This is a genomic window from Desulfurella amilsii (genome assembly GCF_002119425.1).
GTDB lineage: Bacteria > Campylobacterota_A > Desulfurellia > Desulfurellales > Desulfurellaceae > Desulfurella > Desulfurella amilsii.
The window spans coordinates 1-57671 of the sequence record NZ_MDSU01000020.1; the positions used below are offsets into that span (position 1 = coordinate 1).

The following is a 57671-nucleotide window of genomic DNA, read 5'->3' on the forward strand; positions in this document are numbered from 1 at the left end:
TTCGCATCTTTTATTAGAGGTGGGTTTTGACTTTTTATACTGGCAATACTACTTAATGTCAATGGAATGTATTGGGAGTTTTCCGATTTCACAGATATTGTAAAATTGGATAAGTCTTTAATGTTGTTTGGCATTTTTGTGGTTGACAAGGTTAATTGTTGATTGAAATAGTTTATTACCCCAGAAAAAAATGGTCCTTCATTTAAAACAAGAGAATTTATGACTTCTTGGGGTGATATTCTATACTGTAGTAATTTTTGAGGATTGAGAGCTATATTAATCTCAGGCCAACCACGTGAAGTTTCTTCTACTTTATAAACACCATTTATACCAAGCAGCATAGGTTTTGCCTGAAAATAGTAGTAGTTCATCATGTTTGCACTGTCAATTTTGTTTGAAACAAGCGCATATTCTGCAAATGGATATATGTTGGGTTCCATTAAGCGGACACTTAAGCTAGAATTTGGCGGTAAATTTATTTTAGCTATTCTTGCTTGTAACATTAAGTACGCTGTTTTTGGGTTGACATTTGAATCAAAATAAACATGAATTTTAGATAAACCATTGCCTGTTTGGGATCTGACAAGGTTTACGCCAGGTTCAGCCCTTGCTGCTTCTTCAAGCGGTCTTGTTACACTGACAAGCATATATTTTACGGGTAAATCTTGATTATGTACAAGAATAGATACCTTAGGAAAGCTTACATTTGGAAAGATGCTTTCTGGTAAAAAAAAGAGGGCAAATGCACCACCAAAGATAATTAAAATACCGCATAAAAATACTGTAAATTTGTTATTCCATAAAAAATTAAGGTACTTATTCATTTAATAATTTTTACCTTAATGTTGTTTTTTAACCTTTCTACACCATTGGTAACTATTGGCTCATTATTGGTAATGTAGGCGCTGATATAGGCAGTATTATTAGAAACATTGATTAACTTGATCTGCTTTTTGTGCGCTACCCCATCTGTTACAACATATATGTAAGCTTTAGAACCTTTTGTGGAAATAGCGCTTTTTGGTATACAAAACCCGTGGCTTTTACTGATTGGAATTTCAAGACTAACCCATTGACCGGCAATCAAAGCTTTGTTGTTAGTATTTATAAAGATTGGCACAAGACCGCTTGAATCTGTACTGGGTGATAATTGGGCTATCGTGCCAATGTACTTTGAGTTATTAAGATAGTAATAGATAGTTTGGCCAATTTTTAACTTGTCTATAGAATCTGGTGCTACATAGGCTTTGATCCATAAATTGCTGTTTCCCGTTAAAGTAGCAATAGGTTGATTTAGTGCTGCACTACTTTTATTTGGTACAAGAAACTCTAAGCTTCCTGCAAAAGGCGCATAAATTTTGGATCGTTCAGATTGAGCATTTAATTGTTCTAAGTTGTTTTTTGCCTGATAATAAAGCATTTTTGCTTTTTCTAATTCTTGAGAAGTAGCGATGTGAGTATTTTTTAATTTTATTGTACTTTGAAGATTATTATAGGCTGCCTTAACATTTGCTTTAGCATATTCTATTTGTCTTGAAAGTCTTGGAGGGTAAATTTGAGCTATTAATTGACCACTTTTTACAGTACTGAAATTTGAGTTAACTCTAATAATACCGCTTATGGGGGCTAAAATTGTTATATTTTGTGTTGTTTCAACTTTTCCATAAACTTTTATTGTTTCATAGCTTGCGCAAGCTTTTGGGTAGCCTACTTGCACCTCAATCCCATAAGCTAAAGAATATATAGTCAAAATAAATATTAATAGCAAGATTTTTTTCATTATAGTTAGATATAAGTCAATTAAAAGGCATTGTCAAGTAAATATCAATGTTGACTTTAAAATAATAGAGGATATAATTTTTGGTTATGAATAGCACAACTTTGAATTATCTTATTTTAACGTTTCTTAACATTAACCCAATTTTTGGCGGCAAACTTATAGCTGTTGGCTATGTAAGCGTAGCAAATCTTAACCCATTTGTTTCTTTAGCTATAATTATTTTAACAGAAATAATAGTATGCGCAATCAGTTTTCATTTTGCCAATTATATTAAAAGATTTAAATTATTTAGCAAGAAACTGTCAAAAATTAACGAAAAATGGGTAAAAAGCGGGGCTTACATTGGTTTTTTTGTGGGGCAGCTATTTATGGGAGAATTATTTATTGCTTTACTTTTTGGGTTAGTAGAAGACAAAAAAAATGTAATTCTTTACTTTTATGTGCCTATGATCGCAAGCACTTTCCTGTACACTTTAGTTTATTATTATCTTGCAATTCATGGTATAAATTTGATTAAAGATTATTCTACTTTCGGCCAACAGATAAGTCTTTATAAAAAGTTTATAAGATTTATTTAAAAAACTTTTAAAATGAAATATATTAGATTAGCCAGGCTTATTGCTATAGCAACCAACTTTATTGGTGTTTTGATAGTTATTTTAGCTGTTTATTTTAAACTACCTGCGAGTAATAGTGAGTCAATGCTTGGACTTAAAGCTATTATGCTAATGATATTGTTTGTGGTAAATACATCATCTAATTCATTGCATTCATCGGAATTTTATTTTTTAAATAAGTGTGAATTAGAAAACGACAATGATATTTTCAATAGTATAGAAGAAATATATAAGTCTTTAAGTAAGCTAGTGCTCTTTAATATGCTTGTGCTAAATAGTTCAATTTTTTTAATCATTTCTATTCTTGCCAATATTATCCAGAGCGTTACACCGCCTTGGCAAAACATTTTTACAGGTATTTCTTTCTATTCTTTTGTTGTTTTTATCTTTATAATAATCAATAATTACTTGTTCTATAATTTTATTTTGTACAGAACCTTTAAAAAAATCGTTTATACAAGGAAGTGATTTATTATGTCTAAGAGAATTTTAAAAAAATTAGCCAATTTAATAACAATAATAGTAGGTTTTGCAATGCTTAATAGTTGCGCCACAGTTTTACCAATAAGTGGCAATTTTACACAAATAACGCCAATCGAAGCCCAGACGGGAAAATTTTTTGGAAAGACTGTAAGGTTTGGTGGAACTATAATATCTACTATACCAGAACAAAATAATCAAACATGTTTTGTGGTCTTAGGCTTAAAACTTAACAGTAATGGCAAACCGTACAAAAAAGAGCCAAAAAACTTTGTTGGCAGATTTGTAGCGTGTGCTCATGGCTATTACGATCCCAAGATATACCAAAAAGATAAGAAAATAACTTTCGTTGGCACGATAGCGGGGATTGAAAAAGAAAAAGTTGGAAATTATACATATTCATATCCTGTAGTGGATGTAAAAAGTTTATATTTGTGGCCAAAACATATAGAATATGAAAATTGTTTTCCTTATAATTGTCCTACATACAGCTTGGAACCTTGGCCGTATTTTTACTAAAAACCTATGAAAAACAAAGCAATTTTGATAATTTTAAATGTCGTTTTTTTAACTATTTGTTACAAAATAGCACGCGCAGATATGGCTGAGATTTGCAAAACTCAATTTAATGGTAAGAACTATGTTAAAGCTATAAAAAGTTGTGAAGATGCAGCTAAAAAAAACTACAAAGATGGGTATTTTTATTTAGGTAAGATATATTTAAACTTAAATCAACCAAGAGTAGCTATAAATTTTTTTAACAAAACCAGACAATTAACAACGAATCCTTACAATATAGGAAAAATTTATAGATATATAGGAACTGCATATTTAAACTTGTACTTACATAATAAATTTCTTTATTACAGGGACAATTTTATAGATCTGTCAGATTTTAACAATTATGATACAAATTTGTATATTTCTATGAACAATTTAGTGGCTTTGCATCTAATGCATAAATTATTTATAAAGATGATTTTCTATTTTCATAAATCTTTAAAAATGTGCAGCACAGATTATGATTCATTAGTATTTAATGATTTAGCTTATGCTTACTTTTTTGATAATAAAATCAATAAAGCTTTGCTTTTTGAAAAAAAAGCAATTCAAAGTGCGCAAAAAAACAAAGATTTGAGAAATCTACCTTTGTATCTTTTTAATCTAAGCTATTTTCAATATATTAAAAATCAAATTAATGATCCAACAAAAAAACAATGGCAAGAAAGCTTTAATAACTTTCTTGCCCGTTTAAAAAAATATACCTCAAAGCTTCCTGAATTAAATAAAGATACACAAATCAGCAAAATTATAAATAATATAATAAAAGCAAATTAGTCATAGCATCCTGGAGCTAATTTTATCTCTTCAAAAAATTTTGGGTCGTGGCCATACCATATTTTTGCATTTAAAAAGTTAGCAAATTCTTTTAATGAGAGAATCGAATAATACGCGTCTTTTGTGTTGGAGGCGACGCCAGGTGCTGTATTATTCTCAATATTTTCTTTTAATGGCGCAACGTCCCCTGCTATGATTACAGGACCGTAGTTGTTTAATTTGACTACAACGCTTTGATGCCCGGGCGTATGGCCAGGTGTTGGTAAAATCAATATTTTGTTATCAAATAAACTTTTCATGCCAACAATAGGCTCCCATTGTATAGAAGGATTTTTAATGTCTTTATCAACATAACCACGTTCTAAATTTGAATCATAAAAGTAAGCTGCTTTTAATTCTTCTAGTTGAACTATTACTTTTGCTTGTGGGAATAGTTTTGTGTTTGCTGCATGGTCAAAGTGAAGATGCGTTTGAATAATATAGCCTATACTGTTTTTATCTATACCCAATTTAGAGAGTGCTTCTATTGGATTTTCTGTTTTTCCACGCGTTTTAGCGATACTTGACTTAGAGTCAAAAGAAATACCAGTATCGATAAGCACTTTCTCATTTTCTAGATCTATCAAAAAATAAGGCACAGGAATATCAATATCTTCGTTTTTGTCGGCGCTAGACAAAAGTTTTTGTTTTTTAATGGTTTGAACCCCGCTTGATAAAACATAAAGTTTGGGATACATTTTAAGCCTCCAGTGTTTTTATATTTTGTAAAAATTTGTCTAATTTATTTGGTGATAAATTGCCACGGTAACGCACACCTGATATTATAGATACAGCAAACGGCTTTACGATTTTGTTTAATTGACCCACTATCGTATTTAAGTTTTCTTTTGCGATGTTATCCACTTCTATCCCAGCACCATCAATATTTATATTCTTCAATACTTGAATTTCACTTATTCTCAAATCCGATACATAGACTTTTGGGCAAAAAACCATTTTGCAACCTACAACTTGTTACATTGCAGCTTCAATCTTTTGTTTTATAGATTTGTCGCTCTCATCTAAGGCTTGTTTTAATAGCATTGAATCTTTTTGCGCAAGCTCTTGTGGTAAGGCGCTAGAAACGCTCATTCTAAGCTTTAAAAAAGCTTTTAAAGTTTCTTTATCTAAGTTTGATGCTAGTTTTAAGTTTACTTTACAAAGCTTTACGTATTGATCATCCGTTGCATTTTTTGCAACTTCCATAATGAGGTTCTTTAAGTTGTTAAATTTTTCTTCATCTGTCATGGACAGTAGTGCTTCAAATACAGTCTTCATAGTGTTTTCTAATTCTTGTGCGTTTTGGTTAATGATTTTGGTAATATCAAATGTTTGCATAACAAACCTCCTTTTAAAGTAATTTTCTTGAAGCTTTTGAGATTCCTTCTGCTGTTGATGGGTGTTGATTTGCATATTCTGCAACGTCTTTTAATTTTGCACCCTGTTGTATTAAAACCCCAAGTTCACCTATCAATGTACTGGCATCTTCACCTATAATCCATGCGCCTATTAATTTTAATGATTTTGCATCGTAGAATTGCCTAATTTCACCTTTTGCTTCTGTTAATATTTGAGCTTTTGCATCAAATGACAAATCAAAACTAGTCTCTATAATATCGATCCCCATTGCTTTTGCTTGGCTGGGCAAAATGCCTACAAAAGCGGCTTCTGGGAATGTAAATACAGAATTGGGCACGCATGAATAGTCCATATAGTCAATAGGTGTGTTGTTAGCTAAAATGTTATTCGCAGCCACTAGTGATTGTCTTGTGGCTGAGTGGAATAGCATTGATTTGCCATTAATATCGCCACTTGAATAAATATGCTTTATATTTGTTTGCATGCTAGGTCTAGATACAATACCTTTCTTTGTAATTTCTAAGCCTAACTTATCTGCACCTTCTGGAATGACAGGTACTCTACCAAATGCCATCATTACTAAATCGGCTTTTGCTTGCATTTGTTGGCCATTTTGTTCATAAAAAACACTGTAATTGTTTGTGCTTTTCTGGATTTTAATAAGTTTTGTGCCAAGCTTTACATCTATATTTGGATCAATCATACCGTAGAGCTTTTTGGCAAATGTTTCATCCATTTCTGTTAGCACTCTATTGCTTCTTTGGATTACCGTAACTTTTGAGCCTAGTTCATTAAATATCGTTGCTGTCTCTAAACTAATGTAACCTGCTCCAAGTATTATGATTGATTTTGGTAAATAGTCAATTGGTGGGTTAAGTTTATATATGTCTGTACTTGTTATGCAGTATTGGCTGCCTTCTATAGGCAAAACAAATGGTTTTGCACCACTTGCTATAATAATAGAGTCTGCATAAAATACCTTTTCGCCTTTATCTGTTAGAACTTTTACCCTGTGCTCATCTATAAAGTAAGCTGTACCTTTTATGAGTACAAGGTTTGTCTCTGCTTCTTTTAACTCCTGAGCATGTTGAGCATATCGTAAGTTTTGCACACCATTTTTGTACTCAGTAATTTTTTTATAATCACATGTAAGATCTTTTGCAAAAATTCCAAACTCGTGAGATTTTTTAAAATACCTGTAAAATGAAGCTGCCTGTCTTATTGATTTTGAAGGCACACAGCCTTCTGCTAGGCAGTTTCCACTTATTACGCCTTTTTCATCAACCATGATAACTTTTTTACCTGCTTTTGCAAGCCTGAATGCACCCGGGTACGCACCAGCGCCTGCACCGATTGTTAACACATCTACTTTTTCTTCCATTTGAATTACCTCCTTGTCTTATCTAATAAGAAAAAGTCTACTTTACTTTTCACATAGCTTTACAATAAATCTAAGTTTCATACAAAATTTAACTCTTATTGCAAATTAGTCAAATAATATAACCATCTATTATCAATATTATATTTATTATTAGAATAACTAATAATCTAAATCAACAATACAAATAACTTTTTGATTATCAAAGAAGTATTTTTTTTATTAAGTATCGCTGATTTAATACTTAAATCATAAAGCTGCCGCCATTTACCGGTATGTACTCACCGTTTACATAATCGGATAGTTCGCTTGCTAAAAATAATACAACTTTTGCCACATCTTCTGGAACGCCTATGCGCTTAAGTGGCGTAAAATTAGCAATCATTTCTTTATCTTCTTTGGGTTGATTTGAAGTAGCATCAGTGTCTATTAGGCCTGGTCCAACTAGATTTACTCTAATACCGTATGGGCCCAGCTCTAATGCAAGCGTCTTTGCCATTGCATCAACAGCACTTTTTGCTGCTGCGTGAGCGAAAAAGCCATTTGCAGTTTGTCGTGAGAGGGAACTTGATATGTATATTAGTTTGCCGTATTTTTGTTTCATCATAGAATTGAGTACTGACTTTGTGCAGTTGTAGAAAGCTTTTGTTTCACCTAAAATTTTATCCTCTATTGACTTAAAATCCAATTCAACAAAAGGCTTTATGGGGAAATTTATATTGGCATTATTTACAAGTATATCAATTTTACCATATTTTTCGATAGCTGTACTTGCCATAGAGTTTACGCTTTTCTCGTCTCTTACGTCTGCACAAAAAGTTATCGCTCCTCCACCATTGTGTTTTATATATTCAACAATTTCTTGGGCTTTGTCTTTAGAATTTATGTAATTAACCACAACATTTGCGCCGCATCTGCCAAGCATTTTTGCACAGGATGCACCAATACCTCTTGCCCCTCCCGTTACTATTGCTACCTTGCCTGTCAAATCAATTTTCATTTAAAATACCTCCTAACTTGAATTTTTTTTTGCAATATGAAGTATAGCTAAAAATGCATTTTTAGCTATACTTCTAAAAAAACCGCACAAAAATCTCATACTTTAATATCACTATTTATACTTTTATTAAAATAAGCAGTAAAATTAATTTATCAAGTGTTGATTAAGGCGTACCTATTTGTCAAGTCAAATTTTTTATTTTTTAAACTTACAACCTAACCCGTAAATTGATGCATTTTAGCATTGCAGATGACAAATAGAAGAAGGCCTATATAAAAAACAACGATTGTGCTACAAGTGCTTTACTGACAGGAGGCTTTGCAAATGATCTGTCAATCTATGATAAGCTCACAGGTAATTAAGCTTCATCTAAGCGCCCTAAAAAACTCAAGCTTAGGCATAGGCTTATAAAAGAGGTAACCCTGGAAGTAGTCGCAGTCTAGTGTTTTTAGTATCTCAAACTGTTCTTTGGCTTCTACCCCTTCTGCTATAGTTTTGATGTTTAGCGAGTGGGCTAAATAGATAATGGCAGCTACTAGGTTTTTTGTCTTTGGGTCTGTTTGTATTTTTCTTACAAAAGAGATGTCTATTTTTAAAAAGCTTACATCCAACTCTGATAGGTAGTTTAAAGACGAGTAGTGTGTGCCAAAGTCGTCTATGGAAAAGTGCACACCAAGTTCTCTTAGCTCTTCTATGAGGTTTTTCATGTATGCAAAGTCTTTAAAGAAAACGCGCTCTACAATTTCTATCTTTAAAGAATTAGGTTTTAGGTTGTAATAGTTTAGCAAAGACGACAAACTCTGAACTAAATCTTTTTGATTTAGGCTCAAAGCGGAGAGGTTTATGGAGATGGGTATGTCTTTGTGATGTTTTTCAAGTTCTTTTAAGTCTTTTAGCACACTGTCTGTGAGCTGGTTTTCTGCGTCTATAATCAGGTTTGTTTCTTCAAGGTAGTTTATAAACTCTGCAGGGGATACTATTGTATTATCCTTTTTCCAGCGCATCAGGGCTTCTGCACCTACGATTTGTTTGTTTTTATCCACATAGGGCTGATAGAATGGTATGAATTTTTTGTTTAATATGGCACGCTCTAAGTCGGCTTTTAGCTTTAGCTTCTTAAAAGCTTTTTCTTCTATGTCTTTTCTAAAAAAGCCAATCTGGTTTTCTCCATTTTCTTTTGCATCCTGGAGGGCTATGTTTGCTTTATCTATGAGTTCATTGACAGTTGCTGCATCTTTTGGGGTTAGGCTTAAGCCTATATTAAAAGAAATAGATATGCTTTGATTAAATAGAGTGTACGGCTTTGAAAGCTCGCTTAACACCTGTGAGACAATTACCAGAAGGTCTTCTTCTGTTTTTAAGTCTTTAATTATCAAACCAAACCTATCTGATTCTAGCTTTGCAATGACATCGTAAGAGTAGAGTATATTTCTTAGCCTTTCTCCAATCATTCTTAAGACTTCGTTTGCCTTCTCAAAGCCAAATGCCTGATTTATGGAAGAAAACGAGATAGGGTTTATTACAGCAACAGCTCCTATTGTGTTTTTTGACAAGGCTCTTTTTAAAAAGCGATCAACCATACTCTGAAATGAGCGGTAGTTTGGAAGGTTTGTTACGGGGTCTGTGTAGAGGATCTTTTCTAGTTGTTCTATTGTGTTTTTTTCGTCTATTAGCTTTCCTATACTTATATAGTTTGTTATTTTGCCATCTTGTTTGAATGGGACTATATTAACATAAAAGTCTAAGATTTTGCCTGATTTTGTTTGAAACTTCATAAAGTTAGAGTAAACTGCACCGTTTTTTAGCGTTTTGTAAAAGTTTTTTGCAAATTCTTTTGTGTGGGTTTTGGAAGAAAATATTGAGTGGTGGGCACCAAGAAGTTCTTCTTTTGTGTAGTCTGATATAGACAAAGCCTTATCGTTTGCATAGATAATATTGAAATTCTCATCCGTTATTATTACAAACTCAAAGCCAGAGTCTATGGCAAGCTGTGTCATTTGCAAAAACTTTTGCTTTTCAAACCTATCTAAGGCAAAGGATAAGCCCAGCTGTATTTCTTCTAAGAGATGAAGGTAGTCTGAGTGAAATGAGTTTGGCGTTGTGTCGTTTAGGTATAGAATGTATTTTACTTGATTGTTTTGCATTATAGGTATAGAGCAAACAGAGTGGATATTAAAGTAGCTGTAGTAATCCTGCCAGTAAGACATGTGGGCTTTTTGCAATACATCTTCGATGATAGAGATCTTTTTTGCATGGTATGCTTGCGAGGCAGAGCCTGCCCCATGCGGTGTAGATGTATCAACTCCAATTGTTAGATTTTTTAGGGCTTTTTGGAGCTCTTTTGTATTTGCCCTTGTATATTTTTGAATAAATAGCTTTGAAGTCTCATCTATATAGCCCACAGCGCAAGAGGTATAGCCTACTTTGTCAACCAATATATCGCAAATCTCTCTTAGGAGATCTTCTTTGTTTTCTATTCTTACAATAAGCTGGTTTATCTGACTTAGGGCAAAAAAGAGTTTTTGGTAGGAAACCTCTTTTGTTCTATCAGATACAAGGACAATGCCTGAGGATTTTTTGTTGTACTCTATGGTGTATGCAAAAACAGAAACTGGTATGTCAGCTTTGGTTTTGGATAAAAACCAGTGGGTTTTTAGTTCTATAGGGAATACTTCACCTTGAGTGCGTCTTTTTATGATATTTTTGATGTTTTCTAGACTGTTTAACTCACTCATCCCCCCCCCCCCCGAGTATTTTGGGGAGATGAATTCCAGTATGCTTTTGCCTAAGATTTCATCTTTATCACTATAGCCTAAAATCTCTGCAAAGCGCTTGTTTAAAAATACTATTTTACCTTCTTCTTGAAAGACAAAAACACCAAATACGCTGGAGTCTTTTAGGGCATCAAAAAATCCACTTAAGTGCATTAAATACTGCTCCATGTAAAAAAAAACTAAAAAAAATACAAAATACAACTAAATATTGTCCATTAAGTAACTTAGTTGAAAATATATATTAATTTTAGCCTTAAGTCAAGTTATTATTGTAATTGTAGCATTTGCAGGCGCAAAAAAGATGAGATTGGTTTTTAAGCACGAAATAACTTTTATATTAGTCAAACCAGCAAACAAGAAATTAAAAATTTTTGATTTAACAAAAGAGTATATTTTAAAAATTAATTCAATTTTTGGGGCTGGTGCTTTAAAATAACACCAGCCAATGTTGCCTATAAAACTTTTTAGCATATAACGCATTGTCTCTTGCTACTGTTTGTTTTTTGCTTTTGCCAACAGATACGATACAACCCAAGATGCTATGGGAATCAAAAATACAAGAATCCTTGATAGTGCAATACTTAATCCAATATTTTCTTGATATGCAATAATTGATAATGTTATAAAAAAAGCAATGAAAGCTATACCAAATGCAAACCTTACAGGATAGCTTTTTGGCGTTTCCATGTAATAAGCTTGTTGATTTGATTTTGACAATATCGGCACTAGAACTATGAAAAGCATTATTATTGATGGTATTATAATTCCACCAATCGACTCTGGGTCTATAACGGCACTTTTTGAGAGATGGATTACAAAAGTATTTGGTATTATTTTAAGCAGTCCATAAATCCACAAGAAATACCAGTCTGGTTTTACCATAGGTGTAGAATTGGTTGGAGGTCCAAAGTATTGTGATGGATGTACGGGGTAAAAAGAAGCAATAATAAATAAAAGCCCAAATGTCATTAAAAATAAAAATATCATTATTGTGGTTTGTTGTGGCCAAAGTGGTATACCTAGTATTGATCCTTTGTAATTCTCTTTATTTTCTTTAGGCTGTGTGTGTTTTTGTTTTATCATTACAATTAAGTGGGCTCCAAGCAAAAGCGATATAATAAGGGGCATGATTACAACATGATATGCAAAAAATCGTGGTAGAACACCAGGTGAGGGGAAAGCACCATTAAATATGAAATTTGCCAATGAATGACCTATCCATGGAACTTGAGAAGCAAGATAATAGCCAATATTAGTAGCTGTTACAGAAAAAGCATCATACGGTAACAAGTATCCGCTAAATGAAGCAAATATGGCGGAACCTAAAAGCAAGAGTCCAATCCACCAGTTTATTTCACGTGGTTTTTTAAATGATCCAGAAAAATAAACCCTCAATAAATGAAGCATTATAGAAGCTAAAAATAAATGAGCGGCAAAATGATGGACGTATCTTATTATCATACCAAGCGGTTGAGCGTTAATTGCAAGTATACTCGCATACGCAGCAGGAAGGTGTTTGGGTCCGACTTGAACTAATTTTGAAGAAGCCTCATACCCAAATAATAAATATATGCCTGTTATTACAAGTATAATAAAACTAAATAAAGCAATTTCTCCAAAAAAGTATGTAGGATGTACAGGAAAGGCTTTTCTTAAAAATTTTTTACTAAACCTGTCAAGATCTAATCTTTCGTTTAACCATTTATACATTTTATCCTCCTATACCATTGGCCCTACTGGACCATCAAAATCGCCATCTGCTACAATTTCATTATTTGGACTAAACTTTATTGGTAATTGTGGTAGTGGTCTTGGAGCAGGTCCTGATACTACTTTTGCACCTTCAAATATATTGTACATACTTTGATGACAAGGGCAAAAAATGTGGGGGTATGGTGCTGGTGTTTGAGATTTTGGATGCCAGTCAACAGTACAACCCATATGTGTACAAATTGCACTATATGCTACAATGCCATTTATTACCCAACTTAAATGCGTAGGTGCTTTAAATTCTGATTGAACCTCATGAATAATCATTATTAAATTTAAATGCTCTTCTTTTCCCAATGGGAAAGCTAATGCTCCTTTATCTAATTTAATTGAGTCAAGAGTTATAACTTGACCTTTTTGGGGTCCCATTGCGTAAACTAGTTTATTTCCTGCTGTTATTGGTTTTCTTTCATTTGCTTTTGAACTTTGTGGTTTTATTGTTCCAAAAGTACTTATCATTGCTCCAACCAAACTTACACCAGCAATACCTATGCCTGCTTTTAATATTTTTCTTCTTGCGATACAGGCCTGACATACTTGATTTTCTTGGTTGGTTGTTTGTTTTATTTTATCCATTATAATCCTACTACCATGGAATTTCATCGTTTATGTCTTGTGTAATAACTTCGTCGTCTATATAAAATTTTCTATAAAATAGGACAATTAATGCCATTAAAATGAAGTTAAAGCCTGTTATTAAGCCAATCATAGAGTTAACAGCGTTTGAGTACAACTCCACAATAAGCCAAATTGCACATGCAATTTCTCCAACACTTAAAAGCATTATTAAGAAAAATGGAAACCATCCTGTATTATCTTTTTTAATAGATTCTGTATGATTTATATTTTTCTCAACAAAAGACGATGCAAACCCGATTATTCCTGCAATAATAAACAATAATGCCCAGGCTATTAAACCTATCTGATAGGAAGTAAGATGAGATGTAATCATAAAGGATTTGTGGCTTTTATTTTTGCCAAAAAAATTTATTTGTACTTCATTATGGTTTGGGCCATGGTATTTTGTAAAATTTTTTCCGTCTGAGTACGCAAGCATTACAGTCATGTTTTTGTTTTCTATAGTTTTATCATGAAGGCCGCAAGATTTTAAGTTTCTAGTAAATGTCAAAATCGTACCCTTGGGTGTTGACTCACCTTTGTAAGACAATATGCAATCTTTTCCTCCAGCTTGCACTATAGGCTCATGGCTGTATGGTGTATTAGCGTATTCTTCGTTTATGTAGGTTTTTCCACCTTTTACAAAACCCATAAATATATCTGCTCCATTCATTACGGGGCCTTTTGGGTCAAAACCAATACCTACCCACCCCTGACCAGGCGATTGAAGCGCAAAATTAATTTTACCCTTGTCGATTTTCCAAAATAGATTTATCTTTGTTTTTTTATCAAAAAAGTGATCTGTGTATTTTGTGCCAAGCATAGTCATATTTACGGGAGATTTTTGGTTGTTGCTCAGAATTTCATAAGTTATAAAACCTAGTACAATAATACCAATAACAAAAAAAATGGATGAGATTTTTAAGTACCTTGCCATTTCTACCTCCTTGTTTTGGCTAGTATAGATATTTAAAAGGCTTTTTAAAATAGGAGTTTTTTGATTAATAAGTCAAACTTTACCTACAAAGAATTGTAATGTAACAAAAAACCTACTTTTGTAAAATTGCATATACTTTTCTTTTGTAAGGCAAAAGTATCAAAAAAGATGATAGCCCAATAAGTATGAACCCTAAAAGTATTATGTAACTACCGGGATCTTTTGAGGCAGAAATTATACTAACAAACGATTCATGCGCATTAGAAAAATGGATATTGTTCCCAGCAACATTAACAGATTGATGCTCAAAAAGCCAGCCGTTTGCAAAACCTTTTGGCGTAAATACATATAAATTTGCCACAAACTTTGAATTATAGTATTGTAAATTTTTTATGTACAAAACAATATTGCCAATTTTTTGGGGTTTATCAAGATAGAGTTTAATTGTATTACTGTTTACGGAGATGTTGATAAAAGTTTGTGACTTTTTTGGCATATAGCTAGATTGGTAAAACCATATGCCTTTATATTTAAATGGGTGGTTAACACGTATGTGAAATGGTATTTTTTTGTTGTTATCCACGATAAAACCAGTTGTTTTATATTCCTTTGGTATACTACCTTTTTTGTAGTATTTTATGCTAAAGCTTTTGCTTTCAATGTAAAAAGGCAAATGAATCATGCTTGAGTTAGCTAAGTAAACTATATTTGTGGGTTTATTGTTTTTTAGTATCAATACTCCTCTAAATCCAAACAAGCTTGTTATCAATGCACCAACTGCAATTATTAGTATAGATAAATGTATAAAATATACAGCAAATTTTCTTATGGGGTATTTGTGAACAAGTATTACACTATTTTTTTCGTAGAAAAATAGCTTTTTGGCTTTTAGTAACAATTTCAAATGCTCTTTTTTGCCTTCAATATTTTTAAATTTAAAATTTTTTTGGGCTTTAATAGGAACCTCAAATAAGCCTTTTGTTTTTGGGATAAGACTGATGGTGCAGGCTATAAGATTTATCATGAATAAAGTAATTATTAATTGAAAATAAAAAGAATAATAAATATTATAAAATCCAATTGATTTTAAAAATGTTGGATACAATGATTGAAAGCTTGATATAGCTATCATAAAAGCTATAAGTACAAGTAGGGATATTGTTAAATTCAAAGATTTTAATATATTATACGCTTTATTTAGATGCATAACTATGAAGGCCAGGCATTATAAAGTTTACGCCCAAGTAAGTAATCATAATCGACACAAAGCCAATTAAAGCAAGATACGATAAAAAACGCACGCTTTTGCCTTTTACATTGTAATGAATATAAATGAGGTAGACAATCCAGGTAATTAAGCTCCATACCTCTTTTGGATCCCAGCTCCAATAACCACCCCAGGCATACTTTGCCCAGATTGATCCTGTAATAATCCCTGTTGTTAGCAGTGGGAAACCTATGTAGATAGGTTTAATTAGCATATCCTTTGAAACGGGCTTGTATGGTTTGTGAAAGTATATTAACCCTGCAAAAACTAACAAGAAAATTAAAACACCTGTCATCAAAATATTATAATTTAAGAAATATTTTACAATAGAGGTAAATAATCCGGATAATAAAATTCCAAAAAAAAGAGAACTTATTATATAATCGCTTTTAAGTTTTGATGAATACAACATGTATAATCCAACTAAAAAATTAATTGAAAAAGCTGCATATGCAAGAAAAGAAGTGATAACATGTATTGCTAGCCAGTTACTCTTTAGGGCAGGAATTAGCGGTTGTATATTTTCATCAAACCCAGCAATGGAAAGACCAAACAGTATAGAGCTTATTAAAAGCGATGAAAAAAGAACAATAAACCCTTTGCTTTTTTTTATAAATATTACTTGGAATAGCGCTATACATAGAACAAAAAAAACAAAAGAAGTAAAAGCATCAGTTACAGGTATATGGCCTGCTTTTTGCCATCTATAAAAAAAATAAGCTAAATTTTCTAAAAAAGACAGAAAAAATATAATTTTTGCATAAAATTGGAGTTTTTGTGATTTGACTGTAATACCAATAAACATCAATAAAGCAGAAAATAAATAAGAAAAGCTCATTATTGAAAATAATAGTTTCATAAAGCCCCTTAGTTTTTTAGAATACCTATTTTTAAAGCAAATTTAATAAAATCAGATTTATTTTCTATGTTTAATTTTTCAAAAGCACGTGTTTTATATGTAGAAACGGTTTTTTCGCTTATATAGTATTTAAATGCTATTTCTCTGTTTGTAAAACCTCTTGCAAAGTCTACCATAACTTCTTTTTCTCTATCACTTAATTTATCCCATAGTTGTTTTTCAGCAGATACGTTTTGCGTATCATTGTTGCTTATCACTTGAGATATAAACTGAGATTCTGCAAACAATTCTCCGCTATTTACTTTTTTTATAGCGTAAATCAAATCTGAATCCATAGATTTTTTAAGCACAAAGCCCGAGGCGCCCTTATTTATAGCTTCTTTAAAGTATTCATAATCTTCATACATAGTTAAAATGATAATTTTTGAAGAAGGCGATAATTCTTTAATTTGTTCAATGAAATTTAGACCATTTTCACCGTTTATGGCAATATCTAATAAAACGATTTTTGGTTTTTTATCTTTGATTATATATATGGCGTCTTTGATTGATGAAGCTAAACCAACTACATCAATTTCTTTATAGGAAGATAGAAGACTATGCAAGCCTGCAAGCAAGATCTTGTGATCATCAATAATTATAATTGATATTGATTTCATGTTGGCACCTCAAACGATACTGTGGTTCCTTCATCAATTTTTGAAATTATATTTAATTTTCCATTTAAAATAGCACACCTTTCTTTCATTATTACAATACCAAAATGTTGTTTTTTTGGTATTTCGGTATCGTTGATTTCAAAACCTATACCGTCATCTTTTATATAACCATTAATTTGATCGTCATGTGTGGATAAATGAATGTAAATATTGTGTGGTTTTGCATATTTTATGGAGTTCATAACGGCTTCCTGGATTACTCTAAAAACGCAAGTTGAAATTTCACTGTTTAATGTTGATGCATCAAGGTTTGTAATGTCTAAATGGATATTAAAACTTGCATTTTTTTGCAAATTGCCTACGAAATTTTTCAAGGCAGAAGAAAGACCTAGTGTATCTAAGGTAATGGGTCTCAAGCTAAAACATATATCGTGTATATTGGAGAGCTCATCCGATATGAGATTGCTTAAAGAGGAAATTTCATTGCGATAACCAACATTTCTCCTTAGTATATCAAGTTGGAGTTTTACATATACCAATGTCTGAGATAGCTGGTCATGAAGTTCCCGGGCTATTTTCTTTTTTTCTTCTTCTTGTATACTTATTAATCTTTTTATAAGATTGGATATTATGCTTTGTTGTTTTTTTATCTCTTCTTCGTGCCTTTGCAGGTTATAACTCATTAAGTTAAATGAATCAAATAGTAATCCAATTTCGTCGTTTTTTAATAATTTATTAACCTTAAGTTGCTGGTAGTTACCATTATGTATAATTGATTCAATAGCTTTGCGAAGAACTTTTATTGGTTTTATAAACGTATTTAAAAATATAATAGATATCAAAATAAGCACGAAACCACCGAACAAGAAAAGTAAAATAATTTTTTTCAAGAAATCTAAAAAAAATAGATCAGCATCTTTTAAAGATACTCCAATTAGTATGCTAGATGAATTGTCCACATTGGCTTTGGTCAAATATATTCTAGTGTTTTCTAACTTAACAATCTTTTTATCTTGTACTGAAAATAAATACCTATATGTGTTTTTATTACATAAAATACTACCTGTTTGAGTTTTTACACAGGCAACTTTTATAAATGGGCTGCCCACAATTGTAGCGTGCAGTATGTTTTGAATTCTTTTTGCATCGTTTTGTTTTAAGGGATTAGCTAACTCCATTTTTAGCTCTTGGGATTTTCTTTTGCCAAAACCTTCAAAAAGTTTGTAATACCTACCTTGGAATTTATAGTATTCAAAAAGGACTAGAGCAACACTAGAGATTAAAATGAATATTAAACTCAACAATATAGCTTTGTAAAATAAAGATATCCTGTATTTTTTAATCATACAAAAATTTTAATAAGATGCAATTTCTTTTTTTATAAAATCTACACAGTTATTTTCAAAATGCCCATTGGATTGAACCAGGTATTCGGCGTTGTGAGTTCTTGAAGTTATTATATAGTATTTAGGTATAAATTCTAATAGGGTTTTATTGTTTACCTGTGTAGCAAATATTACCATATAAAAATTCCATGCCACAATCCCGTTCAATGCAGATTTATCTTTTGTGTACTCGGATATTTGTGTCGGTAAACTTGTAGAGTAATATTGAGCTACATTAGAGGATATATCGACTTCCAAAAGCCCTTCCTTTATACTAGAACGTTTAATATGATAGTTATTGAGCTCAGTAAATTTTAATAACGCTTGCCATACTTCATTAAAGGGTGCGCTTATGAATATTCTTTCTCTTATTAAATGTGTTTGTTTGTAGGTATTTGTTTTATCAATAGATACGTCACTTAAGTTAACTTCGCTTGATTTTGTTTTGTATTCTTTTTTTATTTCTTGCGCATTTTTCTCTTTAGGTTTTTGAAATAAATAAGGCGAATTTGTGTGTGGATACACAAGACCATTTTCTGCACCCGCAGAACAAGACGATACGGCAAAACACGATAATATAGCAAATAAGAATTTATGCTTCATAAAAACCTCATTTTTTAAGTGTGTGCAAAAAAGCCGATATATCTTTTATATTTTGTACGTTGTTTAGCTGTGGATTTGATGACTTTACTGGCTTCATCATGCCAACATTATTAAGAGCCCACTCAATCTTTTTAACTGATTGGTCTACAATATTTGGCCCTACATTTCCCTGCGCATTACTACCATGGCATGGTGCGCAAATAGATTCAAATAGCTGTCTGCCATGTTGAATATTGGCGGCATTGGAGACAACAGGTGCAGCCAGCATTAACCCAACAAAACAAAATAAATACTTTTTCATAAAAAACCTCCTTAAGTTATTAATATAATGTAAAATATATCTTTTTGGGAATTTTTAAATCAGAATTAGTCGATTTTTTGTAAGAATTTTTATTACAACCTCCACCCACTGTTCTTGGTGGGCGGAGGTTGTATATTAAAAGGAGGTAGGCTAAGTATGAAAAAAGTTAGAAAGCATATTGTAACATCACTCTGGTTGTATCATAATTAGATGCACTTCCGCCAGTAGCTGCAACATCAGGGTTATCTTTATTGTAAATGTCTTCTTCGAGTCTTAAATTGACATTTTGGTATGGATACCATGAAAGACCCATTGCTTCACCTGAGACATTTAAATCTTTTAGTTCAGATGAATGCTGGTAGGTATATTTTGCATATATACCATAGGTTCTATTGTAGTAATAGTCTGCATTTATGCTAAAGTTATTAGCAGCAACAGCAGAACCGTTGATTAGTTGTCCATTAGAAATATCATGCCCATAGAAAGAACCATTTTTATCGTGTATAAAAGAAGCAAATATTTCAAAAAGATTGTGGGAGTCTATGTATTGTAATTGACCATCAAGACCATACTCTTTAACTGCATCAGAGTACTGTCCAGTTCCTGGAGCCTCGCTTGCTGTTATGTTTTCATGTCCAAAATATCCAAATGTTCCAATTTCTGTATAAATATGATCAAATTCTGGAAAGAAATACGCTAGTCTTCCATATTCATCTACATTAGATGTTCCATCAAATGTAGCGGAATCAGATCCAGGATTAGTTAAAACAACGTAGGTTGGCGAAGTTTTTCCTACTTCACCGCTAGTTGGGTGATATAAGCCAAAGGCAGCATATAACCCACCATGTGTAAAACCTCCAAGCATTGCGTAAATTTCGCCACCTTCTAAAGGAGAAGGTGCAAAAGCTTCAAAAAATCTGTTTCTTGAACTTATACCGCCCGAAAAACCATGTAATAATGCGCCCCAATTGCCAATAGAGTTTGTTGGATCACTAAAGCCTACCATATCTTCGCCTCTTAAGCCAAATGTTAAATTATATGGTCCCAATTTCTCATTTGGACCAACCAGTGCCAAATCAAATCCGCCTAATGTAAGAGAGCCACCCTCATCGTTGATACCTGTCAGTTCGGTAAAGGTACCTATATCTGGAGCTATTTCGCCAGCAAAATACAGGCTTGAACCTTTAACCAAATTAAATTTTGTTTTGCTTGGTACATTTGAGCCGCCTTTCATGTGCGAGTATTGTGATTTTACACGCATAGAAAGCATAGGGATTTGATTAACTGCGAGATTTGGCAAAAATCCCTCTTCACTAGCTTGTTGTTTGTATTGATTGCGCGCAAATTTGATTAATTTGGAGTAATCGTAAGTATAGCCGTGAAGTTTAAAATCTCTACCAAAAGGTGTCAAGTGAGGAAATACTGTGTGGCATACGTCGCAGGATAAACCAGTTTGGCGTGAAAATGAAGGAATAGCCCTTGCTTTTTTTACAAAACCTAGCATGCTTAGCGCCACTACCAGCATAAATAGCAAGAGATCTCTAAACCGTAAGTTTTTTGACATAAACTTACCTCCTTGAATAAATTTTTAATATCATAAGCTCTCGGCGTTTTTTTAAAATCAGAACAAATTTATTTTTTTGTAAGAATAATAATTTACTTTGTAAGAAAAGCTATGTTGTTCTTGTTTAATAATTCCTATTGACAAACGAAAAATAAAATGTTATCAATGAGTTAGCATATAAGTAACTATTGAGGTGTTAAAATGAAAATAGAAACGATCTTGCTTCACTATGGTTATAAGCCAGATGAGAATAAATCTCAGGCAATACCCATATATCAAACTTCTTCTTATAGGTTTGATTCTATACATGATGCGTATGATTTGTTTAGCTTAAATAAACAAGGCTATATCTACACAAGAATCAACAACCCTACAGTGCAGATTTTGGAAAATAGACTTGCTGCAATGCATAATGCAAAAAGTGCAATTGTTGTATCATCTGGTCAAGCGGCTATTGTGTATTCAATTTTAAATTTAGCATCATCAAAAGATAATATAGTCAGCAGTAAATATTTATATGGTGGCACTTATAATTTGTTTAAATATACATTAAAAAAATTTGACATAGAAGCGAGGTTTGCGCAAACAAACGATCCTCTTGATTTTAGTAAGCTTATAGATGATAGAACCAAAGCTATATATGTCGAGTCGATTGGTAATCCTACAAATAGAATAGCTGATTTTAAAAAACTATCTTTGCTTGCTCATAATAACAATATACCATTGATAGTGGATAACACGGTAAGCCCAATAATATTCAACCCCTTTGATTTTGGAGCAGATTTAGTTGTATATTCTCTAACAAAATTTATAAGTGGAAATGGTACAACTATTGGCGGCGCAATTATAGAAAAGGGTGATTTTGATTGGGATAATCCTAAATTTAAAGATGAGTTTAGTTTTGATGAGTCCTACCATGGTTTGTCATACAATGAAAAATTTAAGGATGCAGGTATTTTTACCACAAAAGCCAGGTTGCAGCTGCTAAGGGACATTGGTGCTTGTATTTCACCATTTAACGCATTTTTAATTTTGCTGGGTTTGGAAACTCTGCCTCTTCGAATTGAAAGACACTGCGAAAATGCTTTAAAAGTAGCAAGTTTTTTATCCAACCACCCCGCAGTTAGCTGGGTAAATCACTTGTCTTTAAAAAACCACCCTGATTATAATTTTGCCAATGAATACTTTAAAAAAGGATTTGGAAGCATAATAGGCTTTGGCGTCTTGGGTGGTTTTGAAAAAGCAAAGGCTTTTGTTGAAAACTTAAATTTAATCATCCATTTAGCCAACATAGGTGATGCAAGGAGTTTAATCATACACCCAGCAAGCACAACGCATAGCCAATTAAGCAAAGAAGAGCTTAAAAAAGCCCAGATAGGAGAAGATTTTTTGAGATTATCTGTAGGGATTGAGCATGTTGATGATATTATTGAAGACCTAAAGCAAGCTTTGGAGAAAATATGAGCATAGTTATATCTGTAAATATAAGCAAAACTAAGGGCGTTCCAAAAGAACCTTTAGAAAAAGTCATTGCGGTAAAAAATTATGGTTTGTTTGGTGACGCACATGCTTTCAAAAACTCCAATAGGCAAGTAAGTTTTTTGGATTTTGACGAAATAATGGCTTTTAACAAGGATTTACCTTTTGGATCGTTTGCTGAAAATATTACTGTGAGTGGCTTGCGTGATGAATCTGTTTTTGTTGGCTCTATAATAAAAATTGGAAATACTATCATAAAAGTTACGCAAATTGGCAAAACTTGCCACAATGCTTGCAATATAAAAAAACTTTTAGGTTCCTGTATAATGCCAAAAGAAGGAATTTTCGGCGTTATTTTAAAAGGCGGACTTATAAAACCAAATATGGTTGTTGAGGCAATAAATGGAAAAGATGTTTACAATAGATAAACCTCTTGAGCTTGAGTGTAAAAAAACACTATATCCGCCAATATATATAGCTTACGAAACGTATGGAAAACTAAACACGAATAAAACAAACGCAATACTTGTATGTCATGCATTAACAGGTAGTGCTTGCGCTTATTCTGATAATACCGACAAAAAAGGTTTTTGGGATACATTGATAGGTCCTAACAAGGCACTTGATACCAATAAGTATTTTATAATTTGTTCTAATGTTTTGGGTAGCTGTTATGGTTCAAGCGGCCCAAGTTCTACAAATCCTAAAACTAACAAACCTTATGCTCTCGATTTCCCTTTTGTAACAATAAAAGATATGGTTGAAGCACAAAAGCTGCTCATTGAGCATTTAGGTATAGAAAAATTATTGTGTGCAATTGGAGGCTCAATGGGAGGCATGCAGGTGTTGCAGTGGGCAAGAAACTATCCATATATGGTTAAATCTGTTGTTGCAATAGCCACGACCTATAGACATAATGCTGTCCAAATTGCATTTAATGAAGTAGCAAGACAGGCTGTTATAAACGATCCTGAGTGGAATAATGGAAATTATTACTCAAAAAGTTTGCCAAAATATGGGCTTGCTGTGGCTAGAATGGTAGGCCATATTACTTATTTAAGCAAAGATTCAATGCAAAAAAAGTTTGGCCGAAATCTAGTAAGCGACAAAGTAGAGTTTAATTTTTCTGTTAATTTTCAAGTGGAAAGTTACCTGCGCTACAAAGGGGAGCAATTTACTCAACGTTTTGATGCTAATTCATTTTTATACCTTACAAAGGCAATTGATTATTTCGATTTGCAGCAAGGTTACCCAACATTAGAAGATGCCATAAGTTGTGCAAAAGACGTAAAGTTTTTAATCGTATCTTTTTCGTCTGATTGGCTTTACCCAAAGGAACAATCTAAGCGTTTGGTGAATGCTTTAGAATCCATCGGCGCAAACGTAAGCTATCGGAATATAAATTATGAGTATGGTCACGATTCTTTTTTACTGGAAAGCGCAGAGCAAAATTTTATTATTGGTAATTTCTTGAGATTTGTATGAGAAAGGATTTTAAGATAATTTTTTCGCTTATTAACAATAATTCAAAAGTGCTTGATTTGGGGTGTGGTAGTGGTGATTTGCTTGAACTGTTGGCTAAGAAAAAGACTATAGTAGCTAAAGGCATTGAGATTCACCCCAAAAAAGCTTCAGAAAGCATTGCAAAAGGGATAAGCGTTTACGAAGGCGACATGTTCGAGGTGCTTCCAAATTATAAAACCAAGTCATACGATTATGTAATTTTAAGTCAAACGCTTAGTGAAGTATCTGACCCAAAGGTAATATTGTCTGAGTCATTAAGGGTTGGAAAAAAAGTTATAGTAAGTTTTGCAAATTTCGGGTATATATCAAACAGATTGAGCATTTTGCTAAAAGGCAGGATTGCCCAAAAAACACTCTATGATTATTGTTGGTACGAGAAAAAATACTTCCATCCATTCAGTATTTTAGAATTCGAGCGATACTGCCTTCAAAATGACATAAGAATAATCAAAAAAATTTTAATCTTTGGGCCTGTTTTATTGAAGCACTACCCTAATTTACTCGCCAGGCACGCGGTATTTTTATTAGAAGGGTAAATAAAATAGTAATTTTGCTGTTGACAAAAAACCTTTTTGTATATAATATATAGTAAGTTGATAACTAATTATTTGGAGGTTTTATGAGGCGCCTTGTCATTTTGGGTGGTGGAGCAGGTGGTACAATGATGCTTAATAAGTTTTACAGTGTTTTGGATAGGAATGAATGGCAGTTTACTATTATTGATGAATATGAAACGCACTATTACCAACCAGGGTTCTTGTTTATACCGTTTAATATGTACACAAAAAAAGATGTTATAAGACCCAAGCGTGATTTTTTGCCACCGGGCGTTGAGGTCATTATTGAAAAAATTAAGGTTATAGATCCAGAAAAAAACAGAGTAATTTTGCATAATAATGCAGTGGTACCCTATGATTACTTAATTATTGCTACAGGGTGTAAAATAGATCCAAATGAAACTAAAGGCCTGAAGGATGTTTTATGGCACAAAAATATATTTGATTTTTATACGATAGAAGGCACATTAAAGCTTGCAGACTTTTTTAGACATTTTGATGAAGGAAAATTGGTTTTGCATATTACTGAAATGCCAATTAAATGCCCAGTAGCCCCACTAGAATTTGTATTTTTGGCAGATTGGTTTTTTACTAAAAAAGGTATAAGGGATAAGGTTGAAATTAGTTTTGTTACACCGCTTCCTGGGGCTTTTACAAAACCAAAAGCTGCAAGTGTGCTGGGAGATTTTTTACAGAAAAAAAATATACATTTGATTCCAGATTTTGGTATTGAGCGTGTAGATAACGAAAATAAACAAATTATATCTTACGATGGGATCAAGGTAGATTTTGACTGTTTGGTTAGCATCCCAACAAATAAAGGCGATGAAGCTATTGCCGAAAGTGGTTTAGGCAATGAACTAAACTTTATACCAACAGACAAAGAAACGCTTCTTGCAAAAGGATTTAATAATATTTTTGTTATAGGTGATGCAGCTGATTTACCAACGTCAAAAGCAGGCTCAGTTGCGCACTTCGCTTCTGATATTCTTTTTGAAAATTTTCTGGATGTAGTTGAGGGAAAACCGCCTAAAGCCAAATTTGATGGACATGCCAATTGTTTTATAGAATCAGGTTTTGGCAAAGGTATATTGATTGATTTTAATTACGATGTTGAGCCACTACCTGGAAAATTCCCATTGCCTGCCTTGGGTCCATTTTCGCTTTTGCAAGAAACTGCTATGAATCATTATGGAAAAATAATGTTTAGATGGATGTACTGGAATTATTTATTAAAAGGTGTTGAACTACCAATAGAATCTCATATGTCAATGGCAGGAAAGAGGGCATAATATGGATGATATACAGGTAAGATTGAATGAAGTTAGTCAAAAACTTGATGCAGTTTTAGAGGAAGTATATGCTCAAAAAACCCATAGAAAATCAATGGAAGATTTAAATGCAGATGTAATGAAAATAGGAGAGAGCGTATATGATATAGCATTAGAAAATCTTGAAGAAATTTCTGAATATACAAACATAGACAGTGTATTCTATTTTATAAAAAAACTTGCACGAAATATTGATAACTTAACCAAGCTATTTAATAGATTGGAAAGCTTAATTGATTTTTGGGATTCTTTTGAGCCTTTAACAAGAGAGATCGCAATTTCAACTCAGGGCTACTTGGATAATTTAGAAAAAATTGGTTATTTTTCGCTATTAAAAGAAATTAAAAACTTAATGGATAATTTAGTAAAAAATCTTACAATTGACGATGTAAATCGCCTTAGCAAAACACTTGTAGATACCATTAAAGCTTTTAAATTAGCTGATGCAAAAAAAGCTAATGAATTGTCATTTATAGGCATGATAAAGCTTTTAAATAGCAAGGAAATAAAGACGGTTTTAGCGTTTTTTGTAAGTTTTTTGGAAAATTTTAGCAAACTCAGCCAAAACAATGATTGAAAGTTACAAAAGGAGGTATTATGGGAGTCTTAGTTGTTGGAAGCAAAAGTATACAAACGGATGATGAGGGTTATTTGGTGAATTTTTCGGATTGGAGTAAAGAAGTAGCAGAAGCAATCGCCAAGCAAGAAGGTATTGAACAATTAACCGATAGGCATTGGGTTGTAATTGAATTTATGCAGAAAGAATTTAAAGAGCATGGGACTGGTCCTTCTATGAGAAAATTAACAAAAGAAAGCGGTGTATCAACAAAAGAATTGTATGAATTGTTTCCAAAAGGGCCCGCTAAAAAAGCAGCTAAAATCGCTGGGATTAAGAAACCAGTAGGCTGTGTTTAGAGGTTTTTATTATGAGTAAAGTTTCTATCATTATATCAAAAGGATCTTTTGAAGGTGTTTACCCAGGTCTTATTATGGCAAATGGCGCTTTAATGGAAGGTATTGACGCCATTTTGTTTTTTACATTTTTTGGTTTAGATGCAATTATCAAGCGTCGAATGGATAATCTAAAAGTAGCAACTGTTGGTAATCCTGCGCTGCCTATACCTTCTTTAGTTGGTATATTACCTGGTGTGTCTAGCTTCGTGACTAAACAAATGAAGAATGAGATGGAAAAATTGGATATACCACCAGTTAGTGAATTTATAGAAATGATACATGATGCAGGTGGTAAAATATACGCTTGCAAAGCTACTGTTGATATGTTTCACTTGAAAAAAGAAGATTTTTGTGAGCAGTTGGACGATATTGTTACAGTTGGTCAATTTTATGAGATGTCTTTGGATGGCCAAATAATCTTTACTTAATTTTTTAATTAGTCCTCTCTTTGTTTGCATATACCTCCCTGCTTGAAAGCAGGGAGAATTTTTGTTAAACTTAAATCTATGAGTGGTTTTATTGTTGTATTGACAACAGCAGATTCAAAAGAAACTTTAGTGCGTATTTCAAAATTTTTGGTTGAACGAAAGCTTGCAGCCTGTTGTCAGATTTCCAGCCCCATTGAAAGTTTTTATATATATAAAAATAAATTTGAAAATACTAAAGAATGGCTTTGTATTATTAAAACACACAAAAATTTGTTTGATGAGGTTCAAAAGGTTATTAAATCGCTTCATACATACGAAACACCCGAAATTATCCAGATAAATATTGAAGATGGGGATGTCAATTATCTAAATTGGATGAAGGAAGCTTTAAAACTATAATTTTTTGATACAAATCAAATATTTTTTGTAAAAATATAATATATATTTTGAGTACTTACTTAAAGAAGAGGAAACAGACTGTGGACAAGTGTGAAGATATAGCTTGCATGGCTTTTAATTTATGGGCTGCAATTTGTTTTGAGATGCTTATAGTTTTGGTTATATCTATTATCTTATTTATTAGCGGTACTATAATTTTTAGCGCGAATAAAAACACCCTTTTTGTAGGTATTTTTTTGATTTTTATGATAATAAGTATTTTTGTTATATATATGAAATTTAAAAAAGCAAGCGCAAAAAATGAAAACTTAAACAAAATTTTACCTTCGCATAAATACCTTATTCAAGATGCTGTATTAATTTATTTTTCTTTGACTATAAGAGCCATAATTATACTTTTGCCATTGCTTGGAATTTTAGCATTTTTTTCTAAAGGTGATATAATTGGAAGAATATATGCTGTTGTTTTAGAATTTATGGTTGGCTATCCAAGCATATACTGGTATTTAAAAAGTAGATCAAAACGTTTGTGACATTTGAAATGCTTAAATTTGAAGAAATAAAAAAATTAGATTTTAGAAATATAGAAGTGCTTGATGGATCTTTTTTTGCAAGGAGTAACTTATTACTTATATGCTATGAGCTTTTGGGAAAAATTTTACTTACAAACACAAAAGAAGGTTTAAGCGGGGGGGGGGTAATATCGGAAGTAGAAGGTTACTTTGGATCCATTGATTTAGCTTCTCACGCTTACAAAAATAAACGCACAAAAAGAAATGAGGCTCTATATCACTCAGGCGGTAGATTGTATGTTCATACATGCAGAGGGCATGTAATGTTAAATATTGTTGCAAACACAGAAAATATACCGCAAGGGATTCTAATAAGAGGTATTGTGCCACTAGTTGGTATTGATTTAATAGAAAAAAGGAGAGGTTTTGTCAAAGAGGCAGAATTGACAAACGGACCTGGTAAATTGACCAAAGCTTTAGGTATTACTATGCAGTATAACATGTTTAAAGTTTGTAAAGACAAAAGTGATTTTTTAGCTAAATTACCTGCAATTATTATGATTGATGCTGGTACCAAAATTGATCAAAATAATATTAAAAAAACGCCACGCATTGGCATAAATTATGCAAAAGCCTGGGCAAAAGAGCCTTTGAGATTTTTGGTTACTTACTCAAATACCTTGACTCAGCAAGGGTTAAATAATTTTGAGCAACTTAAACTAACAATCTAACATTTTTTACACAAATAATCTATAAATTTTTCATAAACGAGGTTATATTATAAAATATTACTTTAAGAGGAGGCAATAAAAATGCTAGATGATTGGCACATAATGGTTGTAGTTTTAATATTTGCATTAATTTTTGGTGCTAAAAAATTACCGGAGATCGGATCGGGTATTGGCAAAGGTATAAAGAATTTTAAAGAATCTCTTAAAGAAGATGGAAAGAATAACACCGAACAAGATGCAAAAGTTATAGAAGACAAAACGCATACGAAAGATTAGTTTATGATAATTATTAGCAATTACATAAATGTATATTGCATTAAGCTAGAAAATGAAAAATTTTATATGCCTAAGAGAAATGGTTTTTTTGACAAAACTTTAGGTTAGATCTAGTTTTGTTTAATGAATATACTTAGTTTGATGTCATCAATTGTTTTTGTTACTTTTTCTTTTGTTTTGATATTTTTTATATTTTAAGGGGTTAGATATGCAAAACTCTCCTTTTAGTATAGGTTTAGGTGTTTTTTTATTTTTTATTTTATCTGGTGGATTGATTTTTCTATTTTTAAGAAAAAAATAAAACGTATATTATGAAAAAAGTTTTTATTATAGTTGCTTTATTGTTTTTTTTAATTTTTATGGGTTTGAGTTCTTTTGTTATTTCTTTGTATTTGCAAACCAATAAAGATTTTAAAAATCTACTAAATGGAGATTTTTTTTCAAAACCTACAAAAATATACGCTTCAGACGGCCAATGTATAGCTGTAATTGGCACGCAAAGAAGACAGCCCGTATTGTTCAATCAGATTGATATAAATATGAAAAAAGCAATGTTAGCGGCAGAGGATAGTAGATTTTACCAGCATGGTCCAATAAGCTTTAGAAGTATAATTAGAGCAGCATTTGAAGATTTAATACACGCAAGGGTTGTAGAAGGTGGCAGTACACTTACACAGCAATTAGTTAAAAACCTCTATTTAACACCTAAAAAAACACTGTATAGAAAACTTAAAGGTGCAGTTTTATCTTATAAAATATCTAAATACTTGACAAAAAATCAGATTCTTACTTTGTATTTAAATACAGTGTACTTTGGCAATGGCGCATATGGTATAGAAATGGCTAGCAAAACCTATTTTAACGAAAATGCCAGTCAGTTAACAATACAACAAGCAGCAATGCTGGCTGGTCTTGTACAGGCACCGAGTTTGTATGATCCATACCAAAACCCCTCCATTACTGAAAAAAGGACGCTTTATGTATTGGATAGAATGTATGCTGATAATTTTATAACAAAAACAGAATATTGGCAGGCTGTGCATTCAAATATTATTCTGAGAAAAAAAAGTTCATTGTATACCTATGGTTACAGCAATAAAGCTGCATATTTTGTACAGCATGTTCAAAATTGGCTTATTAGTCATTATGGGAAAGAAATAGTTTACAATGGTGGATTGAAAGTTTATACAACGCTTAATATGAAACTGCAAAACGACGCATATAATGCTGTAAGAAAAGGTATATTAAAATTAACAACAACAAAGTACAAAGCACCGTACTATATTGCAGATGCAAGAAATTGGCTTATTAAACATTATGGGGAAAACGCTGGCTTAGAAGCTGATTTAATATCTATAAATCCACACAATGGTTATGTGGAAGCACTGATTGGCGGTGACAGTTATAGAAAATCACAGTACGATAGGGCAACTCAAGCACAAAGGCAGCCAGGTAGTGCATTTAAGCCCATTGTTTACCTTACCGCTTTAGAAGAAGGTTTCACGCCCCTGTATAAGATTGATGACGAGCCTGTTGAGTATGTGTATGGAAATAAAGTTTGGGCGCCTCAAAATTACACACTTAAATTTCATGGTCCAATTTCACTGGAATATGCCCTTGCGCATTCTGTAAATGTAGCAACTGTAAAATTATTAGACAGGATTGGTATAGATAATGTAATAATTAACGCACGAAAATTAGGTATTACCGAAACAATACCGCATAATTTAACCATTGCGCTTGGTTCATCTTCGGTAACACTTAAACAGCTTGCTTTAGTATACTGCGCTATAGATAATTATGGTTTATTGCCAAAAATTATTTTTATAAAAAAGATTTATGATAAGCAAAATCATTTAATTTATCAAGCAAAACCAGATTTAGTACGAGTTTTTCCAAAAGACTTAGGGTTTATTTTGACCAAAATGTTAGAAAAAGTGGTCAAGGAAGGCACAGGTGTATATGCGAAAGCTCTAGGCAGACCAATGGCCGCTAAGACAGGTACATCAAATCATGCGAGGGACAACTGGTTTATGGGTTTTACGCCCCAGTTGGTAGGAGGCGTTTGGGTTGGTTTTGATGACTACAAGCCCTGCGGACCGTATGCAGTTGGAGCCACAATGGCTTTGCCCATTTGGTTAAACTATATGGAGCATGCTTTGGCTTCAAAATCTGTTGAAAACTTTCCAGTCCCAAGGCATTTACCTAAAATTATGTCGAACTTTATATTTAATAATCCGAAATCCTCACATTCATAACAAAGATATAAAAGTTTGAAAAAGGATTTTAAGTATAGTATACTTAAAATGACAATGAGATACGGCGAAGAAGCTATATTAAATAACCAATTAGAAAGATGGGAAAACAAAAATCCATTTACATTTGAAATAGATATTGAATTTAGCGAATTTACCTGTTTGTGCCCACGCAGTGGTTACCCTGATTTTGCTACAATAAGAATAAAATATATACCGGATAAATATGTAATAGAGCTAAAAAGTTTTAAGCTTTTTTTGAATAGTTTTAGAAATAAATATATATCACATGAAGACTCAATTAATGAAATTTATGCTGCTTTAAGCAATTGTTTGCAGCCAAAATTTTTAGAAGTGATAGGAGACTTTAATCCAAGGGGAAACGTTAAAACTATTATCAAGATTGATTCTAAAATACAGGAGGCTGGTTTTGAGAAAAATAATAAGCGGCAATGAAGCATTAGCAATAGGTGCATATAGAGCAAGTGCTAGTTTTGCGAGTGGCTATCCTGGCACACCATCAAGCGAGATACTAGAACACACAAAGACTTTTGAAGATATTAAAGTACAATGGGCATCTAACGAAAAAAGCGCTTTCGAACAGGCCCTTGGTGCAAGTATAGCAGGCAGGCGGAGCTTTGTTACAATGAAGCATGTGGGTTTGAATGTAGCAGCAGATAGTCTAATGAGCGCATCATACACGGGTGTCAATGCTGGTTTTGTTGTTGTAGTAGCAGATGATCCTGGGATGCATTCTTCGCAAAACGAGCAGGATACCAGGCTATTTGCAAAGTTTGCACAGGTGCCTATTTTAGAGCCTTCTGATGCAAAAGAAGCTATGGGTTTTATGCAGTACGCATTTGCTTTAAGTGAAGAGTATGATACGCCTGTAATTGTACGCTCCACTACGCGTGTCTCTCATACGCAAGAGATGGCTTACTTTGATATGCATAAGCTTGGTGGTTATGAAAACAAGCTGCTTGTTAAAGATATATCAAAATATGTGCTTGTGCCCAAAAATGCCATTGCAAGACATAAAAAACTACTAGAAAGAAACGCCAAATTGCAAAAACTTTCAAACGAGACTCCAATAAACAGAATAGAACAGGGGACATTAAACATAGGTATAATAACAAGCGGCGTTTCCTACTTGTATGCAAAAGAGCTTTTGCCAAACGCCAATTATTTAAAAATTGGTTTAAGTTGGCCATTTCCTATTGAAATTGCACGTGAGTTTGTAAAGAACTTAGATAAAGTAATAGTTATTGAAGAACTTGAACCATATATTGAAGAACAACTTAAAGCTGGCGGTATTTATGTTGAAGGTAAAAAATTTTTTCCGCAAGATGGTGAGTTTAATTTAGATATTGTAGAAGAAGGCTTAGCCAAAGCTTCTTTCTTGGAAAAAACCCCAAAAAAGTACTTCGAAGTGCCAGACTTGCCAGCAAGGCCACCTGTATTGTGCCCCGGGTGTCCTCATAGGCCTGTGTTTGACATATTGCATTCTTTAAGGGTGTATGTAACTGGTGATATAGGATGTTATACGCTTGGTGCTGCTGCACCGCTTTCGAGCATACATACAACCGTTTGCATGGGTGCAAGCATTTCTATGGGCTATGGCTTGGCCAAAGCCTCTCTTAACCATAAAGTTGTTTCTGTCATTGGTGATTCTACTTTCTTGCATACTGGCTTGCAGCCTTTAATTGATGCGTATGTAAACAATGTCGCATATACTGTAATTATACTAGATAACTCTATTACTGCAATGACAGGTGGTCAACCAGATGCAACAAGTGGTTTTAATATAAAAAACGAACCAACCCACAAGGTTGACTTAGAAAACTTAGTTCGCTCAATCGGTATAGAAAGGGTGTTTAAAGTTGATCAATACGATTATCAAACTACCAAAGAAATTATAGAGCAAGAAGTAAATACAAAAGAATTAAGTGTTATAATTGCTACAAGGCCTTGTGTTCTGGCACCCAAAAAGATAAAAGAGATACCTTATCTTGTAATTGCCGATAAATGCATAGATTGCAAGAGGTGTTTAAGGGTTGGTTGTCCTGCAATTGGCTACAAAGATAACAAAGCCTATATTATTGAAGATTCCTGTACTGGGTGTGCACTGTGTGCTAAAGTTTGTCCTACAAATGCAATTGTAAAAGGTGATGTAAATGAATAAGAGTATAATATTTTGCGGTGTTGGCGGTGATGGTATCATTACTGCGTCAAATATTTGCGCAAATGCTCTCTTAAGGGCTAACTTTGATGTAAAAAAAAGCGAAGTGCATGGCATGAGCCAAAGGGGTGGCAGCGTAAATGCATTTTTAATTTACGGCAAAAAAGTTTATTCTCTGCTACCAGCAAAAGCTAGCGTGGATTACATGTTTGCAAGTGAGAAATTAGAAGCCCTACGTAGTGTAGACTATATGAACGAAGCCTCAATTGCTTTAATAAACGACAGAATTGTCCCTATAGTTGGTGCCAAGATAGATCAAGATGAGATAAATCAGTATTTGAACAGTTTTCCTTTTGAGCAAAATATTATAAACTTTAACGAAGTGGCAAAACTTCACAATATGCAAAAGGGCGTTAACACAATTATGCTCGGGTATTTTTCAAAAATCATCGAGATAGACAAAAAACATTTTACAAGGGCAATAGCAGATACTTTAAATCCTAAATTAATTGATATAAATATAGAAGCTTTTGAAATAGGATTAAATCTTTCATGAATAAACTTTTGTACTTGAATGAGTTTATAAAGCGCATCACCAATATAGATGAAATTGAGCAAGTAGCAAAATTAACTGCATTTATATGTAGGAAGTTTTTTGATGCAAGAAATTTAGTCTTTTTTTTAGAAGATAATGGTGTCATAAAACCTATTTATTTTGAAAAATCCCTTAGCGCCGCCGATTTGCTTTTTTATCAAAAGTTTTTTAGTTGTGAAAGTGAAAGTTTTATTATTTACCCAAAAGAAATTAAATACAGTAGTCATTTATACAAACTTCTTTCTTTTTATGAGTCCAATTACTTAGTATTGAAATCTTTTGATTGTGATAATAAAGTGCGCGTTTTATTGAGTTTTGGCGTAAAAGAGTTAACACAAGACACTCAAGATTATCTTGAGAGTTTTTTAAATGTAGTAAAGCTAAAGATAAAGTACCTATTTTCTATGAAAAGTTTAAAAAACTCACTTAAAGCCACAAAAGCTGCTTTGGATAGTTCTTTGGCCGTTTTGTCAAATTTAGCAGAAATTAGAGATGTTTATACAAAGGGTCATATGCAGAGAGTTTCTGCGTATTCAAGGAATATAGCTTTAAATTTGAAGCTTGATAATGTAGAAACTATTGAAAAAGCAGCTCTTTTGCACGATATTGGCAAGATTGGTATACCAGATGCAATTTTATTAAAACCAGCTAAATTATCAGAACAGGAGTACAAATTTATTAAAAAACATCCAGAGTTTTCAGAATACATATTGTCTCAGATAAAGGGTTTTGAAGATATAATTAAAATCATTAGGTCTCACCACGAATATTTAGATGGCAGTGGCTACCCAGATGGCTTAAAAAACGGTGAAATAATGTTAGAAGCAAAAATTATCACCATAGCAGATATATTTGATGCGCTAACTACAGATAGACCATACAGAAAGGCAATAGGAGCAAAAGAGGCTATAAAATTAATGTTTAATAAATTTAGAGGCAAAATTGATGAAGAGATTTTAAGTAAATCAGTAGAGGTGCTGTTGAAATCTAAAAGTATGGTTTGTGATATAGAGCAATATAGCCAACAATTAGAAGAAATGAGAAACATGGTGTTTTTTATTGATTACGAAACAGGCTTTTATTCTAGGCATTATTTGCCTAAATTTTCACATCAAATAGACCAAGATGCTCACCTTTTGCTGCTTGATTTACATGATATGCGCACGATTAACTTTACTTATTCAAGGTTTGTAGGCGATAAGTTAATTTACACCTTCTCACAAATGATCCGTGAAGTTTTTGTTCGATACCCAAGCGAGTTTTTTCGGATTGGTGGAGATTCATTTGTGGTTGTAATAAAGCAGAAGATAGAAAACCTCACAAACGACATATTAGATCTGGATCATAAATTAAAAGCCGCATGTAAAGATATTAACCCTTCATTTTGGTTTTCTAGCTGCGATTTTTCTCAAGGGGATGATATTAATAAGCGTTTACAAGAATTGACTACTAACATATTCTATAAAAGGAGAGTTTCGTAAAGCTTATGGATAGTTATAATAGCGATTTTGAAAAAGATATATATAGGTTTTGGGAAGAAAATGGTTTTTTTAAACCGGAGATAAACCCAGATGGGGAGCCTTTTAGTGTGGTTATACCACCTCCAAATGTAACGGGAGCTTTGCATATTGGCCATGCGCTAAATCAAACGCTACAGGATATTTTTGCTAGATATAAGCGTATGTGTGGCTACAGTGTACTGTGGCTTCCAGGCACAGATCATGCAGGCATTGCTACACAAACTATGGTTGAGCGTGATTTGGCAAAAAAAGGTATCAAAAAAGATGATATTGGCAGGCAGGCGTTTATTGAAAAAATATGGGAGTGGAAAAATACTTATGGAAACAAAATAATAGACCAAATAAAAAGGCTCGGGGCAAGTTGCGATTTTTCTAGACTGCGCTTTACTATGGATGAAGGACTCTCTAAAGCCGTTAAAAAAGCGTTTGTCGAGCTTTACAACGCAGGCTACATTTACAAAGGCGAGTATATTATCAATTGGTGTCCAAGCTGTCATACTGCTTTGTCTGATTTAGAGGTTGAATACGAAGAAGAACAATCAAAGCTTTATTATCTGAAGTATTTTCTGGAAGATTCCAAGGATTTTTTGATAGTTGCAACCACACGGCCAGAAACGCTTTTTGGTGATACGGCAGTTGCAGTTAACCCCAAAGATGAACGCTATGCGCATTATGTGGGCAAAAAGGTCATATTGCCACTTGTAGGCAGGCTTATTGACATAATAGAGGATAATTATGTTGACATGGGCTTTGGCAGTGGTGTGGTAAAAATTACACCTGCTCACGATCCCAATGATTTTGAAGTAGGCAAAAGGCACAATTTGGATATAGTTATTGCAATAGATGATTATGGTAGAATGACGCACAACGCTCCTGATTTAGAAGGCCTAGATAGGTTTGAAGCAAGAAAAATTACAGTAGAAAAGCTAAAAGAAGCAGATCTTATTTACAAAATAGAAGACTATACGCATTCGGTTGGTCACTGTTATCGCTGTAATACTGTGATTGAGCCCTACATTTCAAAACAATGGTTTGTAAAAACAAAAGATTTAGCAAAAAAAGCCATAGAGGTTGTTGAAAACACTTCAATTAAGTTTATACCAAAACACTGGGAGAAAACTTACTTTGAGTGGATGTATAATATTAGAGATTGGTGTATTTCAAGGCAAATTTGGTGGGGTCATAGGATTCCAGCCTATACATGTAAGCAATGCGGTGAGGTTTTTGTTAGCGAAAATCCTATTAATAAATGTCCAAAGTGCGCAGGAGAGTTATTGCAAGAAACCGATGTATTAGATACATGGTTTTCTTCTGCATTGTGGCCATTTTCTACATTTGGTTGGCCAGACAATACAGATGATTTAAAAAGATTTTATCCAACGAGTTTGCTTGTGACGGGTTTTGATATAATTTTCTTTTGGGTTGCAAGGATGATAATGATGGGCATGTTTTTCATGAAGGATGTACCTTTTAGGGATGTTTATATACATGCTTTAGTAAGGGACAAATACGGACAGAAGATGAGCAAAACCAAAGGCAATGTCATAGATCCGCTAGATGTAATTGATAAGTATGGGGCAGACTCATTGCGATTTACACTAGCGATACTAGCAGCGCAAGGTAGAGATATAAAGCTTTCTTATGATCAAATTGAATCCTATAGGCGTTTTATGAATAAAATCTGGAATGCCTACAGATTTATTGAAATAAATACAAAAGATTTTAAGCCAAATAGAAGCATACAGGTATACTCAAGTGCGAGTTTGTGGATAAAATCTAGGCTGTCAAAAACAATTAACCAGGTAGCACAAAGCCTTGATGACTATAAATTTAATGAAGCTGCAGAAAGTTTGTATCAGTTTGTGTGGCATGAGTTTTGCGATTACTATATTGAAATGAGTAAGGCTCATATTAACAAAGATGAATATAGCGATGAGGTTAAACAAACACTGCTTGAAGTTTTTGAGCAAATATTAAGATTGTTACACCCATTTGCACCATTTATTAGCGAGTTTTTGTGGCAAAAAATCCCTATCCGATCAGGCCAATCCATAATGATAGCCAGCTTTCCTAAAAGCAATAGCCAGAATGATGCTTTAGAGCAAGAATTTGATTTATTGATAGAATTAATTAAAGCTATGAGAATTTTAAGAAGCGAAAATTCCATAGCTACTAACAAAAAAATAAACTTTTACCTTAAACCACTAAACAAAGAAGTTGAAAAGATTGTGCAAAGCTATAAAAAATACATTCTATTACTTGCAAATGCAAAAGATTTATCTATAATTGAAAAAGATGTGCCAAAAAGTTTTATACAGCCAACTAAATATGGCGATATATTTTTAGAAGCAGGCCAGAATGTGGATGTTGAAGGTGAAATTTTGAGATTAAAAAAAGTAATTGAAAAAGCACAAACTTCTATAGATTTCTTAAACAAACGATTGCGCAATGATGAATTTGTATCTAAAGCACCCAAAGAGCTCACTGAAAAAAGTAAGCAAGAGCTTCAAGAAGCTATTCTAATAAAAGACAATGCAAAAAAGAGGATTGAACAATTAGAGAGAGTTTTATGAGAAAAATTTTATTTGTCTGTTTGACTGTTTTATTTTTGGCAAAAGTTGCATATGCAGATGTGGGCGAAAATTTTGCACACGAGCTTACTTCTTCCTTGGTTGAGCAAAAGGGTAAAGTTATAGGTGTTGAAAAGAATACAGTAGTTCTTGATAAAGGCTCAAATGATGGTATTATGAAAGGTGAGCTTGTCTATATTTACAAAAATTTAGGTGTATTTGTTGATCCAACTACGCAAAAACGCATTGATTTAAAAAGTGGGCGTTGCTATGCTCAAGTAGAAAGTGTAGAGCCCACTAAAAGCACAGCTAAAATAATTAGAGGTACAAAAAAGATCCAAAAGTATTTTTTAGGTCTACCAATTATAACAAATGGCTATACTTACTCAAAGCCGGATGTGTCAGATAATGATGAGTGGATAATAGGTAAAAGTTTATACAGAGTGGCTATTGTTACAAGGAACCCTGTGTTATTTGACAGTATAAGAAATGCCCTTGAGTCAACAAAAAAATTTGAAGTAGTTGATCCAGATACAATCGAGATCGCTATGACAAAGGAGAAAATTACGTCAATTAGTACACCAGAGGATATTGAAAAACTATGTAGTGACGTAAATTGTGATTTTGTAATACCTGTATATTTAAAAAACAATAACCAAATATCGTATAACATATACAATGGCTACAGTGGTGATCTAATATATTCTACAAGCTCCAAAATAAGTCAACAAGAAATGGAAAAACTAAAAACAACTAAACTTGCGGAGAATCTCCCACCAGAAAATGCTGTACCCAGTACACTAAATATTGAACCAAGACTCACATTGTGGGAAAGTTTGCTTAACAAGTTTGGCTTATATAGCAAATATTCAAACCTTGGCGCATCGAGTGCTACTATGAGGCTTGTTAACTACGCAAATATTGGATATCAAGCCAAAGCTTTGGCTGCTACGGGCGATTTAATTATTGTTGCAAACAAAGGCCAATTAGAGTTATATCGGTTTGATGGATACTCGCTAAATAAGGTTGCAAGCGCCAATGTAGGGTATAATATATTTAACATCGATACCGCTCAAATTGACGGTAAGACTTATCTTGCTATCTCAAGTTTTAACCCCTACGGTCAGCTTTCATCATCTATAGCCTATATTGAAGGCTCTTCTATACATATTATCAAAGATTCTATAGGCTATTGTTTAAGATTCTTTGATATTTACTCAAAACCACAGTTAATTGCTCAAAATATGTCCATTGGTTCAAGATTTTATGGGCCAATTTACGAAATGAACTTAAATGGTACAATTACAAAAGAGCTGAAATTACCTATAGATCCAGAGTCTTTTTATGAGTTTGAACAAATAGGAGACAAATTAGTGTATGCTACACCAAACAACGAAATTGCGATTTATGATATAGCTAATAAGAAAAATTTCTTAACAGGCCAGTATATTAGCGGCAGTGTTGAGCCAATACAAAGATACTCTCATTCATATAATCCCAATGAAAATTATTTCGAAAATAAAAACAAAGGAGTTGTGTATATACAAAATGTCTTAAAGTTTTTTAAGCATCAAGACAACTACTATGTTTTAGTCCCAAAAAGTTATAGGAGCAATGCAGTACAGGTTGCGGGCAGCCACTACAACGCATACAGTATATCTATGTATAAGCTTGATAATAATAAACTACAAGATGTGTGGAATTCGGGTAGCGTTTCTGGCCGAGTAGTAAACTTTGCAAGACAAAATGATTATATAGTAGGATTGATTGCAACGCCAGCTCCATTTTTTACGCGATTTATATTGGGTGAAAATGATATCTATAGATTGACTATATTTGAAATTAACAAATGAGCTTTGAAGATAATGAAAAATTGGCCTCTATATTTGAGACAATAGCGGACGCATTGGAATTTTTAAACGATAACCCATTTAAAATAAGAGCTTACAGAAATGCAGTAGATTCAATTAGAAGCTTAAATGAGAGTATTGTAGATATTTATTCTAAATCAAACCCTAAGAAAGTAGAAGGTATTGGTAAAGATTTAGAGCAAAAAATTAAAGAATATATTGATACAAAAAAGGTAGCATATTTAGACGAGCTTCTAGAAAAAGTACCATACACACTTTTTCAACTAAAGGATATAAGGGGTTTAGGGCCAAAAACCCTCTACAAGATGTTTGAGCGCTACCGTGTAAGGACACTTGAAGATGTCAAAAAGCTAGTGTTTGAAAATGACGAGCTCAAAGATATATCTTTATTGGAAAAGAGTATAAAAAAAATTAGAGAAGGTATAGAACTTTTTGAAGAAGGGCAATCACGCTTTTCTCTTGGCGCAAGTTTGCTTATTGCCAAAGGTTTGATTGAGCAAATTTTAAAAATAGACTATGTGGTTAAAGCTGAGATAGCAGGTAGTACGCGCAGGGGCAAAGAAACTGTTGGGGACCTTGATATACTTATTTGCACAAAAGATTTTAAAAATGTCTCAAAAGCTTTGGCAAACTTACCACACAAGCAGATAATCGCTTTGGGTGATACTAAGGTGAGCTTGCTTTTATCTAATAACATGCAAGTAGATTTTAGAATCGTAGATGATGAATCTTTTGCTTGTGCTTTGCAGTACTTTACCGGGTCAAAAGAGCACAATGTGCGCGTGCGTGAGATTGCAATCAAAAAAGGTTTTAAACTAAATGAATACGGTTTGTTTTTTAAAGACAAAAAGATTGAAACAAAAAGCGAAGAAGACATTTACAAAGCACTTGGTCTTTGCTATATAAAACCCACACTTAGAGAAAATAAAGGCGAGATTGAGGCTTGTTTATCAAATAATTTGCCTGATGTTGTAGAATTGGAAGACATAAAAGGCGATTTACATGTCCATTCAAATTATTCTGATGGTTTAATGAATCTTGAAGAGATTATTCAAGAGGCAATAAATCGTGGCTATGAATACATTGCAATTACAGATCACTCTGTTTCTTCTTATGTTGCAAATGGTTTAAGCGTTGAGCGCTTGTATGAGCAATTAAATGAAATAGACAAACTTAAATCCAAGTATAAAGGTAAAATAAACATACTTGCAGGCAGTGAAGTTGATATCAAAAAAGATGGTAGCTTAGATTTTGACGATAGTGTGCTAAAAGATTTAGATATTGTTATCGCTTCGATTCATCAGGGCTTTGGAAACTCGAAAGACATAAATACAAAAAGAATCATCGCTGCAATAGAAAACCCTTATGTAAACATCATAGGTCACCCAACTGGTAGACTTATAAGTCAAAGACCGCCGTATGAGCTTGATATGCAAAGCATTGTAGAAAAGGCTGCAAAGCACAAAACAGCTTTAGAAATAAACTCTTTTTATTTGCGTTTAGACTTAAATGACGAACATGCAAGACTTGCAAAAGCCTTTGGTGCAAAATTGTGCATTAATACAGATACACACACCAAAGATAATTTTAATTACATGCTTTTTGGTGTGTTAACCGCACAAAGAGGCTGGCTTGAAAAAAGTGATTGCCTTAATACACTAAACTATAGTAAATTAAAACAGTTTCTTAAGAAGCGCTAACTTCTTTTAGTTTTTTATTTGTGGCTCTTGTAAGCCTTGAAACCAACCTTGCAGCTTTATTTTTATGTATGACGCCTTTGCTTTTAGTTTTGTGAATTATTTTTTGCGCCTTTTTCAATTCTTGATCTAAACCTTGTGTGTCAGCGCTATTTATAGCAAGCCTTGCTTGCTTAACGGTATTTTTTAGCCTTGTCCTGTACGATTTGTTTCTTAAGTATCTTTTTTTGTTTTGTTTTACTCTTTTAAGAGCCGACCTATGATTTGCCACATCTACCTCCTGTCAAAAACTATAGATTTAATAGCATATCTTTAGTATAAAGTCAAATTTAAATTTTTGAATTTGACTATTATTTTATTTACCAATCAAGAAAGGACCTCTAAATAAATGTTCTATATCTTTTGCTAAAGCGGGTCTTGCAATCAAAAAACCCTGAACCTCATCGCAATTAAGCGACTTTAATGCATTAGCTTGCGCTTTTGTTTCTACGCCTTCTGCAATTACTTTGAGATTTAGGGCCTTTGATAAATTTATAATAGTTTTTAGTATCTCAAAATTTTTTTTCTCAAACATCTCTCTAATAAAGGCTATATCTATCTTAATGCCACTAATGGGCACTTCTTTTAGATATGACAAGGATGAGTAGCCTGTACCAAAATCGTCTAAAAAGATTTTTAGCCCATATTCATTTAGTTTTGTGAGTCTATCCAAGTGTTTAATAAGCGTGCTTTCTGTGACTTCTATCTCAATTAGGTTTCTGTCAACGTTGGATCTGTTTATTAATGTAAAAGTTTTTTCTAAAAAATTTGCATCATCTAATTGAACAGCAGATAGATTAATTGCAACGCTTATTGTAAAACCAATTTTTTGCCATGCCTTAATTTGGTCTATTGCTTGTTCAAAAATTTGGTAGCCTAACTCAATTATTAGCCTTGTTTCTTCTAATATTGGTATAAACTCATTGGGTAAAACTATACCATCTTTCGAGTTCCATCTAAGTAATGCTTCCACAGAGCGAACACAAAAATCACTTAAAGACAGTTTTGGCTGGTAATAAAGAACGAATTCATTATTTTTAATTGCATTTTTGAGTCTATTTTGAAGCTCTAATTTTTTTTGGATTTGAATGTTTGAGTCTTGTTGGTAAAAGCCAATAAAGAGGTGCTTCTCCTTTGCATCTAAAAGGGCAATCTCAGCATTTGTTATAAGTTTATCTTGAGTATCTGCATCTTTTGGATAAATGCTTACACCAACGCTAAAGCCCAAACTAAGATCTATATCAAAGTTTAGCGATTCTATTTTTTCTTCGATAGATTCTGCAATCTTTAGTATTTCGTCTTTTTCTGATGTATTTAGAATGAAACCAAATTCATCGCTGCCTGTTCTTGCTGCATAATAAATTTTATCAATTTCTAATATTGATTTTGCAATTGTTTTAATTATATAGTCACCTTTTATGTAGCCATATTTGTTATTTATAGCTGTGAAGTTGTTAATATCAAGCATAACTACAGAAAATTCTTTTTTTCGATTTACAAAAGACTCTATCGTATAGCCAAATGTTACCCGGTTTGGCAAGTTCGTTAGAGGGTCAAAAGATGATAAAAAGGTTATTTTTTTCTTTTTTTCTATAAAATCTATTGCATATGCTATGTCGCTTGCAATTTCTTCAAATAGCTTTACCTCTTTTTCATCAAAGTAGTCTATTCCATCGGAGTAAGCTTTTAAAACTTTGGAAGGGCCTTTTGTATGTATAAGGTTTATAGGCACAGTAATTGATGAGCGAAAGTTAGATTCTTTGGCTTGCTTTATCCACGGCCTCATTATAGGACTGTTTTGTATATCGTTGCATACAACGATACGGTTTTCTCTAATGGCTATGCCTGATGGGCCAGCACCTTCGGGTTTGTCTTCTTCAATTGATACAACAATGTTTCTTAAATACTTTTTGTAGCCAGCATATGCTTTTGGTTTTATTTTTTCTGTTTTTGAATCCACACAGCCAATCCATGCTAGTTTAAATTGGCCACAATTAACTAAAATGTTGCATACTTCTTTGTAGAGTGTATCAATATATTGTATGCGCACAACTAAATTGTTAATTCTTGAGAGAACCTCGTATAGCCTGTTTAGCCTTACAAGCAGCTTCTCATTTTCTAAGCGCTTTGTTATGTCACGGAACACAACTACCATTGCAGACTCGTTTAGCATATTTACGCTTGCTTCTAATTGCAGGGAATCGTTGTTTTGGGTTTTAAACTCTAGTATTTCTGTGATGCCTTTTGTTTTTTCAGCAAACTTTAAAAACAAATTTTGATAGTATGTTTTCTTGGCATCTTGAGTAAAATTTAGCACATCTTGACCAACTAAATTGTTTGCTTTTAAAATGTGCTCTATGGATTTGTTGCAAGCTAGCACCTTGCGCGTTTTTATATCGATTACAAGTACGCCGTCATAGAGTTTATTTAAGATAGATTTTGCTTCGTTTAATTTTAGCTGTGCTTTTGTTACACATTGCCTTGAGATAGATAGACTCTCGAGCAAAACAACTTTTAATATGTCGTTTTCGAGTGTTTTTAAATTGTCTATTTTGTGTTCTAAAAACACATTGTGCGCAAAATCCAAAAATTCAGTTATAAAACTCAAAAAACTAGCAGGGTCGTCAAACTCATTAAAATTGGTTGATTTAAGCTTATTTGTTAAAAAATCTCTAAGTATTTCTCTAACCTTTGGATCCACGTTTCTTTTTTCGATAGTTTCGCAAATACTGAATAGTTTATCAAATATTTGTCTGTTTGTATCTTTTAGGTTAGAGTCAAAATAGCTATTTATCATTTAAAACTCTTAAACTATTGCTGTATGTAATCTGAGCAATTTCTTCTGCTTGAGCGCCTACTAAACTGCAAAGTGCATTAAGCGTGTACTGCAAAAAAGACGGTTCGTTAGTTTTGCTTCGCTTTGGTACTGGTGCTAAATACGGTGCATCTGTTTCTAACACCATATTTTTAAGTGGTACATTTGTAATGTTTTGTCTGATAAGCGAATTTTTGAATGTTACAATACCACCTATGCCTAAAAGGTAATTTTTATCTAAAGCAAGCTTGAGCAAGTCTAAATCTCCATTAAAACAGTGAATTATAGCTTTTAGGTTGTTTTTTGTACTTAAAATATCAATGGCGTCTTTTGTTGCATCTCTTATGTGTATTGACACCCATTTATTGTGATAGATTGCTAAATCAAGCAAGTTAGAAAATAATGTTTTTTGTGTATCTTTTGGTGCATAATTATAGAAGTAATCTAAGCCGATTTCGCCTATGCCTATGCATTTTTCATCTTTAAGATAATTTTCTATGATGTCTAAATCGCCAATTTTAAACTCATTTGCGTAATGAGGGTGGATGCCTGCAAAAAAATATAAATTGTCGTATTTATGTGTAATTTCACAGGCTTTTTTAATATCGTTTACGTAAGATGTTGCTAAAAACACCTTCTCAACGATCCCAAGCCTATTAATTACATCATCCAATATAGCGTTAAATTCTTCTGATTGAAGGTGAGCGTGTGTGTCAATAATTTTCATAAATCTACAAATCTTAAGCTTGTTAGTGCATACTCCCTTATATTTTTAATATCTGGCAGTTCGATAGTTTTGCCTTTTTGCACAAAGTATTCAAGAATATCTTCCATAGTGTTACCACATGAGCATTCTTGTGGCTTTGAAGTGTAAGGCAATACCATATCACTAAAGCACTTTTTGCACCTAAAGAGGCTTTTTGATCCAGAATTTTTACCCTTTTTAGCTATAGGTTTTCCATCAATTTCTACTATGTCCATAGAAAAATCAATTGTAGTTGCACTTGATATGCTTGTTCCTACGCCAAATCCATCTACAACATCCACAAGTGGCTCTATAGTTTCTTCATCAAGACCACCACTTGCAAATATTTTTACATTGTCTGCGCCCCTCAAAGTTAGCTCCCAGCGTATTTCTTCAATTATAGCCCTTAGGTTACCCTTTCTTGAGCTTGGCGTATCAAGACGCACGCCTGCTAATTTTTTGCCCAGTGCTTCATAAACCCTCAGTGTTTCAAACTTTTCATCGCCGAATGTGTCTATTAGTATAATTCTTGGGACATCACCATCCATTGTTTCATCAAAATATTTTGCAGCTTCTACAGTATCACCTGCAAGTAATACTAGCGAGTGCGGTATGGTACCGCTTGGCTTTATATTTAAAACATTTGCGGCTTGCATAGTAGAAACGCCGTCGCATCCGCCAATGTATGCAGCCCTTTCGATAGCAACAGCAATGGCAGGGTGCATTCGTCGCGCACCAAAAGACAAAAGCAGTTTATTCTTAACCAATTTTCTAAGTCTTGCGGCTTTTGTGGCGACACCTGATTCCTGGCATAAAAAACCCAAAATTGCTGTCTCAAATTTTGCAAACTCGCTGTATAAACCTTCAATTTCAAGCACTGGCTCGTTTTCTCTAAAAATACTGCCTTCTTTTATAGCTCGGACATTTAAATCTTTGTTTTCTAAGAGTTCTAAAACTTCTTCTAAGCCAACAAACACACCCCATTTGTAGTTTTTGGGCAGCTTTTTAACGCTAACTTCTGCTTTTACTTTTTTATCTAAGCTTTTTACCTTCAAAGTATAAACGGTTCTATCAAAATAAACGTCCGTAACTTTTCCGTTTAGTATATCTTCTTTTGTTGAAATAAACACTTTCCTACCCCCTAATCTACAAAGGCATTTAATATCAAAGCTATTATACTCATTATGATTGAGCCTGCAAGTGCACTAAAAAAACTTTCAACTACAAAGCCTTTTACGATGTAAGAGGCAAGGTAAAACAACATTGCATTAATGACGAGTGTAAACAATCCTAGCGTTAAGATGCTTATAGGTAGTGTCAAGAGTATTAAAAAAGGCCTTATAAATGTATTTAATAAACCTATGACTAAACTTGCTGCTATTAGAGAAAACACTCCTTCCATATGCAATCCTTTTACTATCATGACACTAATACCTAAGGCAATAGAACTTATTATCCATTTTACTAAAAAAATCATTTTACCTCCAAAAGGCGATTTATGCTGGCAAGCACCACTGAGTTTTGTTTTAGTGCCTCGATGATTTTTACATAATACAATTCTTGTAGCCAAACGGGTGCTTTTAAGTCACTTTTTTCAATCCAAGCCCATGCTTCAAACTCAAGACCATATATGCTTTGCTTTAGCAAAACGCACTTTGGCGTGTATGTGTCACTTTTTAAAATATAGTCTTGTTTATTTAGTTCTTCAATAACAATATTTTTTACTTTCTCAATATCTGAGTTAATGTCCGCAATAAATGGGATTTTTAGTTTTATTGCCCCAGTTGAATATGTGGAATTTATAACTTTAGAGTTTATAAAGTAGGAATTTGGGACAATGATATCAGTGTTATCATAAGCTTTGATTATTGTAGACCTTAGTTTTGTTTCCACAACAACACCACTTATGTTATTTTCTGGTATATTTATAATATCGCCAGGTTTAACAAGCTGTTCAAATATTATTATTATACCAGAAATCATGTTATTTGCAATATTTTGCAAACCAAAACCAAGTCCAACACTGAGTGCGCCGGCAATTAAAGCAATAGTAGATGCATTGACACCCACAAATGTTAGCGATACAGCCAAAATTATAATCACAATGGTATATGAGCCAAGTGTTTTTAGAATTTGAATGTTTGCTTCGCCTATAGATTGATGCATTTTAAGCTTTTCTAAACTTCTTTTATAGTGCTTGTCAAGCAGAAAGCCCAAAAAAAGTAGGATAATTATTTTTAATATAAGCGATAGTGATAAGTTAATCCCTTTATACTCAAAAAATGAGTAATTTAATATATTGAAGATTTGAATGCCAACTTCCTTTATGGATTTTACCGTTTTGTTTATAGCGTATATGGAAGGATTTTGTATGTGCAACATTATTTTTTTAATTGTGTTTAATTTGGCATCTAACAGGCTTAAGTTTTGCTTGTATGCCATTAAATCTAGCAATGTTTGTTTAAAATAAGCAAAATAGGATACTTGAGAGTTTGCAGTATAATTTGGTGGAGAGTAGTTTGTGATGAATTGCATATTTGTATCAATTGAATTTTCAATTTTTTGGCTTTCTTTTTGTATTTGTGTGTAAATAGATGCTGTTTGCGTGGAATTTTTGTTTTCAATAACTTCTATTAAATAGCGTCTAATCTTTAGATCAATTATAGATATGCCTATAGCAAACAATTGGTTTTCATTGTAGAGTTTTTGGTTCTCTAATTGAGCCAATCTATTTTGGAGATAAGAGGAATTGTATGAAGAGTGGGATATTTGGGAGACTAAAAGCTGGATTTGCGTATCAAGTTGTATATTTTGGGATACAATACTGTCTTGTGTTTCGTCGTAGTATTTTTCCTGAGATTTAATTTTTCCATTGATGTTTTCTAATGCGTATCGATCTAGTGCGATTTTGTGTGTTATGTTGTTCATAGATTTATAAGAATTGTTTAGAAATTGATTTATGTTGTCAATACTTTTTTTAGCTTGGTCAAGTTTTGCTTGTGTGATTTTATACCGTAGTTCTAAGAGTTCTTCATCAAGTGTGTTTTTTTGCGTTGATAAGAACTCTTCATTCAGTATTTTTTTTCTTTCGCTTAAGTGCTGGATTATTTTTTCTAGGCTATTTATTGTGTTGCTTAGGTTTGTTAAGTAATCTACAAAATTGTTAAATTCGTCAAAATAGACAACTTTTGCTTTTAGTAGCCGATCGAGTTTTTCTTCATTTTGAAGCTTTGGCTTTGTGGAGTATATACTTTTTAATTCCCTTAATAAGTCTATTTTTACATAAAGTTTGTCAAGTGTTTCTGGATTTTTTGTTTTACTGATTTGAATGTAGTTTTGTTGCTCAAGTTTATTGATCGCTGTTATCTCATCTTGAGGCTTTTGTATTGAACCGCTAACAGCACTGTATGAGTTTTCTTTTAAAGTTATTGCCAAAATAACAGCAATTATAAGTATTTTTAAGAATCTCATGGCAAATTTATATATAAAAAAGTTTTGTGTGTCAATACTATTGACTTTTTAGAAGTTTTCATTACTTTATAGCAAGTGGTAGAAATGTTGACACTTGGTGCGCTTGTATTGTGTGGGGGCAAATCTCAAAGAATTGGACAAAATAAGGCTTACTTGCTAAAAAACAACGAACCGTTTATAAGCATAATTGTTAACAGATTATTAGAAGTTTTTGAAGAAGTAATTATATCTGTTGACGAAAGTAAAAAATATACACAAATTATAAATAACAGGCTAAAAGTCGTAGAAGATAAAAAAGGCTATTTTGGGCCTATTGAGGGTTTGAAACAGGGTTTGAAACAAACGCTAAAAGATTACTTATTCGTGTGTGGGTGTGATATGCCGAATATTTCAAAAGAGTGTATAGAGGAGTTGGCTAGTTATGTTGATGGCTCATATGAGTGTGTATTGCCTTTAATCAAAAAACCTCAAGTGTTGCATGGTTTTTACAGTAAATCTTTATACGCTAAAATCGAAGCGGGCAATTATTTTAGCATAAAAGGACTTCTTAATGATTCTAAAGTTAAGTATATATCAAAATTCAATTGTAATATAGAGGAATCGGTTGTAAATATAAATACAAAAGAAGATTACGCTAGTTTACTTGGAGGAACGAATGGATAAATTATTAAATGAAGAAGTTTTTGCAAATAGTCTTTTAGAGGAAGGTAAAAAGAAAGGTTACCTAACCTATGATGATATAAATAAACTTTTGCCAGATGAAATAAATATTGAAGAAATTGATGACCTAATGGACAAGTGTGACGACCTCAATATCGATATATTAGATAGCGAAGCTGATGTAAAAAAAACAACACCCATTGTTAAAGAGGAACTTTTAGAAGAAGACACAGAAATTAAAAGTGCCATAAAGATGTATTTTTCAGAGATGGGTACTATAGATTTACTAGACAGAGATGAAGAGGTTGAGCTTGCAAAAAAAATCATTGACGAAAAGAATGCATTGTTAGAAACACTTATCGAAGTACCTTTTTTTGGGTGGGCTTTGGATGATTTGATATACAATATAAGCAGCAACATAGTAAAGCTAAAAAACATATCAAATGCGCTTGATAGCTCTTTTGATGATGTTAAACAAGATGAAGAGGAAGATTTTACCACCAAGCAAAAATTTTTAATTGTTTTTTCTGAGATAAAAGACACGCTTTTCTTGTATAAAAAAGAAATAAAACCAGAATATAAAGAAAAAATTCTTCACAACCTTATTGAAATTTCCCTAAATGATACTTGCATTGGAAACATGATAGAAAACTTCAAGCAAAAAGCTTATGAAATGGAGCCGGGTTTAGAGAAGGATCGGGTATTTGATCTAATAAACAATCTTGGGAAGAGCAAACTTTTAATAGAAACCGCAAAACAAAGAATGATTAAGGCAAACCTAAGGCTTGTCGTTTCAATTGCTAAAAAGTATTTAAGCAGGGGTTTGTCGTTTTTAGACCTTATTCAAGAAGGCAATATAGGTCTTATGAAGGCCGTTGATAAGTTTGATTATAAAAGGGGCTTTAAATTTTCTACATACGCTACGTGGTGGATTAGACAATCTATATCTCGTGCCATTGCAGACCAAGCGCGAACGATTCGCATACCCGTACATATGATAGAAACCATTAATAAAATTGTTAGAACATCTAAACTATTAGTGCAAGAAAACGGCAAAGAACCTAGTGTACAAGAGTTATCGGAAAGCCTTAATGTACCAATTGAAAAAATTAAAAATATTTTAAAAATAGTAAAAGAACCCATATCGCTAGAAACGCCTATTGGTGATGAAGAAGATACAAGATTAGAGGATTTTATAGAAGACAAAAATGCTGCCTCCCCTCTTGATACAGTAATTGAATCTGATCTTTCAGAAAAGATAGAAACGGTTTTATCCACTTTAAGCGAAAGAGAACAAAAGGTACTGCGCATGAGGTTTGGCATATCTACGGGTTTTGACCATACACTTGAAGAGGTAGGCAGGGTGCTTGGCGTAACAAGAGAGCGCGTAAGACAAATTGAAGCAAAAGCCATTAAAAAATTGAGACACCCAAAGCGTTCTAAAGCGCTAGTGAGCTTTATTGAATGAGGTTAAATAGGTATTTAGCAGCCTGTGGTTTGGGTTCAAGGCGAAAAGTTGAGCAATTCATTAAAGACGGGTTTATCAGCGTCGATGGTAAGCCAGTAAAAGATTTTATAGATATTGATTCAGACAAGGCGAGCGTTTTGTACAAAGGTAAATTGATTAGACCCCAAAATAAATTATACCTTGCTTTTTATAAACCTCCTTTTGTAATATCAAGTGTAAGTGATAGCGCGCACCGATGTATTGGAGATTTTTTTAATCAATTAGATGTAAGGGTTTTCCCTGTTGGGAGGCTCGACTATCTATCTGAAGGTTTGATATTTGTTACCAATGATGGATCATTTGCAAATAAAATTGCGCACCCCTCTAAAAAGGTAAAAAAAATTTACCTAATTAAAACAAAAAAGCAGCTCGAAAACGCTTTGCTAGAAAAACTTTCGAAAGGCACTATGCTTGAAGATGGCTTTTTTAAGCCCTTATTTATATCATTTACAGAAAATAGGTTGTGGATAAAACTTTCAATGGATTCAGGCAGAAATAGGGTTGTTAGAAGATTTTTTAAGAAATTTGACATTGGTATAGATATGCTCAAAAGAATATCGATTGGAGGTGTAAAATTGGGCAATTTAGCACCAGGCGAGTATAGGTTTTTAGAAAAAAATGAAATATTACAATTGACACAAGACAAGCTATAGTATAAAATTGCCCGCGAATTGTAACTTTCCAATAAGGAGGTTTTTGGTGTATGACTAATTGGTTGATTGCGTTTGTCGCATTATTGCTGCTATTTTTAATTTTTGCAGGTATGGTTATAGCCGCAAGATACCTTGCGCCACATGAGTATGATAAAGAAAAGTACGATTTGTATGAGTGCGGTGCGCCTATGGTGAACGAATTTAGGTATTTCAATGTTCGTTTTTACATCATCGCTATTATGTTCACACTGTTTGATATAGAAGCAATATTTATGTATCCATGGGCTGTGTATTTTAAAGAGCTGGGTATTTTGGGTGTTATTGAGATGGGTTTGTTTATTATAATGGTATTTGTTGGTTGGATTTATGCGTATAAAAAAGGAGCGCTTGTATGGGAATAGAAAATGCCTGGATTACCACAAAATTAGACAAGCTTGTTAGTTGGGGTAGGTATTCATCTTTTTGGCCTGTTACGTTTGGTTTGGCATGTTGCGCTATAGAGATGATGGCAACAGGTGCCTCAAGGTTTGACTTAGATAGGTTTGGCGTAGTTTTTAGAGCATCTCCAAGGCATTCTGATGTTATGATTGTTGCAGGTACGCTAACTAAAAAAATGGCAATAGCCGCACGTAAAGTCTACGATCAGATGCCAAGACCTAAATGGGTTATATCAATGGGCAGCTGTGCAAACACTGGTGGAATGTTCGACTCATACAGTGTTGTGCAAGGCGTTGATACAATAATTCCTGTGGATGTCTATGTGCCAGGATGCCCACCAAGGCCGGAAAGTTTGCTATACGGTATAATGAAATTGCAGGAAAAAATTAAGAAAGAAGGTTCGATGAATACATAAAACAAGGAGTTAGCAATGGATAGTCAAAGCGTTGTAGAATTGGTCAAGGCTAAGTTTGGTGAGGGTGTTTTAGAAGCAAGTGAGTTTAGAGGTGAGTATAGCTTGCTTGTTTCTAGTGATATTGCACATGATTGTTTAAAATACTTGCACGATGAGCTAAGTTTTGAATATTTAGTGATTGTTACAGCTATAGATTTTGGTGTAAAAGCTGAGCACCGTTTTCAGGTGGTCTATCAGCTTAGATCGCTTCTTCATAAACTTCAAATGCGCATTAAAACCAATATCAAAGAAAATCAAGAGCTAGAAAGTGTCGTGGATATATATAAATCAGCTACATGGGACGAGAGAGAGACCTACGATATGTTTGGGATAGTTTTTATTAACCATCCAGACTTAAGAAGGATTTTAATGCCACAGGATTGGACAGGTTATCCATTAAGAAAAGATTATCCGCTAAAAGGAAGGCCAGAAGATGATGCTTGGTTAGATAAACACTTGCCACTTGGTCAGCTAAAAAGGCCAAGGCACACAAGAAAGCCTTTTAGCTTAATCCAAAAATAGGAGAATGGAGCATGAATAAAACTTATGTTGCTGAAAATGAAAGGGAAGTTACAGTAAATATGGGTCCACAGCATCCCTCTACACATGGTGTTTTGAGGTTTGTTGTAAAGCTTGATGGTGAGAGAATTATTGAATCTGACCCAGATGTAGGATATTTGCATCGTGGTTTTGAAAAATTTGCCGAAAATATGACATATCAACAATTTATGCCCTTTACAGATAGGCTTGATTATCTAGCTTCAATGAACAATAACTTTGCTTACGCGATGGCTATAGAAAAACTGCTTGGTATTAGCAAAGATATACCAGAGCGCTCAGAGTACATTCGCGTTATTATGGCTGAGCTTGGCAGGATTGCCTCCCATTTAGTTTGGCTTGCAACTCATGCTTTAGATATTGGTGCTATGACAGTATTTCTTTATTGCTTTAGAGAAAGAGAATATATTATCGATATGTATGAAATGGCTTGCGGTAACAGGCTTACTTACAATTACATAAGAATTGGTGGCGTCGCACGCGATTTACCAGATGGCTTTATGGAGAAATTAAAAGAATTTGTTAAGCTTTTCCCTTCAAAAGTAAAAGAATATCATACATTATTGTCCAAAAACAGAATTTGGCTTAAAAGAACTAAGGGCATTGGGTATATTTCTAAAGAAGATGCTATCAATTGGGGTATTGCAGGTCCTTGCACAAGAGGTTCTGGTATTGATTGGGATCTAAGGCGTGATATGCCATATTCGGTTTATCCTGAACTGGATTTTAAGGTACCGGTTTACCACAATTGTGATGTGTATGATCGCTACCTTGTGCGCATGGACGAGATGATCCAGTCTAATAGGATTTTAGAGCAATGTATAGAAAAAATCCCAGATGGACCTGTAATGATGAAGGACAATCCTTGTGTTTGGGATCCAAAAGAAGATACAATGAAGAAAAATTATGCACTAATGAAGCATTTTGTAAAAGTTATACAAGGTATAAAAGCGCCAGTTGGAGAAACTTACTTTGGTGCTGAAAACCCAAAAGGCGAGCTAGGTTTTTACATTTACTCAAACGGCGAAGGCGTGCCATATAGAATGAAAATTCGCTCTCCGTCATTTATAAACCTAAGCGCTATGCCAGTTATGCTAAAAGGGCATTATATTGCGGATATTATATCGGTAATCGGCAGTTTAGATTTTGTTTTTGGCGAATGTGATAGGTAGAGGTGCATTATGAGTAAAAAAATTAAGATTAAAATAGATGGTAGAGAGTTTGAAGTAGACAACGAATTGAGCATCTTGCAGGCAGCAAGAGAAAATGGAATATATATTCCAGCTATTTGTTATTCTGACAGGTTTGGTGCGGTTGGTGCTTGTAGAATTTGTGCTGTTGAAATTGCTGGCATGAAAAAACCCATGCTATCGTGTGCAGGAAAGGTAAAAGAGGGCATGGAAGTTACCACAAATTCTCCTGCTTTAGATACACTAAGAAAAGAAATAATCTACGAGTGGGATACCTTCCATCCATTGCAATGCGGAGTTTGCGATAAAAGTGGTGAGTGCGATCTTCAAAATATAAACTACGAGTTTAATATTAGCGAAAACCCAAAAGAAGCCCAAACCGATCCTTTAACAATACCCCAGGGCACCATACACTACGAGTGGAAAATCATACACCACGATGCAAATTTGTGCATACAGTGCAGAAGGTGCGTCGCAGTTTGCGATAAAGTGGTGAATTTTGGTATTTTGGCTTTGGTAAAAAAAGATGGAGATAGAAAAGAAATAGATACAAAAGATGGGAAACCACTTGATTGCGAGTTTTGTGGTCAGTGTGTAAGCGTTTGCCCAACGGGCGCTATGTCTAGTAAGTTATTCAAATACAAAGCTCGAGCCTGGGAAATGGAAAAAATCCCTACTACTTGCGGTTTTTGTTCATCTGGCTGTCAGATGGATTTAAATGTTAAAAACAACGAGATACTCAGGGTAACAAGCGAAGAATCTACGCCAAATATGGCAAACTTGTGTAATTTGGGCAGATTTAACTATTCTGTAAGTAAATCCGATAGACTAATCAAAGAGTATTCAATAGACTCAAAAACGCTCAATCAAGAGTCTATGATTTTAGAGTTATCTCAAATTTTGAAAAATACGCCAAAAGAGAAGGTTTTTGGCATAAGTGGCGCCAGAGAAACGCAAGAAGATAGCCGTGCATTTAAAATGTTTTTTAACAATACGTTATCAAATAACAATATAGACAGCCTCTCATCCACACATATTGCAAAACTATACAAATATTTGCCACAAAGTGTAAATGATTTTCATGATTTTTCGGAGATTTCTGAGAGTGACCTAATAATCTGTTTTGGTGGAGATATTGCAAATGAGATGCCTCGCATAGACTGGGCAATAACAAGAGGCGTAAAATTACTTAAAACCTCAAAGGTAGTAAGTGTATACTGGAAGGATACAAAAATTGATACGCTTGGATCTATACCTCTTAGGTATGAGCCTGGCAAAGAATTGGATTTCTTAGCATCTTTTACTTATGCGTTGAAATCAGAAGGTTTTGGTGCTGGGCTAGATGGCCTTGAGAGTCTAAAAGAATCGGATTTTGATGTTTCAAGCATAATTGAAGAGGTAAAAAAAGCCTCCAAGATAGCTTTTGTTGTGTGCCAAGAGGCTCTTGAGCGTGACTTTGGAGAAGAAATTGCAAAAGCTGTATCAAATGTTGCGCTTTTGCTAAAAGATAAAATTAAAGTTTACGCTTCAAGCAAGTATAATAATGCCTTTGGAACTTTATATAACGGTTATGGTTTATCAAGTGATTTTAGCGTTGATAAACTTCTCGAATTTGCAAAGGCTGGCAAAATTGAAACACTCTTGCTTTTAAACGTTGACTTGTACAGCTTTTTAAGTGATGATGATGCTAAAATTGTAAGAGATAATGTAAAAAATATCGTGTTGTTTGATACCTTTGAAAGTAAAACCTCTTTAGCTGCAAATGTAATAATTCCTGTACCTTTCTTTACAAGTCAAAACGGTACCTTTGTTAATGCAGAAGGAAGAGTTAATAATGTAAACAAAACTGTTCTCAGCGAGGTAGCATCAGCATGGGAGTTTTTGTTTAAGCTATCAACAAACCTGGGTTACAATTTATCGAGTGCAAAGTTGCAAATAAAAGACAAAAAAATTAAACTAAAGGGCCCAGCTGACAAAATTTATTCAGTAAATACTAATACAAGCATAAAAGGCAGTGGTGAGTTTAGATTTTTGGCAAACTACTCTAAATTTAGAACATCTATTTACTCAGGTTATGGTGAAGGTGCAAAATTAGCACAAAGTCAATCGTTATTGCACATAAATAAAGAAGATGCAGATAGCCTTGGGTTGAAGGACGATGATTTTGCAAAAGTGTCGGTTGATAATGCGTTTGTGACACTACCTGTCAAAGTAGATGAAAAGATGCCAAAATCTCTGATAAGCGGGCAATTATGGTTTGAAAATGCAAATCTATACAATATCACGGGTAGTTTCAATAACTTAGCGCGGGTCGGTTTAACAAAAAGCGAAAAGGGGGCTTAAAATGATTGAAGTAATAATAGGTATTGTTAAATTACTTGTTTTGGTAGCAGTTTTAAGTGTATATGTTATGTATGCTACATGGTATGAAAGGAAAGTTATAGGCCATATGCAACAGCGCATTGGGCCAAAAAGAGTTGGTCCTTATGGTTTGTTACAACCTTTGGCAGACACTGTCAAGAGTTTTTTTAAAGAAGATATTATACCAACAAGGGCAGATAAGCCACTATTTTGGTTAGCACCAATTTTAGCCCCCACCTTTCCTTTTGCTGCCGCAGCCGCTATACCGTTTTTCCCGCCTATTGAGCTTTCAAATGGCACAACATTTTATTTTAGCGTATTTCATTCAAATGTAGACTTGTTGTACATTTTGGCAATGATGGGTTTGTCTAGTTTTGGTGTAATGCTTGCTGGTATTTCATCTGGGGGTAATAAGTACTCTTTTATAGGCGCAGAGCGTGAGATAGCTCAGGTGGTAAGCTATGAGATAATACTTGCACTTGCCTTACTAAACCCAATACTTATGGTTCAATCACTTAATTTGACGGATTTTGTGGCCTTTCAGCAGCAGCACTTGTGGTTGATTTTCTACCAGCCTTTTGCATTCGTGGCTTTTGTGATAGCCATGGTAGCTTCTGCTTCAAGGGTACCTTTTGACTTGCCAGAAGCAGAAAACGAGCTTGTTGCCGGCTTCAATACAGAGTTTAGCGGACTTAAGATGGCTATGTTCTTTTTTGGCCAGTATGTAACAATATTTGTAGTATCAGCCCTAGCAGCCATTATATTTTTGGGTGGATGGAGCGGTCCAGCCATATTGCCGGGATTTGTTTGGTATTGGCTTAAAGTATTGTTATTTATATTTATGTTTACATGGTTTTGGGGAACATTTCCTCGTTATAGGTACGATCAGTTAATGGATATAGCCTGGAAAAAACTACTGCCTCTGTTAGTGTTAAATATTTTGTGGACAGGTTTTGCACTGATTGTGCACATGCCTATAATTTAGGGAGGTTGGTATGTTGTTTAATGATTTAAGAAAAGGTTTAAGCGTTACGCTCAAGTATCTTTTTACGCACGCAGTAACATGCCAGTATCCCACGCAAAGGCTTAATGTGCCAGAGCGAGGTAGATGGCTTCATGCTCTTAATTTGCACGAAGAGAGCCAAAAAATTAAGTGTATAGACTGTGGGCTTTG

At 33.5% G+C, this 57671-nt stretch carries 58 protein-coding genes (1 of these 58 running past the window's edge); 34 read left to right on the forward strand and 24 right to left on the reverse strand.

The window, feature by feature from the left end; all coding sequences use genetic code 11:
- Positions 1 to 824: efflux RND transporter permease subunit (locus tag DESAMIL20_RS10060; protein WP_143340283.1), on the reverse strand; the 824-nt coding region annotated here is incomplete at its 3' end.
- On the reverse strand, positions 821 to 1780 hold the full coding sequence (locus DESAMIL20_RS10065) for an efflux RND transporter periplasmic adaptor subunit (protein ID WP_086034752.1): 960 nt from the start codon (positions 1778 to 1780) through the stop codon (positions 821 to 823). The genes DESAMIL20_RS10060 and DESAMIL20_RS10065, both read right to left, overlap by 4 nt.
- Positions 1781 to 1866: 86 nt before the next feature.
- Between DESAMIL20_RS10065 and DESAMIL20_RS10070 the strand changes: the two genes are divergently transcribed.
- From DESAMIL20_RS10070 to DESAMIL20_RS10085, 4 genes are read left to right on the forward strand one after another with little or no spacing between them, the layout of a single operon-like run.
- Positions 1867 to 2358, forward strand: a complete 492-nt coding sequence (locus DESAMIL20_RS10070) for a hypothetical protein (RefSeq protein ID WP_086034753.1) — start codon at positions 1867 to 1869, stop codon at positions 2356 to 2358.
- A gap of 12 nt (positions 2359 to 2370) precedes the next feature.
- Positions 2371 to 2865: a hypothetical protein gene (locus DESAMIL20_RS10075; RefSeq protein WP_086034754.1), complete on the forward strand. Its 495-nt coding sequence runs from the start codon at positions 2371 to 2373 to the stop codon at positions 2863 to 2865.
- 6 nt (positions 2866 to 2871) lie between these two features.
- On the forward strand, positions 2872 to 3396 hold the full coding sequence (locus DESAMIL20_RS10080) for a Slp family lipoprotein (protein ID WP_086034755.1): 525 nt from the start codon (positions 2872 to 2874) through the stop codon (positions 3394 to 3396).
- Positions 3397 to 3402: 6 nt separating this feature from the next.
- On the forward strand, positions 3403 to 4215 hold the full coding sequence (locus DESAMIL20_RS10085; protein ID WP_086034756.1) for a hypothetical protein: 813 nt from the start codon (positions 3403 to 3405) through the stop codon (positions 4213 to 4215).
- On the opposite strand, the gene DESAMIL20_RS10090 is transcribed toward DESAMIL20_RS10085, so the two are convergent.
- The 16 genes from DESAMIL20_RS10090 to DESAMIL20_RS10170 all read right to left on the reverse strand — a co-directional run bounded on the left by DESAMIL20_RS10090 (position 4212) and on the right by DESAMIL20_RS10170 (position 20728).
- Positions 4212 to 4952, reverse strand: a complete 741-nt coding sequence (locus DESAMIL20_RS10090) for an N-acyl homoserine lactonase family protein (protein WP_086034757.1) — start codon at positions 4950 to 4952, stop codon at positions 4212 to 4214. The two genes, DESAMIL20_RS10085 and DESAMIL20_RS10090, sit on opposite strands and share 4 nt — an antisense overlap.
- A gap of 1 nt (position 4953) precedes the next feature.
- Positions 4954 to 5211, reverse strand: coding sequence for a hypothetical protein (locus DESAMIL20_RS10095; protein ID WP_086034758.1), 258 nt, complete (start codon positions 5209 to 5211; stop codon positions 4954 to 4956).
- Positions 5212 to 5229: 18 nt separating this feature from the next.
- Positions 5230 to 5592: a hypothetical protein gene (locus tag DESAMIL20_RS10100; RefSeq protein ID WP_086034759.1), complete on the reverse strand. Its 363-nt coding sequence runs from the start codon at positions 5590 to 5592 to the stop codon at positions 5230 to 5232.
- A 13-nt stretch (positions 5593 to 5605) separates the two neighbouring features.
- On the reverse strand, positions 5606 to 6994 hold the full coding sequence (locus DESAMIL20_RS10105) for a dihydrolipoyl dehydrogenase (protein WP_086034760.1): 1389 nt from the start codon (positions 6992 to 6994) through the stop codon (positions 5606 to 5608).
- Between the two features lie 241 nt (positions 6995 to 7235).
- Positions 7236 to 7991, reverse strand: coding sequence for an SDR family NAD(P)-dependent oxidoreductase (locus tag DESAMIL20_RS10110; protein ID WP_086034761.1), 756 nt, complete (start codon positions 7989 to 7991; stop codon positions 7236 to 7238).
- A 365-nt stretch (positions 7992 to 8356) separates the two neighbouring features.
- The gene (locus DESAMIL20_RS10115; RefSeq protein ID WP_143340284.1) at positions 8357 to 10933 is read right to left on the reverse strand and encodes an EAL domain-containing protein; all 2577 of its coding nucleotides are present in this window, start codon (positions 10931 to 10933) and stop codon (positions 8357 to 8359) included.
- A gap of 321 nt (positions 10934 to 11254) precedes the next feature.
- Complete coding sequence (locus DESAMIL20_RS10125; RefSeq protein ID WP_086034764.1) at positions 11255 to 12475, reverse strand: cytochrome b; 1221 nt, start codon at positions 12473 to 12475, stop codon at positions 11255 to 11257.
- 9 nt (positions 12476 to 12484) lie between these two features.
- Entirely contained in the window at positions 12485 to 13111 is a 627-nt protein-coding gene (locus DESAMIL20_RS10130; RefSeq protein ID WP_158090581.1) for a QcrA and Rieske domain-containing protein, read from the reverse strand.
- Between the two features lie 10 nt (positions 13112 to 13121).
- Positions 13122 to 14090, reverse strand: coding sequence for a DOMON domain-containing protein (locus tag DESAMIL20_RS10135; protein ID WP_086034766.1), 969 nt, complete (start codon positions 14088 to 14090; stop codon positions 13122 to 13124).
- A 112-nt stretch (positions 14091 to 14202) separates the two neighbouring features.
- Positions 14203 to 15222: a cytochrome c biogenesis ResB family protein gene (locus tag DESAMIL20_RS10140; RefSeq protein WP_158090582.1), complete on the reverse strand. Its 1020-nt coding sequence runs from the start codon at positions 15220 to 15222 to the stop codon at positions 14203 to 14205.
- A 61-nt stretch (positions 15223 to 15283) separates the two neighbouring features.
- A complete protein-coding gene (gene ccsB / locus DESAMIL20_RS10145) occupies positions 15284 to 16216 on the reverse strand; it encodes a c-type cytochrome biogenesis protein CcsB (RefSeq protein ID WP_086034768.1) in 933 nt (310 codons plus the stop codon).
- Positions 16217 to 16224: 8 nt separating this feature from the next.
- Positions 16225 to 16875, reverse strand: a complete 651-nt coding sequence (locus DESAMIL20_RS10150) for a response regulator (RefSeq protein WP_086034769.1) — start codon at positions 16873 to 16875, stop codon at positions 16225 to 16227.
- Positions 16872 to 18053, reverse strand: a complete 1182-nt coding sequence (locus tag DESAMIL20_RS10155; RefSeq protein ID WP_158090583.1) for a sensor histidine kinase — start codon at positions 18051 to 18053, stop codon at positions 16872 to 16874. Before DESAMIL20_RS10155 ends, DESAMIL20_RS10150 begins: the two co-directional genes overlap by 4 nt.
- Positions 18054 to 18230: 177 nt before the next feature.
- Positions 18231 to 18863: a hypothetical protein gene (locus tag DESAMIL20_RS10160; RefSeq protein WP_086034771.1), complete on the reverse strand. Its 633-nt coding sequence runs from the start codon at positions 18861 to 18863 to the stop codon at positions 18231 to 18233.
- Between the two features lie 7 nt (positions 18864 to 18870).
- Entirely contained in the window at positions 18871 to 19164 is a 294-nt protein-coding gene (locus DESAMIL20_RS10165) for a c-type cytochrome (protein WP_086034772.1), read from the reverse strand.
- Between the two features lie 166 nt (positions 19165 to 19330).
- Positions 19331 to 20728, reverse strand: a complete 1398-nt coding sequence (locus DESAMIL20_RS10170; protein WP_086034773.1) for a hypothetical protein — start codon at positions 20726 to 20728, stop codon at positions 19331 to 19333.
- Positions 20729 to 20929: 201 nt separating this feature from the next.
- Here DESAMIL20_RS10170 and DESAMIL20_RS10175 point away from each other — a divergent pair, with 201 nt between their 5' ends.
- The 20 genes from DESAMIL20_RS10175 (at position 20930) to polX (ending at position 41609) form a co-directional block, all read left to right on the forward strand.
- On the forward strand, positions 20930 to 22192 hold the full coding sequence (locus DESAMIL20_RS10175) for an O-acetylhomoserine aminocarboxypropyltransferase/cysteine synthase family protein (protein WP_086034774.1): 1263 nt from the start codon (positions 20930 to 20932) through the stop codon (positions 22190 to 22192).
- Positions 22189 to 22635, forward strand: a complete 447-nt coding sequence (locus tag DESAMIL20_RS10180; RefSeq protein ID WP_086034775.1) for an MOSC domain-containing protein — start codon at positions 22189 to 22191, stop codon at positions 22633 to 22635. Before DESAMIL20_RS10175 ends, DESAMIL20_RS10180 begins: the two co-directional genes overlap by 4 nt.
- Positions 22610 to 23692, forward strand: a complete 1083-nt coding sequence (gene metX / locus DESAMIL20_RS10185) for a homoserine O-acetyltransferase MetX (RefSeq protein ID WP_086034776.1) — start codon at positions 22610 to 22612, stop codon at positions 23690 to 23692. The genes DESAMIL20_RS10180 and metX overlap by 26 nt, the downstream gene beginning before the upstream one ends.
- Entirely contained in the window at positions 23689 to 24267 is a 579-nt protein-coding gene (locus DESAMIL20_RS10190) for a methionine biosynthesis protein MetW (protein ID WP_086034777.1), read from the forward strand. Before metX ends, DESAMIL20_RS10190 begins: the two co-directional genes overlap by 4 nt.
- Positions 24268 to 24350: 83 nt before the next feature.
- A complete protein-coding gene (gene sqr / locus DESAMIL20_RS10195) occupies positions 24351 to 25580 on the forward strand; it encodes a type III sulfide quinone reductase, selenoprotein subtype (RefSeq protein ID WP_086034778.1) in 1230 nt (409 codons plus the stop codon).
- A 1-nt stretch (position 25581) separates the two neighbouring features.
- On the forward strand, positions 25582 to 26196 hold the full coding sequence (locus tag DESAMIL20_RS10200; protein ID WP_086034779.1) for a DUF1641 domain-containing protein: 615 nt from the start codon (positions 25582 to 25584) through the stop codon (positions 26194 to 26196).
- Positions 26197 to 26216: 20 nt separating this feature from the next.
- Positions 26217 to 26534 (forward strand): TusE/DsrC/DsvC family sulfur relay protein, encoded by a 318-nt coding sequence (locus DESAMIL20_RS10205; RefSeq protein ID WP_086034780.1) that lies wholly within the window; start codon positions 26217 to 26219, stop codon positions 26532 to 26534.
- Positions 26535 to 26545: 11 nt separating this feature from the next.
- Positions 26546 to 27001 (forward strand): DsrE/DsrF/DrsH-like family protein, encoded by a 456-nt coding sequence (locus DESAMIL20_RS10210; protein WP_086034781.1) that lies wholly within the window; start codon positions 26546 to 26548, stop codon positions 26999 to 27001.
- 78 nt (positions 27002 to 27079) lie between these two features.
- On the forward strand, positions 27080 to 27400 hold the full coding sequence (gene cutA / locus DESAMIL20_RS10215; RefSeq protein WP_086034782.1) for a divalent-cation tolerance protein CutA: 321 nt from the start codon (positions 27080 to 27082) through the stop codon (positions 27398 to 27400).
- Between the two features lie 80 nt (positions 27401 to 27480).
- Complete coding sequence (locus DESAMIL20_RS10220; RefSeq protein ID WP_086034783.1) at positions 27481 to 27933, forward strand: hypothetical protein; 453 nt, start codon at positions 27481 to 27483, stop codon at positions 27931 to 27933.
- 8 nt (positions 27934 to 27941) lie between these two features.
- Positions 27942 to 28643: a DNA-3-methyladenine glycosylase gene (locus tag DESAMIL20_RS10225; protein ID WP_143340285.1), complete on the forward strand. Its 702-nt coding sequence runs from the start codon at positions 27942 to 27944 to the stop codon at positions 28641 to 28643.
- Positions 28644 to 28724: 81 nt separating this feature from the next.
- Positions 28725 to 28919 (forward strand): twin-arginine translocase TatA/TatE family subunit, encoded by a 195-nt coding sequence (locus DESAMIL20_RS10230; protein WP_086034785.1) that lies wholly within the window; start codon positions 28725 to 28727, stop codon positions 28917 to 28919.
- Between the two features lie 311 nt (positions 28920 to 29230).
- The gene (locus DESAMIL20_RS10235) at positions 29231 to 31177 is read left to right on the forward strand and encodes a penicillin-binding protein 1A (RefSeq protein ID WP_086034786.1); all 1947 of its coding nucleotides are present in this window, start codon (positions 29231 to 29233) and stop codon (positions 31175 to 31177) included.
- Between the two features lie 54 nt (positions 31178 to 31231).
- The gene (gene queF, locus DESAMIL20_RS10240) at positions 31232 to 31630 is read left to right on the forward strand and encodes a preQ(1) synthase (protein ID WP_086034811.1); all 399 of its coding nucleotides are present in this window, start codon (positions 31232 to 31234) and stop codon (positions 31628 to 31630) included.
- Entirely contained in the window at positions 31605 to 33356 is a 1752-nt protein-coding gene (gene iorA, locus DESAMIL20_RS10245) for an indolepyruvate ferredoxin oxidoreductase subunit alpha (protein WP_086034787.1), read from the forward strand. Before queF ends, iorA begins: the two co-directional genes overlap by 26 nt.
- Positions 33349 to 33909: an indolepyruvate oxidoreductase subunit beta gene (locus tag DESAMIL20_RS10250; protein ID WP_086034788.1), complete on the forward strand. Its 561-nt coding sequence runs from the start codon at positions 33349 to 33351 to the stop codon at positions 33907 to 33909. Before iorA ends, DESAMIL20_RS10250 begins: the two co-directional genes overlap by 8 nt.
- Positions 33906 to 35429: a bifunctional diguanylate cyclase/phosphohydrolase gene (locus DESAMIL20_RS10255; protein ID WP_086034789.1), complete on the forward strand. Its 1524-nt coding sequence runs from the start codon at positions 33906 to 33908 to the stop codon at positions 35427 to 35429. The genes DESAMIL20_RS10250 and DESAMIL20_RS10255 overlap by 4 nt, the downstream gene beginning before the upstream one ends.
- A gap of 5 nt (positions 35430 to 35434) precedes the next feature.
- On the forward strand, positions 35435 to 38041 hold the full coding sequence (locus tag DESAMIL20_RS10260; RefSeq protein ID WP_086034790.1) for a valine--tRNA ligase: 2607 nt from the start codon (positions 35435 to 35437) through the stop codon (positions 38039 to 38041).
- The gene (locus DESAMIL20_RS10265) at positions 38038 to 39891 is read left to right on the forward strand and encodes a hypothetical protein (protein WP_086034791.1); all 1854 of its coding nucleotides are present in this window, start codon (positions 38038 to 38040) and stop codon (positions 39889 to 39891) included. Before DESAMIL20_RS10260 ends, DESAMIL20_RS10265 begins: the two co-directional genes overlap by 4 nt.
- Complete coding sequence (gene polX / locus DESAMIL20_RS10270) at positions 39888 to 41609, forward strand: DNA polymerase/3'-5' exonuclease PolX (protein ID WP_086034792.1); 1722 nt, start codon at positions 39888 to 39890, stop codon at positions 41607 to 41609. The genes DESAMIL20_RS10265 and polX overlap by 4 nt, the downstream gene beginning before the upstream one ends.
- On the opposite strand, the gene rpsT is transcribed toward polX, so the two are convergent.
- From rpsT to DESAMIL20_RS10300, 6 genes are all read right to left on the reverse strand, one after another.
- Complete coding sequence (gene rpsT / locus DESAMIL20_RS10275) at positions 41596 to 41877, reverse strand: 30S ribosomal protein S20 (RefSeq protein WP_086034793.1); 282 nt, start codon at positions 41875 to 41877, stop codon at positions 41596 to 41598. The genes polX and rpsT overlap by 14 nt on opposite strands.
- 84 nt (positions 41878 to 41961) lie before the next feature.
- The gene (locus DESAMIL20_RS10280) at positions 41962 to 44442 is read right to left on the reverse strand and encodes a sensor domain-containing phosphodiesterase (protein ID WP_086034794.1); all 2481 of its coding nucleotides are present in this window, start codon (positions 44440 to 44442) and stop codon (positions 41962 to 41964) included.
- Complete coding sequence (locus DESAMIL20_RS10285) at positions 44432 to 45187, reverse strand: TatD family hydrolase (RefSeq protein ID WP_086034795.1); 756 nt, start codon at positions 45185 to 45187, stop codon at positions 44432 to 44434. The genes DESAMIL20_RS10280 and DESAMIL20_RS10285 overlap by 11 nt, the downstream gene beginning before the upstream one ends.
- A complete protein-coding gene (locus tag DESAMIL20_RS10290) occupies positions 45184 to 46335 on the reverse strand; it encodes a nicotinate phosphoribosyltransferase (protein WP_086034796.1) in 1152 nt (383 codons plus the stop codon). Before DESAMIL20_RS10290 ends, DESAMIL20_RS10285 begins: the two co-directional genes overlap by 4 nt.
- 11 nt (positions 46336 to 46346) lie before the next feature.
- On the reverse strand, positions 46347 to 46682 hold the full coding sequence (locus tag DESAMIL20_RS10295; RefSeq protein ID WP_086034797.1) for a phage holin family protein: 336 nt from the start codon (positions 46680 to 46682) through the stop codon (positions 46347 to 46349).
- A complete protein-coding gene (locus DESAMIL20_RS10300) occupies positions 46679 to 48676 on the reverse strand; it encodes a mechanosensitive ion channel family protein (RefSeq protein WP_086034798.1) in 1998 nt (665 codons plus the stop codon). Before DESAMIL20_RS10300 ends, DESAMIL20_RS10295 begins: the two co-directional genes overlap by 4 nt.
- Before the next feature lie 84 nt (positions 48677 to 48760).
- Here DESAMIL20_RS10300 and mobA point away from each other — a divergent pair, with 84 nt between their 5' ends.
- The 10 genes in view from mobA to DESAMIL20_RS10350 are tightly spaced (at most 50 nt apart) and all read left to right on the forward strand, a layout consistent with a single transcriptional unit that may run on beyond the window.
- On the forward strand, positions 48761 to 49339 hold the full coding sequence (gene mobA / locus DESAMIL20_RS10305) for a molybdenum cofactor guanylyltransferase (protein WP_086034799.1): 579 nt from the start codon (positions 48761 to 48763) through the stop codon (positions 49337 to 49339).
- Entirely contained in the window at positions 49332 to 50804 is a 1473-nt protein-coding gene (rpoD, locus tag DESAMIL20_RS10835; protein ID WP_086034800.1) for an RNA polymerase sigma factor RpoD, read from the forward strand. Before mobA ends, rpoD begins: the two co-directional genes overlap by 8 nt.
- The gene (locus DESAMIL20_RS10315) at positions 50801 to 51496 is read left to right on the forward strand and encodes a pseudouridine synthase (protein WP_086034812.1); all 696 of its coding nucleotides are present in this window, start codon (positions 50801 to 50803) and stop codon (positions 51494 to 51496) included. The genes rpoD and DESAMIL20_RS10315 overlap by 4 nt, the downstream gene beginning before the upstream one ends.
- A 50-nt stretch (positions 51497 to 51546) precedes the next feature.
- Positions 51547 to 51897, forward strand: a complete 351-nt coding sequence (locus DESAMIL20_RS10320) for an NADH-quinone oxidoreductase subunit A (protein ID WP_086034801.1) — start codon at positions 51547 to 51549, stop codon at positions 51895 to 51897.
- Positions 51888 to 52349, forward strand: a complete 462-nt coding sequence (locus DESAMIL20_RS10325) for an NADH-quinone oxidoreductase subunit B (RefSeq protein WP_025391348.1) — start codon at positions 51888 to 51890, stop codon at positions 52347 to 52349. Before DESAMIL20_RS10320 ends, DESAMIL20_RS10325 begins: the two co-directional genes overlap by 10 nt.
- Before the next feature lie 15 nt (positions 52350 to 52364).
- On the forward strand, positions 52365 to 52910 hold the full coding sequence (locus DESAMIL20_RS10330; RefSeq protein WP_086034802.1) for an NADH-quinone oxidoreductase subunit C: 546 nt from the start codon (positions 52365 to 52367) through the stop codon (positions 52908 to 52910).
- An 11-nt stretch (positions 52911 to 52921) separates the two neighbouring features.
- A complete protein-coding gene (gene nuoD / locus DESAMIL20_RS10335) occupies positions 52922 to 54118 on the forward strand; it encodes an NADH dehydrogenase (quinone) subunit D (RefSeq protein WP_086034803.1) in 1197 nt (398 codons plus the stop codon).
- 9 nt (positions 54119 to 54127) lie between these two features.
- The gene (locus DESAMIL20_RS10340) at positions 54128 to 56479 is read left to right on the forward strand and encodes a 2Fe-2S iron-sulfur cluster-binding protein (protein WP_086034804.1); all 2352 of its coding nucleotides are present in this window, start codon (positions 54128 to 54130) and stop codon (positions 56477 to 56479) included.
- A 1-nt stretch (position 56480) separates the two neighbouring features.
- Positions 56481 to 57482, forward strand: coding sequence for an NADH-quinone oxidoreductase subunit NuoH (nuoH, locus tag DESAMIL20_RS10345; RefSeq protein ID WP_204218613.1), 1002 nt, complete (start codon positions 56481 to 56483; stop codon positions 57480 to 57482).
- 10 nt (positions 57483 to 57492) lie between these two features.
- Positions 57493 to 57671: the 5' portion of a NuoI/complex I 23 kDa subunit family protein gene (locus DESAMIL20_RS10350; protein WP_204218614.1), read on the forward strand. 274 nt of this gene lie beyond the right edge of the window; 179 of the gene's 453 nt are visible here — the first part of the coding sequence; its start codon is at positions 57493 to 57495; its stop codon lies beyond the right edge, outside the window.

Excerpts from the sequence above, each read along its gene's own strand:
- DESAMIL20_RS10065 (WP_086034752.1), bottom strand. The coding sequence starts at position 1,780 with ATGAAAAAAATCTTGCTATTAATATTTATTTTGACTATATATTCTTTA.
- DESAMIL20_RS10070 (WP_086034753.1), top strand. The coding sequence starts at position 1,867 with ATGAATAGCACAACTTTGAATTATCTTATTTTAACGTTTCTTAACATT.
- DESAMIL20_RS10075 (WP_086034754.1), top strand. The coding sequence starts at position 2,371 with ATGAAATATATTAGATTAGCCAGGCTTATTGCTATAGCAACCAACTTT.
- DESAMIL20_RS10080 (WP_086034755.1), top strand. The coding sequence starts at position 2,872 with ATGTCTAAGAGAATTTTAAAAAAATTAGCCAATTTAATAACAATAATA.
- DESAMIL20_RS10085 (WP_086034756.1), top strand. The coding sequence starts at position 3,403 with ATGAAAAACAAAGCAATTTTGATAATTTTAAATGTCGTTTTTTTAACT.
- DESAMIL20_RS10090 (WP_086034757.1), bottom strand. The coding sequence starts at position 4,952 with ATGTATCCCAAACTTTATGTTTTATCAAGCGGGGTTCAAACCATTAAA.
- DESAMIL20_RS10095 (WP_086034758.1), bottom strand. The coding sequence starts at position 5,211 with ATGGTTTTTTGCCCAAAAGTCTATGTATCGGATTTGAGAATAAGTGAA.
- DESAMIL20_RS10100 (WP_086034759.1), bottom strand. The coding sequence starts at position 5,592 with ATGCAAACATTTGATATTACCAAAATCATTAACCAAAACGCACAAGAA.
- DESAMIL20_RS10105 (WP_086034760.1), bottom strand. The coding sequence starts at position 6,994 with ATGGAAGAAAAAGTAGATGTGTTAACAATCGGTGCAGGCGCTGGTGCG.
- DESAMIL20_RS10110 (WP_086034761.1), bottom strand. The coding sequence starts at position 7,991 with ATGAAAATTGATTTGACAGGCAAGGTAGCAATAGTAACGGGAGGGGCA.
- DESAMIL20_RS10115 (WP_143340284.1), bottom strand. The coding sequence starts at position 10,933 with ATGGAGCAGTATTTAATGCACTTAAGTGGATTTTTTGATGCCCTAAAA.
- DESAMIL20_RS10125 (WP_086034764.1), bottom strand. The coding sequence starts at position 12,475 with ATGTATAAATGGTTAAACGAAAGATTAGATCTTGACAGGTTTAGTAAA.
- DESAMIL20_RS10130 (WP_158090581.1), bottom strand. The coding sequence starts at position 13,111 with ATGGATAAAATAAAACAAACAACCAACCAAGAAAATCAAGTATGTCAG.
- DESAMIL20_RS10135 (WP_086034766.1), bottom strand. The coding sequence starts at position 14,090 with ATGGCAAGGTACTTAAAAATCTCATCCATTTTTTTTGTTATTGGTATT.
- DESAMIL20_RS10140 (WP_158090582.1), bottom strand. The coding sequence starts at position 15,222 with ATGATAGCTATATCAAGCTTTCAATCATTGTATCCAACATTTTTAAAA.
- ccsB (WP_086034768.1), bottom strand. The coding sequence starts at position 16,216 with ATGAAACTATTATTTTCAATAATGAGCTTTTCTTATTTATTTTCTGCT.
- DESAMIL20_RS10150 (WP_086034769.1), bottom strand. The coding sequence starts at position 16,875 with ATGAAATCAATATCAATTATAATTATTGATGATCACAAGATCTTGCTT.
- DESAMIL20_RS10155 (WP_158090583.1), bottom strand. The coding sequence starts at position 18,053 with ATGGAGTTAGCTAATCCCTTAAAACAAAACGATGCAAAAAGAATTCAA.
- DESAMIL20_RS10160 (WP_086034771.1), bottom strand. The coding sequence starts at position 18,863 with ATGAAGCATAAATTCTTATTTGCTATATTATCGTGTTTTGCCGTATCG.
- DESAMIL20_RS10165 (WP_086034772.1), bottom strand. The coding sequence starts at position 19,164 with ATGAAAAAGTATTTATTTTGTTTTGTTGGGTTAATGCTGGCTGCACCT.
- DESAMIL20_RS10170 (WP_086034773.1), bottom strand. The coding sequence starts at position 20,728 with ATGTCAAAAAACTTACGGTTTAGAGATCTCTTGCTATTTATGCTGGTA.
- DESAMIL20_RS10175 (WP_086034774.1), top strand. The coding sequence starts at position 20,930 with ATGAAAATAGAAACGATCTTGCTTCACTATGGTTATAAGCCAGATGAG.
- DESAMIL20_RS10180 (WP_086034775.1), top strand. The coding sequence starts at position 22,189 with ATGAGCATAGTTATATCTGTAAATATAAGCAAAACTAAGGGCGTTCCA.
- metX (WP_086034776.1), top strand. The coding sequence starts at position 22,610 with ATGGAAAAGATGTTTACAATAGATAAACCTCTTGAGCTTGAGTGTAAA.
- DESAMIL20_RS10190 (WP_086034777.1), top strand. The coding sequence starts at position 23,689 with ATGAGAAAGGATTTTAAGATAATTTTTTCGCTTATTAACAATAATTCA.
- sqr (WP_086034778.1), top strand. The coding sequence starts at position 24,351 with ATGAGGCGCCTTGTCATTTTGGGTGGTGGAGCAGGTGGTACAATGATG.
- DESAMIL20_RS10200 (WP_086034779.1), top strand. The coding sequence starts at position 25,582 with ATGGATGATATACAGGTAAGATTGAATGAAGTTAGTCAAAAACTTGAT.
- DESAMIL20_RS10205 (WP_086034780.1), top strand. The coding sequence starts at position 26,217 with ATGGGAGTCTTAGTTGTTGGAAGCAAAAGTATACAAACGGATGATGAG.
- DESAMIL20_RS10210 (WP_086034781.1), top strand. The coding sequence starts at position 26,546 with ATGAGTAAAGTTTCTATCATTATATCAAAAGGATCTTTTGAAGGTGTT.
- cutA (WP_086034782.1), top strand. The coding sequence starts at position 27,080 with ATGAGTGGTTTTATTGTTGTATTGACAACAGCAGATTCAAAAGAAACT.
- DESAMIL20_RS10225 (WP_143340285.1), top strand. The coding sequence starts at position 27,942 with ATGCTTAAATTTGAAGAAATAAAAAAATTAGATTTTAGAAATATAGAA.
- DESAMIL20_RS10230 (WP_086034785.1), top strand. The coding sequence starts at position 28,725 with ATGCTAGATGATTGGCACATAATGGTTGTAGTTTTAATATTTGCATTA.
- DESAMIL20_RS10235 (WP_086034786.1), top strand. The coding sequence starts at position 29,231 with ATGAAAAAAGTTTTTATTATAGTTGCTTTATTGTTTTTTTTAATTTTT.
- queF (WP_086034811.1), top strand. The coding sequence starts at position 31,232 with ATGAGATACGGCGAAGAAGCTATATTAAATAACCAATTAGAAAGATGG.
- DESAMIL20_RS10250 (WP_086034788.1), top strand. The coding sequence starts at position 33,349 with ATGAATAAGAGTATAATATTTTGCGGTGTTGGCGGTGATGGTATCATT.
- DESAMIL20_RS10255 (WP_086034789.1), top strand. The coding sequence starts at position 33,906 with ATGAATAAACTTTTGTACTTGAATGAGTTTATAAAGCGCATCACCAAT.
- DESAMIL20_RS10260 (WP_086034790.1), top strand. The coding sequence starts at position 35,435 with ATGGATAGTTATAATAGCGATTTTGAAAAAGATATATATAGGTTTTGG.
- DESAMIL20_RS10265 (WP_086034791.1), top strand. The coding sequence starts at position 38,038 with ATGAGAAAAATTTTATTTGTCTGTTTGACTGTTTTATTTTTGGCAAAA.
- polX (WP_086034792.1), top strand. The coding sequence starts at position 39,888 with ATGAGCTTTGAAGATAATGAAAAATTGGCCTCTATATTTGAGACAATA.
- DESAMIL20_RS10280 (WP_086034794.1), bottom strand. The coding sequence starts at position 44,442 with ATGATAAATAGCTATTTTGACTCTAACCTAAAAGATACAAACAGACAA.
- DESAMIL20_RS10285 (WP_086034795.1), bottom strand. The coding sequence starts at position 45,187 with ATGAAAATTATTGACACACACGCTCACCTTCAATCAGAAGAATTTAAC.
- DESAMIL20_RS10295 (WP_086034797.1), bottom strand. The coding sequence starts at position 46,682 with ATGATTTTTTTAGTAAAATGGATAATAAGTTCTATTGCCTTAGGTATT.
- DESAMIL20_RS10300 (WP_086034798.1), bottom strand. The coding sequence starts at position 48,676 with ATGAGATTCTTAAAAATACTTATAATTGCTGTTATTTTGGCAATAACT.
- mobA (WP_086034799.1), top strand. The coding sequence starts at position 48,761 with ATGTTGACACTTGGTGCGCTTGTATTGTGTGGGGGCAAATCTCAAAGA.
- rpoD (WP_086034800.1), top strand. The coding sequence starts at position 49,332 with ATGGATAAATTATTAAATGAAGAAGTTTTTGCAAATAGTCTTTTAGAG.
- DESAMIL20_RS10315 (WP_086034812.1), top strand. The coding sequence starts at position 50,801 with ATGAGGTTAAATAGGTATTTAGCAGCCTGTGGTTTGGGTTCAAGGCGA.
- DESAMIL20_RS10320 (WP_086034801.1), top strand. The coding sequence starts at position 51,547 with ATGACTAATTGGTTGATTGCGTTTGTCGCATTATTGCTGCTATTTTTA.
- DESAMIL20_RS10325 (WP_025391348.1), top strand. The coding sequence starts at position 51,888 with ATGGGAATAGAAAATGCCTGGATTACCACAAAATTAGACAAGCTTGTT.
- DESAMIL20_RS10330 (WP_086034802.1), top strand. The coding sequence starts at position 52,365 with ATGGATAGTCAAAGCGTTGTAGAATTGGTCAAGGCTAAGTTTGGTGAG.
- nuoD (WP_086034803.1), top strand. The coding sequence starts at position 52,922 with ATGAATAAAACTTATGTTGCTGAAAATGAAAGGGAAGTTACAGTAAAT.
- DESAMIL20_RS10340 (WP_086034804.1), top strand. The coding sequence starts at position 54,128 with ATGAGTAAAAAAATTAAGATTAAAATAGATGGTAGAGAGTTTGAAGTA.
- nuoH (WP_204218613.1), top strand. The coding sequence starts at position 56,481 with ATGATTGAAGTAATAATAGGTATTGTTAAATTACTTGTTTTGGTAGCA.